The following is a 57,671-nucleotide window of genomic DNA, read 5'->3' as shown; positions in this document are numbered from 1 at the left end:
TTCAGCAAGATCGCCACCATCCTGGCCGACACCGCCGAGAAGCTACCGCGCCAGGTCGCCGACTCGGTGCTGTCGGCACTGCGGCCCGAGGGCGGCTACGACGACGATATCGCCATGGTGGTCTACCGGCAGCCGCCCGCCCCGCTCCGGCTGGATGTACCGGCCCGACCGGACCGGCTGGTCATGCTGCGTCGTACGCTGACAGCATGGCTGTCGTCCGCGGCGGTACCGCACAACCTGACCTCGGATCTGGTGGCCGCCACCAACGAGGCGTGCAGCAACAGTATCGAGCACGCCTATCGCAACGGCGGCGGTGACTCCGAACGGGTCGTGCTCACCGCCGAATGCGTAGGCGACCGGGTGGTCATCGAGACCACCGACACCGGGACCTGGCGTCCGCGTCCGGCCGATCCGGGGCCGCGCGGTCGCGGAATCGATATGATGCGGGCGCTCACCGAAGAACTCGAAATAGATCACCACCTGGGCCCCGGAACCCGGGTACGGATGTCGGTCACGCTCCCGGCGATCACGTTCCCGGTGGCCAGCGCCCTGCGCGGGACGGGGAAGCGGTCCGGCGGGGATACGATGCAGCGAGATCGAGAGACTCATGGCAGATTGTGAAGATGTGACCAATACTCCTCCAGACGCGAATCCGCTCACGGATACGATGACGACCTCGGTCGCCGACCACGCCGGTGTCACCGTGCTCACGGTGACCGGGGAGGTCGACCTCGCCACGGCTCCTGCCCTGGAGACGGCGATCGACGCCGCCCTCGACGCCGAACCGGCCGGCCTGGTCGTCGACCTGGCCGCTGTGAGTTTCCTGGCGTCGGCCGGGATGGCCGCGCTGGTCGCCGCCCATCAGCGGGCCGGCGACAAGACCACGATCGCCCTGGTGGCCGATGGACCGGCCACCAGCCGGCAGCTCAAGATGACGGCCCTGGACCAGGTCTTCGCCCTGCATACGACGCTGGACGCGGCCCTGGCGGGCTTCCGGGCGGGCTGAACCGCGCACAGCGCACCGGGCCGGCGGAATCGATCCGCCGGCCCGAGCCGTTTCCGGAGCCGGATCAGTCGCAGATCGCGCGGAACTGTTCGATCAGCTTGACCCGGTCGGCCGGGGTCGCGGCGAGCGGCGCCACATTGAGCACGGTGACCCCGGCTTCGGCGAACGCCGCGACCCGTTCCTTCACGTAGCCGGCGGGTCCGATCAACGAGATATCGCGGACCAGCGCGTCCGGAACCACCTGGGTCGCTTCGTCCTTCTTGCCCGCCAGGTACAGCTCCTGGATCCGGTCGGCCTCCGCGCCGTAGCCGTACCGGGTGGCGAGGGTGTGGTAGAAGTTCTTGCCCTTGGCGCCCATTCCACCGATGTAGAGCGCCAGCATGGGTTTGACGAACCCGAGCAACGGCTCCACATCCTCACCGATGGCCAGCGCCGGTCCGGCGTAGATGTCGAGGGGGCCGAGTTCGGGGTCGCGCCGGGCCTTTCCGGCCCGCAGCGCGTCACCGAAGACCGCCTCGGCGCGTTCGGGCAGGAAGAAGATCGGCTGCCAGCCCTCGGCGACCTCGGCGGCCAAGGCCACGTTCTTGGGGCCCAGCGCGGCGAGCAGCACCGGGATGCGTTCGCGTACCGGATGATTGATCAGCTTCAGCGGTTTGCCCAGTCCGGTGCCGGTCCCCGCGGGGAGCGGGATCTGGTAGTACTTGCCCTGGTACTCCAGCCGTTCCCGGCGCCAGACCTTGCGGCAGATCTCCACGAGTTCGCGGGTCCGTCCGATCGGCGCCTCGTAGGGCACCCCGTGGAATCCCTCGATGACCTGGGGGCCGGAGGCACCCAGGCCGAGTACGAACCGGCCGTCGGAGACGAAATCCAGCCCCGCCGCGGTCATCGCGGTCAGTGTGGGCGTGCGGGTGTAGAGCTGCAGGATCCCCGATGCCAGCTGCAACCGGGAGGTCTTGGCGGCGAGATAGCCCAGAGCGCTCACCGCGTCGAAGGAGTACGCCTCGGGCACGAACACGATGTCCAGTCCGGCACGCTCCAGATCGGCCACTTCGGCCGCCGCCTCGGTGAAGCCACCCGAGTAGTTGATGCTCAATCCGATCCGCATGCCCTCAACATAAACCCGGCTACGGGGTGGCCACGCACCGGCCACGCCGGGTGACGCGGTAGGTTGAACCCGATAGCAGAGAGCACCACGTAGCTAACTTGTGGCAATTATGATCGAGAAAGGTCGAATCGTGTCGGAGCCCACCCAATCGCCACAGCACACCGCCAGCGGTTTCGGGGGTGCACCGATCGGTGACTACCTGGGCGAACTCGCGGCGAAGGTGCCGGCCCCGGGGGGCGGCGCGGTGGCCGCGCTGCACGCCGCACAGGCGGCCGCGCTGGTCGCCATGGTCGCGCGCTACACCACCCGGGCCAAGGACACCGACCATCGGCCGGCGATCGACCGCATCGTCGCCGCCGCCGATACCGCCCGCGAGCGCGCACTGGCCCTGGCCGACGCCGACGCCGAGGCATTCACCGCCGTAGGCGCCGCCTACAAGCTGCCCAAGAGCAGCGACAGCGAGGCCGCCGAGCGGTCGGCGGCGATCCACGAAGCGCTGCTGGAGGCCGCCCGGGTCCCCGCCGCGGTGATCGACGCCGCCGACGAGATCCTCACTCTGGCAGAGGAATTGCTGCCGATCGGAAACCCGAACGTGGTCACCGATATCGGCGCGGCCGCCGCGGCGGCGCGGGCCGCGGCGGTGACCTCACAGCTGAATATCGAGATCAATGTCGTCTCCCTTCCGGAGGAGCACGCCGCCGCTTTCGCCGAGGTGCTGGTGCGGATCGAGGAAATCACCGATCGCGCCGAAACACTGCACCGAGAGGTACTTCGTGCGGTTCGCGGCGGGTGATTCGGGTACACAAACAGCACGTGCGAAATTAACCAGGTTTATGCCGAACTGGGATTATTCGAGATCAAGTGCAGAACGGAGCACGCGTAGAATGGGCTTCGTTCCTGATATTCACACTGCTCCACCGCTCGACCCAGGCTCGAGCAGCTAGACCGGCCGGCGGGGCACCGGCGGCCGGGGAACTGTTTGCCCCAGCTCGACGAGTGCAGGAGGTAACGGTGAGGATCGGGTACACATCGGCTCCGGTCGCGGCGGAACTTTCCGACCCTGGTATCGATGTCATCACCGAACACGGAGTCGTATCCAATATCGCCGACTGTTCGGCGGATCCAGGAGTGTTGACGCTCGGCCAGGCCCGGCGCGCGCACGATATCCATCGACTCTGTTCTCCCGAATGTCAGGTCCGCAGACGGGCCCGTCTCACCTTGGCCGTCGCTTCGGCCGCCCCGGATCGTCCCATATTCGGCATTTCGCCCGGGCGGTCCGCGCACTACGGCGATTGATTCCCGCGTGGCGGGGGGAAACAGCTGCCCGCCACGCCTCTTTCCGGCGCCGGGTATTCCGGCGCGCTTTCGATAGCGCTACGAACTCACACCGAATGGTTCTCTAGCAGCTCCACCCATTGGCCGGGTGGCGATTGGCGTATGCCGCGCGGTCACCAGTAGAGGAGGAAGAGTTGAGCACCATATTCACGAATGCGGCATCCGAATCGGATACTCCGGCGCGAAAACCGCGGCACGCCGGGTTCGGTGGTAACGGCCGGAACCACCCGCTGAACATCGTGTTGGTGGCCCCGCCCTATTTCGATGTCCCCCCGGCCGGATACGGCGGCGTCGAGGCCGTGGTCGCCGAACTCGCCGACACCTTGATCGCGCGCGGTCACCGGGTGACGCTACTGGGCGCCGGAAAGCCTGGTACCGAAGCCGAATTCGTCCCGGTCTGGGAGAGTACGCAGGCCGAGCGGCTGGGCGATCCCTTCCCGGAAGTGGTCAACGCGCTCAAGGTGCGGCGCGTGGTCGAGAAACTGGCCCGCTCCCGGCATATCGATATCATCCACGACCATACTTTCGCCGGCCCGCTGAACGCCCCCGCCTACGAGGCGCTGGGCATTCCGACCGCGGTCACCGTGCACGGACCGGTCGACAACGATATGTGGGAGTACTACGGCGCCCTGGACGAGCACACCCGCCTCGTCGCGATCAGTGACCGGCAGCGTGAACTGGCGCCGAGTTTCAACTGGATCGGCCGGGTGCACAATGCGCTGCGGCCCAGCGAATGGCCCTTCCGGACCGAGAAGCAGGATTATGCGTTGTTCCTCGGCCGCTACGCCTCCTACAAGGGTCCCCATCTCGCGTTGCGCGCCGCACACGAGGCCGGGATCAAGCTGATCCTCGCCGGTAAGTGCAACGAGCCGCCGGAGAAGGCGTTCTTCGCTCAGGAGATCGAACCCCTGCTCACCGATACCGACCACGTCTTCGGGGAAGCCGACGCGGTCGCCAAACGGGAGCTGCTCGCGGGCGCGCGCTGCCTGCTGTTCCCGATCCGCTGGGAGGAACCGTTCGGCATCGTGATGATCGAGGCCATGGCCTGCGGCACCCCCGTGGTGGCGTTGCGGGGCGGCGCGGTCGAGGAAGTGATCGAGCACGGGGTCACCGGCTTCATCTGCGATCACCCAGACGAACTCCCCGCCGCGATCGCGCGGGCCGGTGAACTGGACCCGCACGCGTGCCGACGGCGTGTCGAGGATTATTTCGGCGTGGATCAGCTCGGTGCCGGGTACGAGACGGCCTACTACCGCATACTCGATGCGTGGGACGAAGCCCACAGCAGCGCCCAGGCATTGACCGCCGTCGGTACGCGTCGCACTGCAGTACCCGAGATTCGCGCCGACGCCGGCACGACACCGGTATGGAGTAGGGCATGAATGCACCGCCGAGAATTCTCAACTCCGGCCAACCCGCCGCCATCAATGGCGGCGGGGGGACCGTGACCCTGGTCGAGGCGAGCACTTTCTGTTTGTCCGACCCTCTCGGCGATATTCATTCCGGCACCTCGCAGGGCCTGTTCTACCGGGACTCCCGGGTGATCTCACGGTGGGAGCTGCGCCTGGACGGGCAACCGGCGGAACATCTGACGGTGCTCACGCCGGAAGCCTTCAAGGGCCGCTTCATCCTGCGCAAACCCCCGCGCGCCGGAGTCGCCGACAGCACCGTGCTGGTGGTGCGCCGGCGACTCATCGGCAACGGGCTCAAGGAAACGATCACCGTGCGCAACCTCGGGCACGAGGACACGGCGATGACCATCACCCTGTTCGTCGATTCCGATTTCGCGGACCTTTTCGCGGTCAAGGAGGGCCGTAACCACGGCGGCGGCGCCGAGCACAATGCCGTCGACGGCGATCTGCACCTGACCGACCATGCCGAACCCGGACGCGGCCTGACCATCAGCGCCACCGCCGGGGCGGTCATGCTGCCCGGCACCATCACCTGGCAGGTGGTGGTGCCGGCCCGCGGGCGCTGGGATACCGAGATCCTGGCCCATCCGGTCATGTCGCACCGCCGGGTGCCGATGGCATTCGGCGACGACGAGGACAGCCCGATCAGCCGGTTGAAGGCGTGGCGGGCCACCGCCACCGACCTCACCGCCACCGATCCGGCCCTGTCGGAGGTGCTGCAGCGCACCGAGAGCGATCTCGGCGCGCTGCGTATCGACGGCAGCACCGACGGCGCTCCGGCGTATGTGGCCGCGGGCGCCCCGTGGTTCATGGCCCTGTTCGGCCGGGACAGTCTGCTCACGTCGTGGATGGCGCTGCCGCTGGATTCCGCGCTCGCCGTCGGTACCCTGCGCCGGCTGGCGGATCTGCAGGGCACGAAGGTCAATCCGATCACCGAGGAAGAGCCCGGTCGCATCATGCACGAGATGCGGCACGGCCCGGCCAGCGGCCAGGTCCTCGGCGGGACCGTCTACTACGGTTCGGTCGACGCGACGCCGCTGTTCGTCATGCTGCTCGCCGAATGCTGGCGCTGGGGCGCGGGCGACCAGGTGGTCCGCGAACTGCTCCCGGCCGCCGACGCGGCCCTGGCCTGGATCGACGAATACGGCGACGCCGACGGCGACGGGTTCGTCGAATACCGCCGGAAAACCGATCGCGGCCTGAGCAACCAGGGCTGGAAGGACAGCTTCGACGCGATCAACGACGCGTCCGGCCATCTGGCCGAACCGTCCATCGCACTGTGCGAGGTCCAGGGTTATGTGTACGCGGCCCGGCTGGCCCGTGCCCAGCTCGCCGATCATTTCGGCGACACCGGCACCGCCGCCCGGTTACGCGAGCAGGCCGAGAACCTCAAGGACCGGTTCGACGGGGCGTTCTGGGTCGACAAGAACGGCTGGTACGCCGTGGCCCTGGACGGGCAGAAGAACCAGGTCGACTCGCTGACCAGCAACGCCGCCCAATGCCTGTGGACCGGCATCGTCTCCGACGAACGCGCCGCCGAACTCATCGAACGGCTGGCCGATATGTCCATGGACAGCGGTTTCGGCCTGCGCACCCTGGCCGCCGGAATGGGCGCCTACAACCCGATGAGCTACCACAACGGCTCGGTGTGGCCGCACGACACCGCGATCGCGGTCGCCGGGTTGCTGCGGTACCGGCATATCGCCGGCGCATCCGACCTGGCCGAGCGCCTCACCACCGGCCTGCTCGACGCGGCCATCGACTTCGGCGGGAGGCTACCGGAACTGTTCTGTGGTTTCGCCCGGACCGAGTTCCGCTCGCCGGTGCCCTACCCCACCTCCTGCTCCCCGCAGGCGTGGGCGAGCGCGGCGCCGCTGCTGCTGGTGCGGTCCTTCCTCGGACTGTCGCCGTGTGTACCGCATCGTGTCCTGCGGGTGACCCCGCAGTTGCCGCGGGAGTGGGGCAAGGTGGGCCTGACGGACCTGAGACTGGGTTCCGCCACGGTCAGCATCCACGCCGAGGGCTCGACGATGCATGTCCACGGGCTGCCCGACGACTGGGAACTCGTCACCGAATAGCAATCACGCGGTGTGTCTACATCCCGAACGGGTGCCGGGACGATATCTTGGGTGGTTGAGTTGATCATGGCCCCTTAGGATGGACGTCTGTCCACCAGTCGTCCGTAAGGGGTGGAACCATGAATTTCGTTGCCCGGCACCTGTTCCTAGCGATCGCGATCGCACTCTCGCTGGCCGTCGCCCCCGCCGGGGCGCACGCCATGACGATCGATCCGCCCGGCCCCGCACCCGTGGCCTCGGTAACTCCCTCCGACGGCGCTCTCGTCGGAATCGCCCATCCGGTTACCGTCAGGTTCTCCGACGCGGTGACCGACCGGGTCCGCGCCGAGCACTCGCTGTCGGTCACCGCCGGCGATCGGCTACCCGGCGCCTACAGCTGGCGCGGTGACCGGGAACTGACCTGGACACCCGAGGGGTATCTGCCCGCGAACAGCACGCTCACCGTGAATTTCGGTGACCGCCGTACCCAGTTCCAGACCAATGCCGGGGTGATCGCCGACGCGAACATGTCCACCCACACGTTCACCGTCAGCATGGGCGGTCTGGTGGCGCGGACCATGCCCGCGTCCATGGGCAAACCCGGTTACGAGACGCCCACCGGCACTTATCCGGTGCTGGAGAAGTTCCGCAACATCATCTTCGATTCGCGGACCATCGGTATCCCCCTGGATTCTCCGGAGGGTTACCTGATCGACGGAGAATGGGCCGAGCGGCTCACCTGGGGTGGTGTCTTCGTCCATTCTGCGCCCTGGTCGGTCGATCAGCAGGGCAATTCCAATGTGAGTCACGGCTGTATCAATCTGGCTCCCGGCGACGCCTCGTGGTACTACGAGAACGTCGGTATCGGCGATCCGGTGAACATCCACTGGTGATCGGGCACCGGACGCGCCCACCGCGCCCGGTGCCCGGCCGCGCGCTGCGGTCCGGTTGCCGATCCACTAGAACAATGAAGAGCGATCGCGCGTCGTGAACCGATGAAGGGGGCCGCGCCATGGATCGACCGCCCTCGGGTCCCGCCGACGGGGAACAGTACCCCCGGGACCCCACCGGGCCACCCCGGGAGCGGTACCCGCGCACGCCACCGGAACCCGGAAACGCGAATCCGGACCCGTATCACCCGGGCCACCCGGACCCACCCGGGCAGCGGAGCCCGTACCCGGCGCCCGCGTCCGGAGACGCCGACCCGGATCCATATGCCCCGCATCCGGACCTGTATCTCCCACACTACGGCGATTCGGCGGTAGCGGCCGATTCGATGCCCACCGAACCCATCCCGGTGCTCCGGCTGCCGGGATGGGACAGCGGTAATGCCCGCTACGAGGGCTCCTGGTCGGACTGGGTCGCGCGGGCAAGCGCCGACCCGGCCCGACCCGAAGCCGCGGCCGTGGATTCCGGTGCGGTCCCACCTCTCGCCGTCGATACCCCACCACCGCCCGGGCCCGCCCCGGCGACCGGGGCCCCGATCGCGGCCGAGGCCGAGCCTGTAGCACCCCCTGCGGACACCTCCCCCGCGGGCGCCCGGGAACGGCTGCGCCGGCGGTTGACCCCGCCCGACCACACCACTCCGGCGCCCGTCCGCGCCACGGCCCCCGCATCCGGCCGGAGCCGCGTACTTCCGGTGCTGCTGGGAGTCGCGGGGGTCACGGCCCTCGGCGCGGCCGCGTACGTGCAGTTCGCGATCGTCGGCGGGGACGAACCGCGCGCCCCCGCCGCGGCGGTGCCCAGCGCCACAGTGCCCGCCGCCCCGGGCGCCGACCCGCACTGCGTGGCCGAACGGGTCGGTAACACCGTGCAGGGCAACGAACCGGGCGGCACCGATTCCGGCCCCTCGGCCATTTTCGGGTTCCAGCACGCCTACTACGTCGCCCGGTCCGGGGAACAGGCCCGCGCGCTGGTTGCGGGGGACGCCGCCGTCCCACCGGCCACCGATATCCAACGCGGTATCGACACCATCCCGGAGGGGACCACCTACTGCGTCCGAATCGCTCCCGGCGCGTTCGTCGGCCAGTACACCGTCACCGTCACCGAGTACCGGCCCGGGGCGGCGCCGCTGGGATACAACCCACAACTGGTCACGACGATGCGAATCGGTGACCGGACCTTGATCACCGGTATCGGCCCCATGCCCTGAGTGCCACGATTCGGCCCGGATCGGCGAACGAGGCTGGCCCGGCGCGCCCGCGAGGCGCAGACTCGGAGGATGGACGCCATCGGTACGGCCCGGGTGCCCGATCATCCGACAGTGCAGGCGGCGCTGTCCCTCGCTCGGCGCGCGCCGTCGGTGCACAATACGCAACCGTGGCGCTGGGTGTTCGACGGTCACCGGTTGCATCTGCACCGTGACACCAGCCGGCAACTGTTCTCGGCCGACCCGCAGGGCAGGCAGCTCACCATCAGCTGCGGGGCCATCCTCGACCACACCCGGACCGCCTTCGCGGCGGCAGGCTGGGAGACCGGGGTGATCCGGCTACCCGATACTGCGCCCGACCACCTCGCCACCGTGGATTTCGCGCCGGCCACCGCGGTCTCCGATACCGTCCGGGCCCGCGCCGCGGCCATCGAGCAGCGTTACACCGACCGGCTGCCGATGCTGCCGCCCCGGGCGTGGGACCGGGTCGAGCCGGGCCTGCGCGCGGCGGCCGAGGCCCGCGGGGCCCAGCTCGAGGTACTGGGCGATTCCGCCAGGCTCCGCCTGGCCGCCGCCTCGGCTCGGTCGGCGGCGCTGCGCGAATACGATCCGCAGTATCTGAACGAACTGCACTGGTGGGCGGGTAACGACTCCCCCGCCGACGGTGTGCCGATCTCCGCCCTGGTCTCGGCGGCGGAAGCGGCTCAGGTCGGGGTGGGCCGGGCCTTCCCCACCGCGCCGCCCTCGCTGCGGCGCGGCGAGCTGACCGATGCTTCGCGGCTGCTGGTACTCGATTCGGCGAACAACAGCCCCCTGGACTGGCTGCGCGCGGGGGAAGCCCTGTCCGCGGTACTGCTGGACTGCACGGTCGCCGGGCTGGCGACCTGCCCACTGACCCATATCACCGAGGTCCCGGTGAGCCGCCGCGCCATCGCGACTCTGCTGCCCGGGCCCGCGGTCCCACAGATCGTGGTCCGGGTGGGCATCGCGCCCACCTCGGCGGTGCAACCGCCGACACCGCGGCGCACCGTCGGCGATTTTCTGGAACTGCATCGCGCCATGTGACCGGTGCGCTCCCGCCCCCCGAGCCGGCGCGACCGCACCGGCCTTCGCCGTGAGCCCGCGCGTCCTCGGCGGTGGGGTTCTACACCCGAACCTCGTGACCGAACCACCGAGCTAGTGCATACCGGCCACGCGGATCGGCGGGCTCTTCGGAAAGGTGACCGGAAGCGCGGACAGTGCCCGGTGGAACGGGCCCGGCCGCCACTGCAACTCGGCAGCGGGCACCGCCAGCTCCAGTTCGGGAAGCGCATCGAGCAATTGGTCGATCGCCTCCTGCACGATCAGCACCGCCACCGGCCGTGCCGGACAGGCATGCGGGCCCATCCCGAAGGCCAGATGGGAACGGTTGTCGAGCACACTCCCCGTGCGGATCGCCGGATCGTTGTTACAGGCCGCCATACTGATCACCACCGGCTGATGCGCGGGCAGCCATACATTGTCGATCAGGATCGGCTGCCGCGGATAGCTGAAGCAGTAGTTGGCGATCGGTGGGTCGTTGAACAGCACCTCGTCCAGCGCGTCCCGGGTCGACAGGCTTCCGTCCAGTACATTCGCCGCGAACCGCTCATCGGTCAGCATGAGCAACAGGGTGTTCGCGATGAGATTCTGTGGCGGCTCGATCGCCGCCCCGTACAGCGTCACCAACTGGTGCATCATCTCTTCGTCGTCCAGTCGCACCGGATGTTCGACCAGCCGGCTGGTGACATCGTCGCCGGGTTCGGCCCGTTTGAGCCGGGTCAGCTCCAGCAGCGCCTCGGCCAGCATCCGGTTGCCGCGTTCGGCATCGACGGTGTCGAACAGCGCCGCCATCCCGGTGGCCGCGCGCCGGCTGATATCGGGCGGGCAACCCAGCGTGGCGTTGAGGGTGGCGAAGGCCAGCGGCAGGGCGTACTGGCTGACCACATCGCAGTGGCCGACCTCGCAGAACGAGTTGATCAATGGGATCGCGACCTGTTCCACGGTGGCGTGGAGGCGATGCAGATCGATCTTGCCGAGCGCCGCCGCGGCCGCCGAGCGGTACCGCGTGTGCTCACTGCCGGCACTGCGGATCGGATTCGGGCGCCACTCCATCATCGGGCGCACCGGACAGTCGGCGGGGACGCTCTGTTCCCATACCCGCGGATCGGCGGGGAAATGGTCCGGATCGTGCAGGATCTGCAGAGCGGCGTGGTAGCCGATCACCAGGGTGGCCGGCACGCCCGGCGCCAGCTCCACCGGAGCCAGCGAGCCGAAGCGTTGCCGCATGTCCCGGTACACCCGGTGCGGATCGGCGGCGTACTCATCCGAGTAGAGCGGAATGCGCGGGCCGGCGAAGTCCCGTGGTCCCGTAAGAGGTAGGGGTGTGCTCTCGATATTCAAACGTCTGTGGTTCCTGCGCGATGGGTCTCGCGACCGGAGATCCGGCCGCCGGGCTGAGCTCGCGACTCTACCCCTGACCCGGCGCGGCCGACCGGAATTCGCAGCGCCACGCATCCCCCGCACAGACGCGGTCGGCCCGGTGCTACGGCGCGCGGGGTCGCGGCCGCCCGCTGTTCAGCGGCCGTTCATCCGGATCGGCGGAGACTCCGGAAAGGTCACCGGCAGCGAGACCAGCGCCCGATGAAAAGGGCCGGGCCGCCAGCGCAGTTCCGCCTGCGGTACGGCCAGTTCCATCTCCGGCACCGCGTCCAGCAACTGGTCGATGGCATCCTGGACGATCAGTAACGCCACCGAACGAGCCGGGCAGCTGTGCTGGCCCGCGCTGAAGGCCAGATGCGAGCGGTTGACGGTCCGCCCATCGGCTTTGACAGCGGGATCGTTGTTGCAGGCGGTCATACTGATCATCACCGGCTGGTGGGCCGGCAACCAGATCCCGTCGATCAGCATCGGTTGCCGCGGATAACTGATGCAGTAGTTGGACAGCGGCGGATCGTTGAACAACACTTCGTCGAGGGCGTCGCGGGTGGACAGACTGCCGTCCAGCACATTGGCCGCGAAACGCTCATCGGTCAGCATGAGCAGTAGCGTGTTCGCGATCAGATTCTGCGGCGGTTCGGTGCCCGCGCCGTACAGCAGCGCCAACTGCTGCCGGGTCTCCTCGTCGCTCAACTGCACCGGATGCCGGACCAGCCGGGTGGTGATGTCGTCACCGGGCTGCACTCGTTTGAGCCGGGCCAGTTCCAGCAGCGCGTCGGCCTGGGTGGCATTACCCTCGGCCGCGTCCACCGTGTCGAACATGGCCGCCAGGCCACGGGCCGCGCGGTGCCCCAGTTCGGGCGGGCAGCCGAGCATGGCATTGAGTGTGGCGAAGATCAGCGGAGAGGCGTATTGCCCGACCACATCGCAGTAGCCGTCGGTACAGAAGGAATTGATCAGCATGACCGCGATCTGCTCGATGGTGGAACGCAACTCGTGCATATCGATCTCGCCGATGGCCGAGACCGCGGCCGAACGATAGCGGACCCGCTCCTGGCCGACGGTGCGCAGCGGATTGGGCCGGTATTCCATCATGGGCAGCACCGGGCAATCCTCGGGTACGCCACGCTGCCATGCCCGGGGGTCGGCGGGAAAGTGCTCGGGATCGTTGAGGATTCGCAGGGCGGTGTGGTACCCGATCACCAGGGTGGCCGGGACGCCCGGCGCCAGCTCCACCGGCGCCAGCGAGCCGAACCGCTCCCGCATCTCCCGGTATACCTTGTGCGGGTCGGCCGCGAACTCCTCCGAATACAGCGAAACGTAGGGCCCGATGGGATCCACCGGGGAGCCGTGGATCACCAGGCGTGAATCGGAAACGCGGTACTGATCATGTTGTGCTGTGGTCAAGACATCACACTCCGAGGTTCGTATGAATCGGCGAATAGTGCGTTTTCGCAGACCTATCCGCCGACCCATACATCTCGCTCAGCGACGTCCGCGACGAGCCATCAGCATGAAGTTGTAGTAACCAGAACCTTTTACGCTACCGGCTTCAGCCCAGGTACACAGGCAATTCCTGGTGACCGTTGGAAACGAAGCTCACCACCGGCTTCAGTTCGCTCACCTCGACGGCCAGCCGGATGTCCGGGAACCGCCGGAAGAGTGCGGGCAGCGCCAGCTCGCCCTCCATCCGGGCCAGCGGCGCACCGATACAGTGGTGCGCCCCGTGGCCGAAGGACACATGGTCCTTGACCGCCCGGGTGACGTCGAAGACGTCGGCGGTGGCGCCGTGGATCTTCGGGTCGCGGCCGGCCGCGGCATAGGAGGCCAGAATGGCTTCCCCCTTGCCGATCCGCAAGCCCTCGATCTCGATGTCCTCCACGGCGTACCGCAGCGGCAGATGCGCCACCGGGGCCTGGTAGCGCAGGGTCTCCTCCACCACCTCCGACCAGCTCACTTCACCCGCCAGGGCGGCCGCCCGCTGCTCGGGATGGGTGAGCAGCGCGACGATGGCCTGGTCGAGCAGGTTGACCGTCGTCTCGTGGCCGGCATTGATGACCAGCATGAGGGTTTCGACGATCTGCTTCTCGGTGAGCTGCGAACCGTCCTCGTCGCGACTGCTGATCATCACACTGGTGATGTCGTCACCGGGGTTGTCGCGCCGATAGGCGACCAGTTCGGTCACCAGGCCGTACATCTCGACGAAATTGGCCTGCGCCCCCGCCTGATCGATCGTGGTGTCGAAGTACCGGTCCACGCACACCCGCAGGCCCGCGCCGAGGGTTTCCGGCACACCGAGTAGTTCGGTGATCACCTGGATCGGCACCGGATAGGCGTAGCCCTCGCGCAGGTCGACGACCTGGCCCGCCGGTACGGCGGCCAGCCGGTCGAGCAGATCGGCGACGAGCGTTTCCACCCGTGGGCGCAGCGCCGCGGTCCGCCGGTGGGTGAATGCCGGGGACACCAGCCGGCGCAACCGGCGATGGTCGGCGCCGTAGGTGGTGAACATGTTCTCCACCGCGATCCACGGCAGCAGCGGCCAATCCTCGGTGATCTCGCCGTTCACGAACGCCGTCCAGTGCTGGCGCGGATCCTTGGACACCCGCGGATCGGCCAGCAGGCTCTTCAGGACCGTCGCGTCGGTGACCGACCAGGCGGGCACGCCACCCGGCAACTCGATCAGCGCCGCGGGACCCTGGGCACGCAACCTCGCCGCTTCCCCTTGGGTATCGGCACCGGCCATATCCAGGACGATGGGTTGGCGTTCCAACGACTGACTCCTTAGACGAGACGCAAGGGAGGAGAAGGCGGGAAAACGACGGGCAGGGCGGCCAGGGCCCGGTGGAAAGGCCCCGGGCGCCAGACGAGTTCCTCGGGTGCCACCGCGAGTTCCAGTTCGGGTAGCGCGTCGAGCAGCAGGTCGATCGCGCCCTGGACCACCACGAAGGCGGGCGACTGCGCGGGGCACGCGTGCGGTCCGATACTCCAGGCCAGATGCGAGCGATTGCCCGTGTGGTCGGCGCCTCGGATGGCCGGATCGTTGTTGCACGCCGAAAGGCTGATCACCACCGGTTGATGGGCGGGCAGCCAGGTGTTCTCCACGAGAATCGGCTGCCGCGGATAGGTGGTGCAGAAGTTGGCCATCGGCGGGTCGTTGAACAGCACCTCGTCCAACGCGTCGCGCGTGGACAGCGCACCGCCGAGCATGCTCCCGCCGAACCGCTCGTCGGTCATCATCAGCAGCAGGGTGTTGTTGATCAGGTTCTGCTGCGGCTCCACCCCGGCGCCGTAGAAGCTGATCAGATTGGAGAGCAGCTCCTCGTCGTCGAGTTTCGCCGGATGGTGCACCAGCCGCGAGGTCACATCGTCGCCCGGATCCGAACGCTTCATGAAGACGAGCTCCATCAGCGCCTCGCTGAGATGGGCCATCCCCCATTCGGCATTGACCGTGTCGAACAGTGCGGCCATCCCGTTGGCGACGCGCTCGCCCAGTTCCAGTGAGCAACCGACCATCTGGTTGATCACCTCGAACACCAGCGGAAACGCGTACTGCGTGACAAGGTCGGCCTTGCCCGTCTCACAGAAGGAGTTGATCAGCGGAACCGCGATCCGCTCCACGGTCTGGTGCAGTTCGTGCAGGTCGATCCCGTCGATCGCGTGGACGTACACCTGGCGGTAACGCTGGTGCAGCTCACCGCTGTTACGCAGCGCGTTCGGGTACCACTCCATCATCGGCTTGACCGGTGAATCGGCCGGGATACTCGTCTGCCAGGTCCGCGGATCCGCCGGGAAGCGGTCCGGATCGTTGAGGATCCGCACGGCCGCGTCGTAACCGATCACCAGGGTGGCGGGGACGTCCGGGGCCAGGTCGATGGGAACCAGCGATCCGTACCGGCTCCGCATCGCGGCATAGGAGCGATGCGGATCACCGGCGAATTCCTCGGAGAAGAGGCTGAAGCGGTCACCGACGCCTCCGGTGGGGTCTCCGTGGACGACCGGGCAGCCGGCGAACGGAGGTTGTTGTTGCGGAACCGGAGAGAACTGCGTGGTCAAAGACGAGACTCCAATCGGTGGAACAGAAACTCGACGAGCGTGATCAGCGACTGCAGGCAGGTACGCCGATCACGGGCGTCGAGGGCGATGAGCGGAGTGTCGTCGGTCAGGTCGAGCGCCTCGCGCACTTCCGACAGCGGGAATCGGTTCGAACCCTCGAACTCGTTCACGCCGACCGCGTACGGCACACCGCGCTCCTCGAGAACGGCCAGTACCTCGTCGGCCTTCTCGATACGCCGGGTGTCCACCAGGACCAGGGCGCCGAGTGCACCCTTGGCCAGTTCCTCCCACAGCGGGATGAACCGCTGCTGGCCCGGCGTACCGAAGAGGTACAGGGCCAATTCGGGGTTGAGCGTGATACGACCGAAGTCCATCGCGACCGTGGTCTGCGTTTTCGATCCCAGCCCGCCCAGATCGTCGATGCCGACGCTGGCCTCGGTGATGGTCTCCTCGGTACGCAGCGGTTTGATCTCGGAGATACTGCTCACGAAGGTAGTCTTGCCGACACCGAAATTACCGGCCACCAGCAATTTCACCGAGCGGGTCACCGTCTCCGGCACATAGTCGACCGCGCGGCCGTATTCCGCGGACCGATCAGGCCGGGAGAGCACGGAGCCCATTGAGTACCTCCTCGAGCAGGGCGATCTCCGGCATTATTTCCGCCGGGGTCGGGATATTGAGATGTCCGCTGTCCAGCAGATCGGACACGACGATCGTCACCACCGACGGCGGGAGGTCGAGATAGGCGGCGACCTCCGCGATCGACAGAGCGCCGCGGGCGCAGACATCGACCACCCGGCGCGCATCCGGTGTGGAGCCCGGCGCCGGATCTCCGACGGCGACGACCAGGGTGACCAGGCCGAGCTCACGGGTCGGACGGGAGCGTCCGCCGGTCCGCACATACGCGCGGACCAGGTCTGGATCACGCCGCGACCGGGTCATTTCAGATCGCCGCCGTGTGCGCCTCTGCGAGGTTCGCTCCCGAGCTCGCGGCCGACCCGGCCGGCGAGCTCGTTCATCCGGTGGGCGATCAGGCCCACATCGATATCGGTCATGGTCGCCACGCCCAGTAGCGCGCCCTCGCCCGCCGCGGTGATCATGATCATGCCCTGGTCGTATTCGGTCATGTTCTGCCGCACATCGTTTCCGTTGCTACCGCAGAACTCGCCGAGCGCCTTACCGAGTGAACGGAGGCCGGAGGCCGCGGCGGCGAAGCGCTCGGCATCGTCCTTCGGGATACCCGCCGAATGGGCGATGCGCAGCCCGTCCTCGGACAACAGGACGGCGAATCGGACGCCGGGAACCTCGAGATCGTCCAGTAACCAGCCCAGTTTGTTGGTGCTGTCGGATACCACTGTCCTCGGTGAACCCATCAGGATGTCATCCCTTCGGTGTGTTCGGATGCGGCGGCACGGCCGCTCTTGGAGCCGCTCTGCCAGGCAGCGGCGATATCGGGGCGGGGCTGCCCTGGTTCGGTCCTGTCCTGTCCGGACACGCGATCGTTGATGTCATCAGGGACGGCCGCGGCACGGCGCCGGCGCCGGGGTAGACCGCCGCTGGTGATGTCGTGGACTGTCGTACGCTGCTCGCTCTCGGTCTCGTCGATGCCACCTGCCGCCGAAGTCCGCTCGACAGGCCGGGAGCTCTCGGACACAACCGGTATCGCGGCATGCGCGCCGGTGCTCGTCGCCGAATGCGCTCCGATACCGGACGATACGGCGTTTCCGACCAAGGCGTTACCGGAGCTTCCCGATACCGACGAGGCCTGGCCGCCGGGGACCGCGGCGAGTTCCCGCGGCGCCGAGGCGCCGACCGGCGACGCGGTGTCGTTGTCCTGGTTGGCCTTCGGTGCGACCAGCAGTGCCTCCGGGATGTAGACCATGGCGCGCATACCGCCGTAGGCGTTCGGTCCGTCGATGTAGACGGTGAACCCGTAACGGCGGGCGAGCGCGGCGATACCGGGGAAGCCGACCTTGGGGGCCGGGCCGAGCTGATGAATATCGATCGAGCGTTCGTTGGCCAGGACCTGGCGGGCCTCTTCCATCTGCTCGGCGTTCATCCGCACGCCGGCGTCGTCGACGATCACGGTCACACCGTGGTGACCTTCCTGGAAGGTCACGTCCACGAAGGAGGTCGGCGGCGAGTAGCGCAGCGCGTTGTCGATGAGCGAGGCCAGAGTGTGTACCAGGGGTTCCACCGCACGACTGATGACGATGCGGTCGAGCTGGGACGGGCGCACCCGCAGGTAGTCGCGGACACGACCGGTCGCGCCACCGACGACGTCGGTGAGCGACTGGGCGGGCCAGCGGCGGCCGGGCAGACCACCACAGACGATCACGTAGGACTGCGCCTGGCGGATCATCTGCTGCACGGTGTGATCGATACGGATGAGGGTCTCGTAGACGCGGTCGTCGCGGTGTTCGCGGAGCGCGGAGCTCACGACCTGGGAGACGTCGGCTCCCAGGCTCACCACGGAGGTGCCGAACGAGCGGACCGCGGCGCTGGTCGCCTCACGCGCAAGGGTTTCCGAGCGCTCGCGGCCGGCGTCGGCCTCGGTGCGCACGTTCCGCTCGGCGGCCGAGACGGCGGTACGGACCTGCTCCTCCATCTCCCGGGTGACGGCTTCGCGGGTTTCGCTCTGGACGGTCCGCAGATCCTCGGTGACCCGGTCGACGATCCAGCGCAGGCATTGCGCGAAGCGCGAGTTCTCCAGTCCGGGGGGTACTTCGGGTGCCACGGCGGTTTGTTCGAACCGGCGAGTGGACTCCGAGAGGGCGGGCAACGTGCTGGCCGCGAGATGCTCGAGCGCATCCTCGCGTACGGCTAGTTCCCGCTCGAGCACATCGAGTCGTTTCTGTTGGTCTCGCACGGCCCGAACGGCGTACCACGCCACGCCGAGCACCAATATGGGGGCGAGTATCCAGGGAAGCAGCACGGCGGTATTCAGATTCATCAGCTTTCTCGTCGTTGACGGGGCTCGAGGTGCGCCACGCGGTGCCGTGGCAGGCCACGGCGCTTCGTCTCGCCTTCCTCGCGACGCCGACCATGTTCGCCCCTGGCCGGATGAGGGTCCGTGCCGGGCACCGCGGTAACGGTCGGTGACATATCCCTTAGTTACTTTCGACTACCCGAAAGTAACTAAGGGACAAGTCATTCGGCCGATCGATGACCATCGGAGCACATCCTCCGATGGCCCGGAACCCGACGACTCGCTCACAGTAGCAGCATTGTGGTGAACTCTCTCAATAACGGCCGATAATCGATTGTCACCTTTCCGTGATAGGGCCGCGACCTCGCAGAATGCGGAAAGGTATTGCGACGGTGAAGATCACGACCGCGGGGCACCGCGGGGACTGCACGCGCAGCGCGGGGTGCTCCAAGGCACACCGCAATCGCATCCCCTATCACCAGGGGCGGAGCGCTGAAGGCAGACCAACCGGTCGGTGATTGGCGGCGGGCCCGGAAAATTGATATCAAGACAGGTCCAATACTGCCCGCCGCCGCTCGAATCGGGCGCCCGGCTCCGCCGAAATGCCCCAATGCGCGTACCCCGCAGTCGGCGCGACGATCAGTGTGGAGACGTGGAATAGCCGTATTCCAGTAAAGCCCCGGCATTACCGGGCGAAATGCGACCGGCGCTCCGGAACCGCAGCCCGGTCCGTACCAGCGGCCCGCATCCCGGTCGTCGGTCCGCACCGATTCGGGTACAGACCAGAACGCGACGGCGACCCTGTCGGTCGCCGTCGCGAAGTACTGCGCGGTGGGTGCGCGGGCCTCAGACCGTGAAGCCGAGCGCCCGCAACTGTTCCCGCCCGTCCTCGGTGATCTTGTCCGGACCCCACGGCGGCATCCAGACCCAATTGATCTTCAGATCGTCGACCAGCCCGCTGCGTACCAGAGCGTTCCGGGACTGATCCTCGATCACATCGGTGAGCGGGCAGGCGGCCGAGGTCAAGGTCATATCCAGCACCGCGGTGCTCTCCTCGACCCGCATTCCGTAGACCAGGCCCAGGTCGACGACGTTGATACCGAGTTCGGGATCGACCACGTCGCGCATGGCCTCCTCCAGATCGGCGAGCTGCGCCAGATCCTCGGCCGAGAGCTCGGCGTCGGGACCGGCCGCCGGCTCCGGCGCGGCGGCCTCGGTGGCAGGAGTTTCGGTCATGCTGTTTCCCCGTTCCGTGAGCGGTCGGTAGCGGACGCACCGGGCCCCGCGGCGGAATCCGCCGCGCCGTCCACCCGCAGCACCGCGTCCTTGAATGCCATCCAGCCCAGCAGTGCGCATTTCACCCGGGCCGGATATTTGGCGACACCGGCGAAAGCGATTCCGTCGCCGATGATGTCCTCGTCGCCCTCGACGGTGCCCCGGCTCCCGATCATCTCGTTGAACGAGTCGACCACACCCAGGGCCTCCACCACCGGCAGCCCGATCACCTGATCGGTCAGCACCGAGACCGAGGCCTGGCTGATCGAGCAACCCTGACCGTCGTAGGACACATCCTCCACCGCGCCGTCGGCGCCGAGTCGCACCCGCAGCGTCACCTCGTCACCGCAGGTGGGATTGACGTGGTGCACCTCGGCGCCGAACGGTTCCCGCAGACCGCGATTGTGCGGATGCTTGTAGTGATCCAGGATCACTTCCTGGTACATCTGCTCCATGCGCATGTTCTAGGCAACCCCGAAGAAGCTCTGGGCCTTCCGCACCGCGGCGACCATCTTGTCTACCTCGTCCACGGTGTTGTACAGCGCGAACGAGGCCCGGGCGGTCGCGGCCACACCGAAACGCCGGTGCAGCGGCCAGGCGCAGTGGTGACCCACCCGGATCGCCACACCCTCGTCGTCGAGGATCTGGCCGAGGTCGTGCGCGTGGATTCCGTCGGCGAGGAAGGCGACCGCGCCACCGCGGTCGACGTTCTCGGTCGGGCCGATGATCCGCACACCCGGCACGGCGCCCAGCCCGGCGAGCGCGGCGTCGACGAGGGTGTGCTCGTGCGCGGCCACCGCGTCCATCCCGATCTCCTCGAGATAGCGCACGGCGGCACCCAGCCCGATGACCTGCGAGGTCATCGGCACCCCGGCCTCGAAACGCTGCGGCGGCGGCGCGTAGGTGGTCTGTTCCATGGTAACGGTCTCGATCATGGACCCGCCGGTGATGAAGGGCGGGGTCTCCTCGAGCAGCGCCCGCTTCCCGTACAGCACACCGACCCCGGACGGACCGAGCATCTTGTGCCCGGAGAAGGCCGCGTAGTCGACGTCCAGGGCGTGGAAGTCGACCGGGGCGTGCGGTACCGACTGGCAGGCGTCGAGAACCACCAGCGCGCCCACGGCCCGGGCCCGGCGCACCAGCTCGGCGACCGGCGCCACCGCGCCGGTGACATTCGACTGGTGGCTGAAGGCCACGACCTTGGTGGCCGGCGACAGCTCGAGCGAGTCGAGATCGATCCGGCCGTCGTCGGTGACGCCGTACCAGCGCAAGGTGGCGCCGGTCCGGCGGGCGAGTTCCTGCCAGGGCACCAGATTCGCGTGATGCTCCAGCTCGGTGATCACGATCTCGTCGCCCGGGCCCACGTGGTACGGGAACCGGTCGTCGGAGAACGCGTAGGTCACCAGGTTGAGCGATTCGGTCGCGTTCTTGGTGAACACGAGCTCGTCGGCGGCCGCGCCGACGAACCGGGCGATCTGCGCACGGGCGTCCTCGTAGGCGTCGGTGGCCTCCTCCGACAACTGGTGGGCGCCGCGGTGGACGGCGGAATTGCTCGCCAGCAAAAAGTCGCGTTCGGCGTCCAGTACCGCCAGCGGCCGCTGCGCGGTAGCCCCGGAATCCAGGTACACCAGCGGCTTCCCGTCCCGGACCGTACGGTTCAGGATCGGGAAGTCGGCCCGGATCCGGGCGACGTCGAAGGCGGGAAGGGTCGCGGTCATGTCAGGCTCCGGCTCCGGCCGTCTGGGTGAATTTCACGTATCCGTTCGCGTCGAGTTCCTCGGCCAGCTCCGGGCCGCCCTCGGCCACGATGCGCCCGCCCACGAAGACGTGCACGAACTGCGGCTGGATATAGCGCAGGATCCGGGTGTAGTGCGTGATCAGCAGGACTCCGCCGTTCTCCCGCTCCTTGTAGCGGTTCACGCCCTCGGAGACGATACGCAGCGCGTCCACGTCCAGGCCGGAGTCGGTCTCGTCGAGGATGGCAATCTTCGGCTCGAGCAGGCCCAGCTGCAGGATCTCGTGCCGCTTCTTCTCCCCACCGGAGAAGCCCTCGTTCACGCTGCGGTCGGCGAAGGCGGCGTCGATATCGAGTTCGTTCATCGACTCCTTCACCTCCTTGACCCAGTGCCGCAGCTTCGGCGCCTCACCGCGGACCGCGGTCGCCGCCGTCCGCAGGAAGTTCGACATCGAGACCCCGGGGACCTCCACCGGGTACTGCATGGCCAGGAACAACCCGGCGCGCGCCCGCTCGTCCACCGACATCTGCAGCACGTCCTCACCATCGAGGGTGATCGTCCCCGAGGTGACGGTGTACTTGGGATGCCCGGCGATGGCGTAGGACAACGTCGACTTACCGGAGCCGTTGGGACCCATGATGGCGTGCGTCTCGCCGGATTTCACGGTGAGGTTCACACCGTTGAGGATCTTGACGGTGTCCCCGTCGGGGGTGGCGACCTCGGCGTGCAGGTCCTTGATTTCCAGGGTGGTCATGAGGGTGTGGAATTCCTTCGGTGGTCGGGGAGTCCGGGTGGTCGGTCAGGCGCCGATCGCGGCGAGTTCGGCCTCGATGGCCGCCTCGAGCCGCTCGGCGACCTCACCGACCCCGATCTTCTGGATGATCTCGTGGAAGAAACCGCGCACCACCAGGCGGCGGGCCGCGTCTTCCGGAATACCGCGGGCACGCAGATAGAACAGCTGCTCGTCGTCGAACCGGCCGGTCGCCGAGGCATGACCCGCACCGACGATCTCACCGGTCTCGATCTCCAGGTTCGGCACCGAATCGGCACGGGCGCCATCGGTGAGCACCAGGTTCCGGTTGATCTCGAACGTATCGGTGCCCTCGGCGGCGGCCCGGATCAGCACATCGCCGACCCAGACCGTGCGGGCATCGCCCTTGGGCGAATGGGGATCGCCCTGGAGCGCGCCCTTGTACAGCACGTTCGATTTGCAGTGCGGCACCGCGTGATCGACCAGCAGGCGCTGTTCGAAATGCTGGCCGGCGTCGGCGAAGTAGAGGCCGAGCAGTTCGGCGTCACCGCCGGGGCCCGCGTAGCGGACATTGCCGGTGAGGCGGACGAGGTCACCGCCGAGGGTGACCGCGGTGTGCCGCAGTACCGCGTCGCGCCCCACCAGGGCGTGGTGGGCAGTGGCGTGGACGACGTCGTCGGCCCAGTCCTGGACCGCCACCACCGTCAGCTTGGCGCTGTCGCCGAGCACGAATTCGATGTTCTCGGCGTAGGTTCCGCTGCCCCGCTGATCGATCACCACGGTGGCGGCGGCGAATTCCGCCAGCCGGATCTGCAGATGACCGTAGGCGGTCTTCCCCTCGCCCGGTCCGGTGATCCGCACGACGACGGTTTCGGCGACCTCGGTCTCCTTACCCACCGACACGATCGTCGCCTGCTCGAAACCGGAGTACGCCTGCGCGGCGACCCGATCCGACGGGGTGCCCCCCTGCCCGAGCCGGACATCGTCGCGGCCCACCGTTTCCACGGTGACCCCGGCGACCTGCCCGACCTCGACCTCGGCCCGCCCGTCGGCGGTCGCGGTGCCGTTGTGCAGGCCACGCAGGCGGCGCAGCGGAGTGAACCGCCACGCCTCGTCCTTACCGGAGGGGATCTCGAAGGCGTTCACGTCGAAGGAGGTGAACACCTCCCCCTTGTTGATCGCCGGAGTACGAGCCTCGGCGGCCTCGGCAACGTTGTCCAATGCCATCAGCCGACGGCTCCTTCCATCTGCAGTTCGATCAGGCGGTTGAGTTCCAGCGCGTACTCCATCGGGAGTTCCTTGGCGATGGGCTCGACGAAACCGCGCACCACCATGGCCATCGCCTCGTCCTCGGTCATCCCGCGGCTCATTAGGTAGAACAGCTGGTCCTCCGACACCTTGGACACCGTCGCCTCGTGACCCATGGTCACGTCGTCCTCACGGATGTCGACATAGGGATAGGTGTCGGACCGGCTGACGGTGTCGACCAGCAGCGCATCGCATTTCACGGTCGACTTGGATCCGTGGGCGCCCTTGTTGACCTGCACCAGCCCGCGGTAGGAGGCGCGGCCGCCACCCCGGGCCACCGACTTCGACACGATGGTCGAGGAGGTGTGCGGGGCCAGGTGCACCATCTTGGCGCCGGTGTCCTGGTGCTGGCCCTCACCGGCGAACGCGACGGAGAGCACCTCACCCTTGGCGTGCTCACCGGTCATCCACACGGCCGGGTACTTCATGGTGACCTTGGAGCCGATATTGCCGTCGATCCACTCCATGGTGGCGCCCGCTTCGGCCTTGGCCCGCTTGGTGACCAGGTTGTAGACATTGTTCGACCAGTTCTGGATGGTCGTGTAGCGGCAGCGGCCGCCCTTCTTCACGATGATCTCGACGACCGCGGAGTGCAGCGAATCGGATTTGTAGATCGGCGCGGTGCAACCCTCGACGTAGTGCACATAGGCACCCTCGTCGACGATGATCAGGGTCCGCTCGAACTGGCCCATGTTCTCGGTGTTGATCCGGAAGTAGGCCTGCAGCGGGATGTCCACGTGCACGCCGGGCGGCACGTAGATGAAAGAGCCACCGGACCACACCGCGGTGTTCAGGGCGGAGAACTTGTTGTCCCCGGCCGGGATGACAGTGCCGAAGTACTCGCGGAAAATCTCCGGGTGCTCCTTCAGCGCGGTATCGGTGTCGAGGAAGATGACGCCCTGCTGTTCCAGGTCCTCGCGGATCTGGTGGTAGACGACTTCGCTCTCGTACTGGGCGGCGACACCGGAGACCAGCCGCTGCTTCTCCGCCTCCGGGATGCCCAGCTTGTCGTAGGTGTTGCGGATGTCCTCGGGCAGGTCCTCCCAGCTCTCGGCCTGCTTCTCGGTCGAGCGCACGAAGTACTTGATGTTGTCGAAGTCGATACCGTCGAGGTTGGAGCCCCAGTTCGGCATGGGCTTGCGGTCGAAGATGCGCAGCGCCTTCAGCCGGTTCTCCAGCATCCAGGCCGGCTCGTCCTTCTTGGCCGAGATATCGCGAACGACCTCCTCGGAAAGACCACGCTGCGCGCTGGCGCCGGCCGCATCCGAGTCGGCCCAGCCGTAACCGTATTTACCCAGCGAGGCAATGGCCTCCTCCTGGGTGAGCGGTGGCACCTGGTCGGTGGTGGTCGTCATTCGGCGCTCCTTCCGGAGTCGTTCGGTGCGTCCGTTGCGGGCTGTGCAACGGTTGAAGGTGAAGCGTGCTTCGGTCGATCGGTGGCCGCCGTGGGCAGCACCGTCAGTGGTACGTGGGTGGTGCAGGCGCAGTCACCGTTGGCGATGGTGGCCAAGCGCTGCACATGGGTGCCGAGAACCTCCCGGAAGGCCGCGAGTTCGGCCTCGCACAGTTCGGGGAATTCCTCGGCCACATGGGCGACCGGGCAGTGGTGCTGGCAGATCTGCACGCCCGCGCCGACCCGGCGGGTACTCGCGGCGAACCCCGCGCCCGAGAGCGCCGTGGCGATCTCGTCGGCCTTGGCCGCCGTATCCGTTCGCCCGGAATCGTCTCCGGTGGCGGACTCCGCCACCGCCGGTTCCGCGCCGTGGCCGGGAAGCGGTTCGATCCCGTCGACCAGGGTGCGGGCGCGTTTGCGGGCGAATTCGGTGACCGCTTCCTCACCGCCGATCTCCCGCAGCTGGCGCAGGGCCGCACCGGCGAGATCGTCGTAGGCGTGCCCGAGCATGCCGCGCCCGGCCGCGGTGAGCTGGTACTGCTTGGCCGGCCGTCCGCGACCCTTCTGCTGCCAGGGTGCCGACCGCCCGGCGCGCGCCTGCCCCGATTCGATGAGCGCGTCCAGATGCCGACGCACCCCGGCGGGTGCCAGGCCCAGCGCACTACCTATCGCGGTCGCGGTGATCGGTCCCTCCTCCAGCAGCAGCCGGACGATAGCGGCCCGGGTATGACCCTCGCCGCCGGTCGCGGGCACGCCGACGGACCCGGGACCGGCCCGATGACCAGCCCTTTCGTCCACATTCGGCAAACCCATAGTTTTCACAACATCAGTGTGGCGGAATTCGTTCCCGAAATCTAATAAGGGTGCCCTGAGCAGGCGGGTCGCCGAGTCCGGCCGGAATCGGCCCCGATCGCCGAAATCGCCTGTTCGAGCGAGAAAGAGCCGCTCCCGGCGTTCCGGCCGGATCGGCGCAGTGATGTGCTTCACTGCGACCGCGGCTCGACCGGGGCGCGGGGCCCGCTACCGGATAATTTGCTGTCCGGCTGCGCCGGCGTCCCGCGTGCGGAGACCCGCCGCGAGCGCCCGGATCACGCCCCGGAAATCCCACGCCCATCCACCGGCGTAGGACACCGTGCCGAAACGCCGGGCACCACGGTAGCCAGAAGATGTCCGGCGCGGAACCCGGGGCCGCGACATCCGGTGGGCACGCTTCCGCAGTCCGCGCGATGTCGCGGCCCGGACACCGGCAGCGCCCCCGGCGAACTAGTCTCGGTGACCGTGGCAGGACAGGCAGGCGCCCCGGGCGCAGTGGCGTCGCGCGGGCAGCGCGCACTGAAACTGGTGCGGCGCGCCCTCGGACTCGATGTCCCGCCCTCGGATCACACCATCGCGATTCTGCACAGCGACGAATCCGAGGTCCCGGGGCTCGACCGCCGGGAGCGGGCGCAACTGGACCGGATCCGGCTGATGGGTGCCACCGGCACCGTGCTCATGGCGATCAGCGCCCTCGGGATCGGCGCGCAGCCGGTGCACCAGAATCCGACCTCGGGCATGCGGGTGCTGGGCATCTTCGCGCGGGCGCACACCGGATCACTGGCCATGTGCATGGTCGGCACGGTGACCGTGGTGCTGGCGTGGCTGCTGCTGGGGCGCTTCGCTGTCGGCGGTATCGGCGGCTCGCCGCGGCACCGGCTCACCCGGCGGCAGTTCGACCGCACCCTGCTGCTGTGGGTCATCCCGCTGTGCGTGGCACCGCCGATGTTCAGCAACGACGTCTACTCCTATCTGGCACAGAGCGAGATCGCCGCCCGCGGAATCGACCCGTACCAGGAGGGTCCCGTCGCCGGGCTCGGTATCGACAATGTCCTCACCAACAATGTCCCGAACATCTGGCGTGAGACGCCCGCGCCCTACGGACCGCTGTTCCTGTGGATAGGTCACGGGATCGCCGAGGTCACCGGGGAGAACATCCTGGCCGGTGTCTGGGTGCACCGGCTGCTGGCCCTGGCCGGGGTGGCGCTGATCGTCTGGGCACTGCCGCGGCTGTCCGTGCGCTGCGGGGTGGCTCCGGTGAGCGCGCTGTGGCTGGGCGTGGCGAATCCGCTGGTGCTGTTCCACCTGATCGGCGGCGTACACAACGACGCGCTGATGCTCGGCCTGATGCTGGCGGGCCTGGAGTTCATGCTGCGCGCGATCCACGGGGTACCCGGCGACGGCGGACCACCCCCGCTGGACGCTCGCGGCTGGGCACTGCTGGTGGGCGGCGCGGTCGTGATCAGCCTGTCGTCCTCGGTGAAGGTCACCTCGATCATCGCGTTGGGCTTCGCGGGTATGGCCCTGGCCCGCCGCTGGGGGCCGGGGCTGCGGCCGATCCTGGCCGCCGCCGGGCTGCTCGGCCTGATCGCGGTGGTCGTCACCGTGGTGATCAGCACGGCCAGCGGTCTCGGTTTCGGCTGGCTCTACACCCTGAACACGGCGAACGCGGTACGCAGCTGGATGTCGCTGCCCACCGCGCTGGGCATCGTCACCGGATTCGGCGGCGTCCTGCTCGGTCTCGGCGATCACACCACCGCGCTGCTGAGCATCACCCGGCCCATCGCCGCCGTGGTGGCGGGTTTCATCACCGTGCGCATGCTGGTCGCCACCTGGACCGGACGCCTGCATCCGGTGGGCGCGCTCGGGGTTTCGCTGGGCGCGATCGTGCTGCTGTTCCCGGTGGTCCAACCCTGGTATCTGCTGTGGGCCATCGTGCCGATGGCGGCCTGGGCCACCCGGCCGGCGTTCCGCGGGCCGGCGATCGGTATCTCCGCGGTGGTCAGTGTGATCCTCATGCCGCGTGGCGCCGACCTCGAGGTGTTCCAGATCGTGGGGTCGGCGGTGGCCACCGTGATCGTGTCGCTACTGTTCATCGTGGTCACCCGGAACTCGCTGCCCTGGCGGGCACAGCAGGGGGTGTCGGCCCCGTCACAGCCGGCCGGGGCCTACGGTGGGACCTCGTGACCGCTTCCCGGGTGCCCGCCGTACAGGTGGACCACGTCGCCAAACGCTACGGCGAGACGATCGCGGTGGACGGTATCGGTTTCACCATCGAGCCCGCACAGGTATTCGCCCTGCTCGGTCCGAACGGCGCCGGTAAGACCACCACGGTGGAGATGTGCGAGGGCTTCGTCCGCCCGGATTCGGGCCGGGTGCGGGTCCTCGGCCTGGACCCGATCGCCGATTCCGAACGCCTGCGCCCGCGGATCGGCGTGATGCTGCAGGGTGGCGGCGCCTACCCGGGAGCGCGTGCCGGGGAGATGCTGGATCTGGTCGCCTCGTATTCGGCCGACCCGCTGGACCCGGGCTGGTTGCTCGGCGTGCTGGGCCTGGCCGAGCACCGCCGGACCCCCTATCGCCGGCTCTCCGGTGGTCAGCAGCAGCGGCTGTCGCTGGCCTGCGCGCTGGTCGGCCGCCCGGAGATCGTCTTCCTCGACGAACCCACCGCAGGAATGGACGCACAGGCCCGGATCATGGTGTGGGAGTTGATCGACGCGCTGCGCCGTGACGGTGTGAGCGTTCTGCTCACCACCCATCTCATGGACGAGGCCGAGGAATTGGCCGATCATCTGGTGATCGTCGACCACGGGCGCATCGTCGCCTCCGGTACACCGGCCGAGGTGACCGCGCACGGCGCGGCCGGGCAGCTGCGTTTCGCCGCGCCGCCGAAACTGGATCTCGAACTCTTGCAGAAGGCCCTGCCGGAGGGTTTCGCACCGAAGGAGACCAGCCCCGGCTCGTATCTGGTGGAGGGCGAGATCAACCCGCAGGTACTGGCCACGGTGACCGCCTGGTGCGCCCGGGTGAACGTGCTCGCGACCGATATCCGGATCGATCAGCGCCGGCTCGAGGACGTGTTCCTGGAACTGACCGGACGGGATCTGCGGGCATGAGGCGCGATACCTCCGCCGACCCGATGACGCGCTACCTCCGCCGGCGCCACGGCCGCCGCGGACCGCGTCGATCGATTTCGAGGGAGGCCCTGTGACCAAGCCGGAACCGACGGCCAACCGGTTCGAACCCGGTACTTTCACGCCCGCTCCCCGGCCGGCGCCGCGCGCGGCCATGTTGTTCGCGCAGACCCGGCTCGATCTGGTGCTGCTGCTGCGCAACGGCGAGCAGTTGCTCCTCACCATGTTCATCCCGGTCACCCTGCTGATCGGCCTGGCGCTGCTGCCCTTCGGCGACATGGGCCCGGACAAGATCGACAAGATCGTGCCCGCCGTGATGATGGTGGCGGTGATGTCGACGGCGTTCACCGGTCAGGCCATCGCCATCGGTTTCGATCGCCGCTACGGCGCGCTCAAGCGGCTCGGCGCCACTCCCCTGCCGCGGTGGGGGATCATCGCCGGGAAGAGCGGGGCGGTCCTGCTGGTGGTGATCCTGCAGGCGGTCCTGCTCGGACTGATCGGGGTGGCGCTGGGCTGGCGGCCGACACCGCTGGGGCTGCTGCTGGGCGCGGTGCTGATCGCGCTGGGTACCGCCACGTTCGCGGCGATGGGCCTGCTGCTCGGCGGCACACTCAAGGCCGAAGTGGTGCTGGCGCTGGCGAATATCCTCTGGTTCGTCATGCTCGGTATCGCCAGCGTGGTCTTCGCCTCCGACGAATTACCCACCGCGGTCCACACCCTGGTGCGGCTGGTGCCCTCGGGCGCGCTGGCGGTGGCCCTGGAACACGCGCTGAGCGGCGGCGTCGACTGGCTGGGGGTGGCGGCGCTGATCGTCTGGGGTACCGGCGCGGGCCTGCTCGCGGCCCGCTGGTTCCGTTTCGAATGATCTTCCACGACACGTTGTAGTAGTCCGGGTGCGGACCGGCCGGGGCCGCCCGCTACCATCGGCACGTGCTGTATCGCGCATTCCTGCGACTCGTCGACCGGCTGCCGCTGCCCTCGCGGCGCACCCAGCTGCTGATCGCCCTGGCGGTGATCGCCTCCCAGGCCGGTATCGCGGTGACCGGCGCGATCGTGCGCGTCACCGCGTCCGGCCTGGGCTGCCCCACCTGGCCGCAGTGCTTCCCGGGAAGTTTCACCCCGGTCGGGGTCTCCGAAGTGGCCGTGCTGCACCAGGCGGTGGAGTTCGGCAACCGCATGCTCACCTTCGCGGTGACGCTGTGCGCGGCGCTCATCGTCCTCGCGGTCACCCGGGCCCGGCGGCGCCGCGAAGTGCTGATCTACGCCTGGCTCATGCCCGCCGGCACCGTCCTGCAAGCGATCATCGGCGGTATCACGGTGCTGTCCGGGCTGCTGTGGTGGACCGTCGCACTGCACCTGCTCGCATCCATGCTCATGGTGTGGGTGGCCGCGGTGATGTACGCGAAAGTCGCCTCCCCCGACGACGGTGTCGACACCGTCCGCGCGCCCGCGCCCCTGCGCTGGCTGACCGCACTGAGCGGACTCGCCCTGGCCGGGGTCCTGGTGGCGGGCACGCTGGTGACCGGCGCCGGCCCGCACGCCGGCGACAAAAGCATCGAACGTCCGGTGGCGCGGCTCGAGGTGGAGATCGTCACGCTGGTGCATCTGCATTCGCAGCTGCTGGTCGGCTACCTGGCCCTGCTGATCGGTCTCGCCTTCGGGCTCTTCGCCACCGGTATCACCACACCGGTCCGCGACCGCCTGTTCGTCCTGCTCGGGCTGGTGCTCGCGCAGTCGCTGGTCGGTATCGTCCAGTACTTCACCGATGTCCCGGCGGCGCTGGTCGCCATCCATGTCGGTGGTGCGGCCCTGTGCACCGCCGCGACCGCCGCGTTGTGGGCGTCCCTGCGGACCCGGGAACAGCTACCCGCCGCGGTCGTGGCATCGAGCGGCCGGCCGGCCTGACGACGACCCGCACCGCAGGGCTCGAACGGATCGCCGGGTCCGATCCGGCTCCACCGGCAGCGACCTCCGGTCCCCGGAGATATGCCGTCACCGTGCCGCGTCAGGTTCGGCTCGGCCCGTTCTGATAACTGCGCGCCACCAACGCCGAGGTCAGATACCACAGGCCCGTGGGAATCGCCGGATCGAACCCGGTGAGCATCCGGACTCGTTTGAGCCGGTAGTCGAGCGTATTGGTGTGCATGTGCATCAGCCGGGCGGTGCGCTGCCGGTTGAAATTGTTGGCGATGTGCTGGCGCAGTGTTTCCAGCAGTTCGGGATGTTCGTCCAGCGGGTCGAGGATCGCACTCAGATGTTCGCGCGCCGGGCCGGGCCGGGTGATCTGGAATTCCAGGGCCAGATCGGTGAACCGGTGCAGGCCGCCGCCGTCGGTGATGCGCTGCACCGTGTCGAGGAGTTCGTGGGCCCGATCGGTGGCGTCGGGAATCTCGGCGGTGGCCGCCGTGACCACGGTCGCGGTCACCGGCACCTCGGCCGCCTGGGACAGTCGCGCGATCAACTCGTCCAGCGCCTCCTCCGGAAACGCCTCCGCGGGCAACAGCACCGTACCGCCGTCGATACTGAGGAGCGACAAGGCCTTGTCACCACAGCTGCGGGCGAGTTCGGCCTGGGTCCGGCGCAATTTTCGCCGGGCGACGATCCGGCCGTCGACCTGCGGTGCGGACTCGTCCGGATGGGGCGGCAGTGCCAGCGCCAGCACCTGGTAGGACCCGGCGATCTCGATACCGCATTCGCGGGCCATGGTGGCGGTGCTGTGTCCGCCGAGCAGCGCCGAGGTCAGCGTGTGCACCGCGGTGTGGTGTTCGGAGACCACCCCGCGGTACTCGCCCACATAGGCCAGCGCCACCTCCGAGGTGATGGTGTCCAGGATTTCCAGCATCCGGCGGGCGGTGGCCGCCAGGGTCGCCGCGTCCGCCGGCCCGGCGGTGGCGATGATGCGGTCGAAACCGAGTTTGAAGCCCTCGTGGATGGCGTGGTTGATGGTGTCGATCGGGATACCCTCGCGCGCCCATTCGGCGGCGGCTTCCCGGACCTGTTCGATCTGCTCCGGTAGCTCGCGGCCGTCGAGCCGGCTCACCGTGAGCTCCAGGCAGAGCCGGGTCACCGCGGTGACATCGCCTTGGAGGGCGTCACCCGGCAGCGTGCCGCAGGGTGCCACGTGCTCGACGAAATGACCGACCATCTGACGCGACAGGGTCGACACATCCCGTAGGTGGTTCGAGATCGGACGGCCGGACACCGTGAGTCTGGAACGGGTCGGACTGCTGACCGTCATAGCGGCTCCTTCTACCCCGGGGCTGACGCTCGAGGCACTAACGGTAGCGCGAACCGGTTACTCGTCAGTAGTTTTTGATCGGGAAACTGTTCGACCTACCTGCGGCCCGGCCCGGCGACCTGTGAGCACGCACAGGTGTCAGCTCTCGTTGCGAGCCTTGGGAAATCGCGTCTGAGCAGCGACCCAGCCCGCCATCTTCGCCCAGTGCCCGGTCCGCGGCGTGGTACGGGCCACCAGGTCGCGTTCCCAGCCCTCGGCGGCGGTGAGCCCGTCCACCGCGTCGATCACAGCCTGCGCGGTGGCGGTATCGGCGACCATCCGGTCCCCGAGGACACCGTCGGAGCCGACCAGGGTGAGCCGCACGCCCCGGCGGCCCACCGGCTGCGGCACGGCCTCGGCCGAACCCCCGTGCGCGGCGACGAACTTGCGCACCGACTCGACGATCTCCCAGGGAGCGGCGACGGTGGCGGTGGCGGAATCTGCACTCATGCCGAGAAGTTTACCGGCGAGTAGGTCGGCGCCCGGAGACCCGGTCCGAACCACTCGGTCGCCACGGCGACGGCGCCCGGACCCGCGGCGGCGGACCCCCGCGTTCCGGGCGCGGGCACCGGTGTAGAACTGGACCCATGCGCGCGATCCAGGTAGACCGGCACGGCGGTCCGGAAGTGCTGACCCTCGCCGAGGTTCCCGATCCGGAGCCCGGCCCGAAGCAGCTACTGGTCGATATCGACGCCGTCGGCGTCAATTTCATCGACACCTATTTCCGCACCGGCACCTATCCGCGCCCGGTGCCCTATATTCCGGGTTCAGAAGGTACCGGAGTGGTGGCCGAAATCGGTTCCGAGGTCACCGAATTCGCCGTCGGCGACCGGGTGGCCTGGGCGGCGGCCCCGAACAGCTACGCCCCGCGCGCGGTGGTGGACGAAGCGGTCGCCGTGGCGGTGCCCGGCGATATCGATCCGGCGGTGGCGGCCTCGGCCCTGCTGCAGGGGATGACGGCGCACTATCTGATCGAATCGGTCTACCGCCCCGAACCGGGCGAGACGGTCCTGGTGCACGCGGGTGCGGGCGGGGTCGGGCTGCTGCTCACCCAGCTGGCCGCGGCGCGCGATATCCGGGTGATCAGCACGGTGTCCACCGACGAGAAGGAGGCCCTGTCGCGCGGCGCCGGGGCCTGGGAGGTGCTGCGCTACAGCGACGATCTCGCCGAGCGCGTCCGTGAACTGACGGGCGGCGAGGGTGTCGCGGCCGTCTACGACGGCGTGGGCGCGGCCACCTTCGACGCCAGCCTCGCCTCGCTGCGGGTTCGCGGCACGCTGGCCCTGTTCGGCGCGGCCAGCGGCCCGGTACCGCCGGTGGATCTGCAACGGCTCAACGCGGCCGGCTCGGTCTTCGTGACCCGCCCCAATATCGCCCACTACACCCGCGACCGGGCCGAACTGGACTGGCGGGCCGGCGATATCTTCGAGGCCGTCGCCGACGGCTCGCTCACCGTCCGGGTCGGCGCGACCTATCCGCTGGCCGAGGCCGAACAGGCCCATCGTGATCTGGAGAGCCGCAAGACCACCGGCTCCATCGTATTGCTGCCCTGACCCGTTCGACCGGGCGCGGTCTCAGTAGTCGCGCCCGGTCAGGCCTCGGTAGACGAAGCGCGTCAGGCTTGCCACGGCTTCATCGTCCGAGATCCGCACCGCGCCGTCCTCGACTCCCGCCGAGATGGCCTGGACGAGATAGAACATCATCGCCAAGCTGGTGTCGACCGTGCCCGGCAGTGTCATACCCTTCGCCGCCAGACCGTCGAGATGATCGGCGATATCCCGGCGCTGTTCCGCGCCGAACTGCGCCATCTCCCGGGCGAATTCTTCGTTGACCAGGGCCGCCTGTCCCATCGCTCGCATGACCGCGGCGTGCTCGCGGGCAAACCGCCAGAAGCCGGCGATATGGAACCGGACGGCATCGGGGTCACTGAAGTCCGGATTGTGCTCGGCCAGTCCGGCCTGCTCGTCCCCGGCCTCCCCCAGATCGGCGAGCAGCGCCCGGAGCAGTTCCTCCTTACTCGCGAAATGGTTGTAGAACGACCCCGCCGACCGGCCCGCCGCCGCCGTGATGTCGGTGATCTTGGTGTTCAGATAGCCGCGTTCCGCGAAGACCCGCCGTGCCGCGGCCTTGAGCGCCTGTTCGGTTTCTTCCGCCCGTTCTCGACGGCTCGATCCCACCGACCTCACCTCCTTGACACGGCAACCTACCAACCTCAATACTGAATACAGATTCACTGAATCTTAATTCACCCATTCCTCCGGTCAGGAGTTCTCATGTCGCCCTCCGTCCTCATCGCCGGCGCCGGCCCCACCGGCCTCACCCTCGCCCTGGACCTGGCCCGCCGGAATGTCGCCGTGCGCATCGTCGACAGAGCCGTCGAGTTCTGCCCCGGCTCGCGCGGTGACGGCATCCAGCCTCGGACGCTCGAAGTCTTCGACGATCTGGGCGTGCTCGACGCCGTGTGGACGGCGGGCGCGCCGGCGCCGGTCATGCGGGCCTACCTCGACGGGCAGCCGGTCGGTGAGCGCCGGATGGCCGAGCCGGTCGACCCCACTCCGGCGGTCCCCTACCCCAACGGCTGGTTCCTCGGGCAGGCGCAGACCGAGGCGATCCTGCGGGCCCGGCTGGCGGAGTTCGGGGTGCGGGTAGAACTCGGTACGACACTCCTGTCGTTCACCCAGGACGATTCGGGTGTCACGGCGCACGTGTCGAGCGACCGGGGTACGGAAACGGTGCGGGCGGCCTATCTGGTCGGCGCCGACGGCGGCGGCAGCACGGTCCGTAAGCAGGCGGGGATCGCGTTCGAGGGAACCACCGACGAATCGCTGCGCATGCTGCTCGGGGACGTCCGGGCCGACGCCCTCGACCACGATTACGGCTACTGGTTCGCCGCGGCGGCGGAGCCGACCCGGGGTATCGCGCTGTCACCGCTACCGGGCGGGCGTCATTTCCAGTTCGCCGCACCTTTCGCCGAGGGCACCGAACCCGGCCTGGAGGCCTTGCAGGCCGCCGTGAACCGCTGGACGGGGCGCAGCGATATCACCCTCACCGAGCTGATCTGGGTCACGGTGTGGCGGCCCAATACCCGGCTCGCCGAGCGATTCCGGGCCGGGCGCGTACTACTCGCGGGCGATGCCGCTCATGTGCACCCGCCCACCGGTGGGCAGGGCATGAACACCGGTATCCAGGACGCCTACAACCTGGGCTGGAAGCTCGCGGCCGCGCTGACCGGCGACGACGAGCCGCTCTCGACCTACGAACCGGAACGCCGCGCGGTCGCGGCCCGGGTGCTCGGTATCAGCTCCGCGCTGCTCGGCAAGCTCGTCGACGGGGCGGAGGATGCGATGGAACGTGGCGAGGAGACCCGTCAGCTCGACATCAGTTACCGCGACCCGGCCGACACCCGGCCCGTCGCGGTCGGCGACCGCGCCCCCGACGCACCACTGAAGGGCGCCGACGGACGGTCGCTGCGCCTGTTCGATCTCTTTCGCGGGCCGCACGCGACCCTGCTGCGCTTCGGTACCGCCGGCGAGTTGCCCGCGCTGCCCGGCACCCGGAGTTACGCGGTGATCGAGCCGGGCACCCCGGTCACCGGCCCCGCGGTGATCGATGTCGAGGGCCACGCCCGGGCGGCCTACCACGCCGGCCCGGGAACCCGGGTCCTGATCCGCCCGGACGGCTACATCGGGCACATCGACTGACGGCGGACAGAGACGAGCGGCGGCCGGTCCCGGTCCCGACCGCCCACAGTCCCCGTAGCGCGGAGAATCCAGGTATCGCCTCGGCAACCGACGTCCTACCGATCGGGAATCCAACTCGAAGGCCGGAACCCCGGCACCGGCCGCTGTCCGGATTCACCGAGCACCCGCGGCGGGCCCGAGTCGACCGCGCCCACAGGTGTGGCCACACGGTGCTCGGCTCACCCGGATGCGCGCAGGTCACTCACGAAAGCAGACGTCACCCCGGAGCAGCGATGCGGCTCACTTGAGGTGCCGGGGGTTCAGCCGAGGAAGACGTCGCCCAGCGTGGTCCAGCCGAGTACCGAATCGACGGCCAGCCCGCAGAACACCACCGCGAGGTAGTTGTTGGACTGGAGGAACAGCCGCAGCGGTTTGACCGATTCGCCCCGGCGCACCCCGGCGTAGAGCTGGTGGGCCATCAGCAGGAACCAGGCGCCGGCGACGAGGGCGACCGCCGTGTAGATCACCCCGGTGGCCGGGACCAGGGCCAGCGTGGTCAGCACGGTCAGCCAGGTGTAGATGACGATCTGTTTGGTGACGGTCTGTTCGGTGGCGACCACCGGCAGCATCGGCACCCCGGCCGCGCGGTAGTCCTCCTTGTAGCGCATCGCCAGCGCCCAGGTGTGCGGCGGCGTCCAGAAGAAGATCACGCCGAACAGCGTCAGGGCGGGCCAGCCGATGGTGCCGGTGACCGCCGACCAGCCGACGAGCGCGGGCATACATCCGGCCGCCCCGCCCCAGACCACGTTCTGCGAGGTACGCCGTTTCAGGCCGAGGGTGTAGACGAAAACGTAGAACAGGATGGTCGCGACGACCAGTACACCGCTGAGCAGATTGGCCTGCCACCACAGCCAGGCGAACGAGCCGATACCCAGGACGACCCCGAAGACGAAGGCGTGCGAGGTGGGGACCGCGTCCCGGGCCAGCGGCCGTTTGGCGGTCCGCTTCATCACCTTGTCGATATCGGCGTCGGCGACACAGTTGAGCGTATTGGCGCTGGCCGCACCCATCCAGCCGCCGAACAGGGTCGCCAGGATCAGCCGGATATCGACCGTGCCGCGGTCGGCCAGCAACATCGTGGGGATGGTGGCCACCAGCAACAGTTCGATGACGCGCGGTTTGGTGAGCGCGATATAGGCGAGTGGGCGCCGGGCGACGCGGGCGAGCTTCTCACTGCCGAGGACGCGGTCCGCGGGTGCCGGAGCGGAATCGTGGGCGCCGCCGACCCCCGTGTCATGACCGATCCGCACTATCTCTCCTCGCACGCTGTGCTTCGCATCCGGTTTGGGAAGGAGCAGCGCGCGGCTGCGACGCGGCTACTACTACACACGATGGTAGACCCACGCCCGGTACCCGCCGCCGCTCGCCCCTGTGCGCTCGCCCGGGCGGCGCGTTCCGCGATGCGGACGCCGCCGCCGGACACGGCGGCCATCCGGGGATCGACCGGCTCGCGCGACTGGCCGGGGGGCGTGCACGGGGGCGGCCGGTCGCAATTAGGGTAGGGGGTGTATGCGGCGCCACAGTCACCGCGCCGTATCGGTTCGCCACCCCGCCCGCCCCCATTTTCGACGCCTCGAAATGTCAGGAGAAACACGGTCGTGTCAGTGACAGACGACATCCGCGCCCTCACCCAGCCGAACCTTCCGGACGACTGGACGGATCTGGACACCAAAGCTGTCGACACCGTCCGGGTCCTGGCGGCCGACGCGGTGCAGGCCGCGGGCAACGGCCACCCGGGTACCGCCATGAGCCTGGCGCCGCTGGCCTATACGCTGTTCCAGCGCACCATGCGGCACGACCCCGCCGACCCCGAGTGGGTGGGCCGCGACCGGTTCGTCCTGTCCTGCGGGCACTCCAGCCTGACCCTCTACATCCAGCTGTACCTGGCCGGTTTCGGCCTGGAACTCGACGATCTGCGCAACCTGCGCAAATGGGGTTCGCTGACCCCGGGCCACCCGGAGTACCGGCACACCAAGGGCGTGGAGATCACCACCGGCCCACTGGGCCAGGGCCTGGCCTCGGCGGTGGGTATGGCCATGGCCGCCCGCCGTGAGCGCGGCCTGTTCGACGCCGAAGCCGACGCCGGGGCCAGCCCGTTCGATCACCACATCTACGTGATCGCCTCCGACGGTGATATGGAGGAGGGCGTCACCTCCGAGGCCTCTTCCCTGGCGGGCACCCAGCAGCTGGGCAACCTGGTGGTGATCTACGACGACAACAAGATCTCCATCGAGGACGACACCACCATCGCCTTCACCGAGGACGTGGCGGCCCGGTACGCGGCCTACGGCTGGCATGTGCAGGTGGTGGAGGGCGGCGAGGACGTCGTCGCGATCGAGTCGGCGCTGGCGGCGGCCAAGGCCGAGACCGGCAAGCCCTCCCTGATCCTGTTGCGCACCATCATCGGCTACCCGGCGCCGAACAAGATGAACACCGGGGCGTCGCACGGCGCGGCGCTCGGCGCGGACGAAGTGGCCGCCACCAAGCGCGCCCTCGGTTTCGATCCCGAGCAGAGCTTCCAGGTCGCCGACGAGGTCATCGCGCACACCCGCAAGGCCGCCGAACGCGGCGCGCGGGCGCACGCCGACTGGACCGTCGAATTCGACGCCTGGGCTCAGCGCGCCCCCGAGGCCAAGGCACTGTTCGACCGGCTGTTCAACGGACAGCTGCCCGAGGGCTGGGACACGGGCCTGCCCACCTGGGAACCGGACGCGAAGGGGCTGGCCACCCGGAAGGCCTCGGCCAAGGTGCTGGGCGCCCTGGGCCCGGTGCTACCGGAGCTGTGGGGTGGTTCGGCCGACCTCGCCGAATCGAACAACACCACCATCCCGGATTCGCTCAGCTTCGGCCCCGAGGCCATCTCGACCGGTATGTGGAAGGCCGGCCCCTACGGCCGGACCCTGCACTTCGGCGTCCGTGAGCACGCCATGGGCTCCATCCTCAACGGTATCGCCCTGCACGGCCCCACTCGCCCCTACGGCGGCACCTTCCTGGTGTTCAGCGATTACATGCGCCCGGCCGTCCGCCTGGCCGCGCTGATGCGGGTGCCGGTCACCTACGTCTGGACCCACGATTCGATCGGTCTCGGCGAGGACGGCCCGACGCACCAGCCCATCGAGCATCTGGCCGCGCTGCGCGCCATCCCGGGCCTGTCGGTGGTGCGTCCCGGCGACGCCAACGAGACCGCGTACGCCTGGCGCACCGTGATCGAGAAGCACAGCGGTAAGCACAATTCGCCGTTCGTCTCCAGCGACGCCGTGGGCACCGGCGGCCCGGCCGCACTGGCCCTGACCCGCCAGGACCTGCCGGTCCAGGAGGGCACCAGCCTCGAGGGCGTCGCCAAGGGCGGCTACATCCTGGCCGAGGCCTCCACCGGCGTACCGCAGGTGATCCTCATCGGTACCGGCTCCGAGCTCCAGCTCGCCGTCGCCGCCCGCACTACGCTGGAGGAGCAGGGCATCGGTACCCGGGTGGTCTCGATGCCGTGCGTGGAGTGGTTCGACGCGCAGGACAAGGCGTATCGCGACGAGGTGCTGCCCCCGGCGGTCGCCGCGCGCGTCGTCGTCGAGGCCGGTATCGCGATGCCGTGGCACCGGTTCACCGGCGACGCGGGCGAGATCGTTTCGATCGAGCATTTCGGCGCCTCGGCCGACTACAAGACCCTGTTCCGCGAGTTCGGCTTCACGCCGGAGGCTGTCGTCGCCGCTGCGCAGCGCACGCTCGACAATGTGAAGGGATAAGGGCCCATGGCACAGAACGAGAACATCGCCGCCCTGGCCGCGGCCGGGGTATCGGTGTGGCTGGACGATCTGTCCCGCGATCGGATCAATTCCGGCAACCTCGCCGAACTGATCGCCACCCGCGGGGTCGTCGGAGTCACCACCAACCCCACCATTTTCCAGGGGGCCCTCAGCAAGGGCCACGCCTACGACGCACAGGTCCGCGACCTGGCCGCCCGCGGCGCCGATGTCGACGCCGCGATCCGCACCATCACCACCGATGACGTCCGCGCGGCCTGCGATGTGCTGGCCCCGGTGTTCGAACGAACCGGTGGCGTGGACGGCCGGGTCTCCATCGAGGTGGACCCGCGGATGGCCTTCGACGCCGACAAAACCGTCGCCCAGGCGGTCGAACTGTGGAAGATCGTCGACCGGCCGAACCTGTTCATCAAGATCCCGGCCACCGAGGCGGGCCTGCCCGCCATCACCGCGGTGATCGAGGAGGGCATCAGCGTGAACGTCACGCTGATCTTCTCGGTCGAGCGATACCGCGCGGTCATGGGCGCCTACCTCGACGGGCTGCGCAAGGCGCGGGTCGCCGGGCACGATCTGGGCAAGATCCATTCGGTGGCGTCGTTCTTCGTCTCCCGGGTGGACACCGAGATCGACACACGCCTCGAGGCGATCGGCACCCCGGAGGCCCTCGCATTGCGCGGTAAGGCCGGCGTCGCCAATGCCCGCCTCGCCTACGCCGAGTACGAGGACGTTTTCGCCCCCGGCGGCGGCCATGTCTCCACCTACAACCATCTGGCCTCGGCCGGCGCCAACCGGCAGCGGCCGCTGTGGGCGTCGACCGGAGTGAAGAACCCCGATTACCCGGACACCCTCTACGTGACCGAACTGGTCGCGCCGAACACGGTGAACACGCTGCCGGAGAAGACGCTGGAAGCCGTCGCCGATCACGGCGAGGTCCGCGGCGACACCGTCTCCGGGACGGCCGCCGAAGCCGCCGAGGTGTTCGAGCAACTGCGGGCGGCCGGTATCGATCTCGACGACGTCTTCGCCGTACTCGAACGCGAGGGCGTGGACAAGTTCGAGAAGTCCTGGGAGGAACTACTGGAGGCCACCGCGGCCGAACTCCGGTCCGCTGTATCGACGGCGTCCTCCGCGGGTCCCTCCGTGGCCACGCAGGCTACCTCCTCCGGGCCCGACGCTGCGGACGCAGGAGGTAACTGACCACGATGGCCGGCGCTCCGGAGAGCACTGACACCGCATCCGGCATCCCGTGGCGTAACCCGCTGCGCGACAGCCGGGACAAACGGATTCCGCGGATCGCGGGCCCGTGCAGCATGGTGATCTTCGGGGTCACCGGTGATCTGTCCCGGCGCAAGCTCATGCCGGCCATCTACGATCTGGCGAACCGGGGGCTGCTGCCCCCGGGTTTCGCACTGGTCGGCTTCGCGCGCCGGGAGATGTCGGACCGGGATTTCGGCGATATCGTGCACGAGGCCGTGCGCGAACACGCGCGTACCCCGTTCCGCCAGGAAGTCTGGGATCATCTGGCCGAGGGATTCCGGTTCGTGCAGGGCACTTTCGAGGACGGCGAGGCGTTCGGCCGCCTCGCCGAAACCCTCGCCCGGCTCGACGACGAGCGCGGCACCGGCGGTAACCACGCCTTCTACCTGTCGATTCCGCCGAACACCTTCCCGGTGGTGCTGGACCAGCTGCACCACCACCGGCTGACCAGTTCGGCGGCCGCGCTCGGCCGCGCGCCGTGGCGGCGGGTCGTGATCGAGAAGCCCTTCGGGCACGATCTCGACAGCGCGCGCGAATTGAACGCCCTGGTGAACCGGGTGTTCCCCGAGGAGACGGTTTTCCGGATCGACCACTACCTCGGCAAGGAAACGGTGCAGAACATCTTGGCGCTGCGCTTCGCCAACCAGCTGTTCGATCCGATCTGGAACGCCAATTACGTCGACCACGTCCAGATCACCATGGCCGAGGACATCGGCCTGGGCGGCCGGGCCGGGTACTACGACGGTATCGGCGCCGCCCGCGACGTGATCCAGAACCACCTGCTGCAATTGCTCGCGCTCACCGCCATGGAAGAGCCGATCAGCTTCGAACCCCGTCAGTTGCAGAACGAGAAGATCAAGGTCCTCTCCGCCACCAAACTCGTGGAACCGCTCGACGAGACCACCGCCCGCGGCCAGTACGCGGCAGGCTGGCAGGGTGGCCAGGAAGTGGTGGGCCTGCTGGACGAGGAGGGTTTCGATCCGCAGTCGCGCACCGAGACCTACGCCGCACTGACCCTCGAGGTCGACACCCGGCGCTGGGCGGGGGTGCCGTTCTATCTGCGCACCGGCAAACGCCTGGGCCGCCGGGTCACCGAGATCGCGGTGGTGTTCAAACGCGCCCCGCATCTGCCCTTCGATCAGACCATGACCGAGGAGCTCGGCGAGAACGCGCTCGTCATCCGGGTGCAGCCGGACGAGGGCATCACCATGCGGTTCGGCTCGAAGGTGCCCGGGTCGTCGATGGAAGTGCGCGATGTGAACATGGACTTCAGCTACGGCGAGGCGTTCACCGAATCGTCCCCGGAGGCCTATGAGCGGCTCATCCTGGACGTGCTGCTCGGCGAGCCCTCCCTGTTCCCGGTCAACGCGGAGGTCGAATTGTCCTGGCGCATCCTGGATCCGGTACTGGCCCACTGGGCCGCCGACGGGAAACCCGAACAATACGAGGCCGGGACCTGGGGCCCGGATTCCGCCGACGCCATGCTGGCCCGCACCGGCCGGGAATGGCGGCGGCCGTGATCATCGATATCCCCGACACCACGACCGGCGCGGTCACCAAACGTCTGGTGCAGCTGCGCGAGAGCAACGGCGTGATCACCATGGGCCGGGTGCTGACCCTGGTGGTGTGCACCCTGGACAGTTCCGAGGCCGAGGAGGCGATCGACGCCGCCAACGACGCCAGCCGCGAACACCCCTGCCGGGTGGTCGTGCTGGCGCGCGGCGACCGGTCGGCGCCGACCCGGCTGGACGCGCAGATCCGCGTCGGTGGGGACGCGGGCGCGGCCGAGGTGATCGTGCTGAGGTTGCAGGGGCAGCTGGTGAACCACGAGAACAGTGTGGTGATCCCGTTTCTGCTGCCCGATACCCCGGTGGTGGCGTGGTGGCCGCGGGGCGCCCCGGAATTCCCCTCGCGGGATTCGGTGGGCCGGTTGGCGACCCGGCGGATCACCGACGCCACTTTCGCTCCCGACCCGCAGGCGACCATCAAGAAACGGCGCGGCTCCTACGCGCCCGGTGATTCCGATCTGGCGTGGAGCCGGATCACCTACTGGCGAGCGCTGCTGGCCGCCGCGATGGACGAACCCCCGTTCGAACCCGTCCAGTCGGTGTCGGTCTCGGGCCTGCGCGACGAACCCGCTCTGGACATGCTGGCGGGCTGGCTGGCCCGGCGACTGGGCTGCCCCGTGTACCGGCAGACCGGGGAGCTGCGGGTCGAGTTGCGCCGGAAATCGGTGTCCATCGCCATCGCGCGCCCGCAGACCGGTGTCACCGCGACCCTGACCCGTACCGGCGACCCGGTGCAACGGATCGCGCTGGCACGCCGCGAGACCCGCGACTGCCTGGCCGAGGAACTGCGCCGGCTGGACGCGGACGAGATCTATGCCGAGGCCCTGGCCGGAATCGAAGGGGTTACCTATGACCACTAGCTCCGCAGCCGCCGTCGAAATCCACGCCGACGGTGACGCCCTGACCACCGCCGCCGCCCGGCTGTTCGTCGAGGTCCTGGTCGCCGCCCAGGCCGAACGCGGCTCGGCGTCGGTGGTGGTGACCGGTGGCGGCACCGGTATCACCCTGCTGGAGAAGGTCCGGGACGACCCGGGCGCTCTCGACTGGTCGAAACTCGATGTGTTCTGGGGCGATGAACGTTTCGTGCCCGCCGGGGATCCGGAACGCAACGAACTCCAGGCCCACCGGGCCCTGCTGGACCACGTCCCGGTGGACCCGGCCCGGATCCACACCGTGGCCACCTCCGACGGCGAATACCCCGACCCGGTCGAGGCCGCCGCCGAATACGCGACCGCCGTACGCGCCCATCTCACCGCGTACGGCGCGTTCGACCTGCACCTGCTCGGGATGGGCCCGGACGGGCACATCAATTCGCTCTTTCCCGGTCACGCCGACGCGATCGGGGAGGAGCACGAATACGCCGTGGCGGTCACCGATTCTCCCAAACCACCGCCGGTGCGGGTCACACTGACCTATCCGGCGATCCGCCGCTCCCGTCATGTGGTGCTGGTGGTCTCCGGCTCCGGAAAGGCCGACCCCGTGGCGGCGGCGGTGAACGGAGCCGACCCTCTCGAGATTCCGGCGGCGGGCGCGCACGGTGCGGAGTCGACGACCTGGCTGCTGGATGAGGACGCCGCCGCCGGATTACGCTGAGCGCGGTGCGACGGTGGCCGGCGATTGCGTGCGGGCCGCGGCACCGACAGCTCCGCCGCGGCTCTCGGTCCGGGCGGTGGCGAGGACGACGCCGATGACCAGGACGAACGCCGTGACCGCGCAACCGGTCCGCAGGAAGTGGAACATTTCCCAGCGGTGCAGGATTTCGGCGTAATCGGCGGGCGGAATGCCCACGGCCCACTGCTTGATGTGCTGGTTGATCGGGACGTTTCCGAAGCGGGTCACCAGGAAAGAGATGATCACCAGCGCCGACGCGCAGCCGGCGAGCCATCGCGGCCACGCGCGCGAGCGCACGGCCAGCACCAGGGTGCTCAGGATCGCCAAACCCATGAGCGACTGCACGACCGGGCCGTTCACCCGCATCAGCGCCGTGTGGAAGGTGAACCGGACGTCGAGCGGGACCGCACGAAACGCGTACAGCACATTCACCGCACCGTATCCGAAGGCCCCGGCCAGCAATCCGGGAAACAGCAGCGCTGCCGCGCGTACGGGTGTCGACCACATCGGGAACTCCCTTTCCAGTATCGCAACACCGAGTTGCGTTACCGTCAGAATGCCCGCCTGTCGCAGATATCGCAACAAGGAGTTGCAATGAATGCCGAGCCCCTCGGCCGTGGACCGAAGGTTCGCGCCGCCGTGCTGGCCGCGACCGTCGCCGAGTTGAGCGAGCACGGCTACGCCGCGTTCACCGTCGAGAACGTGGCGCGGCGCACCGGCGTACACAAGACCACCGTCTATCGCCGCTGGCCCGACCGTGACACGCTGATCACCGAAGCACTGGGCGAGAGCGTCGCGACCGAGATCCCCGTTCCCGACACCGGTTCGATCGACGGCGATCTACGGGTACTGGCCCGCAGTCTGGTCGACTGGATCACCAGCCCGGCCGGCCGGGCGGTCCTCGCAGTGATGCTGTCCGGCGCCACCGGCGCTCCGACGCCGCCGGATCCCGTCCGGCACGTCTTCCGCGATCGCATCCGCCGCACCCTCCCCCTGGTCGCCCGGGCCGTCGCCCGCGGCGAGCTGCCGGCGGGCACCGATGCCGCGGAGCTGATCAAAGCCCTGGTGGCGCCCATTTATCTGCGGGTGGTGATCACCGGGGAAATGGTGGACGACCGCACCGCCGACCGGGCGGCGGCGGTGGCGCTCACCGCCGCGCGCACCGGACTCTTCGCCGAGGACCCGCCCCCACAACCGTGAACCGCCGGAATCCGCGCCTCGGCCCGGCGTCCGATCTCGGGCGCTGCCGGACCCGGCCGGGCGCGGAAACGGTCCCGCGACATGATGCCGCGCCGCGTGTCGTCGAACTCGGCGCGGCCGTACTCCCGGCCGGGAAGGGCCGCGACCGCACGACCGGGACCGGGGCCGCGGCCGAAGCCGGGGCCGGGACCGGGACCGGGACAGGGACAGGGACCGGGACAGGGACAGGGACAGGGACAGGGACAGGGACAGGGACCGAAGCCGAAGCCCGGGCCGGGACCGGGACCGGGACCGGGACCGGGACCGGATATCACGCCCGACGTCGCCCCGAGGTCTTCGATCAGTCGGGCGGTACCGTTCCCGGGCGGGGCAGGCCCAGGGACGCCACGAGATCCAGCATTTCGGCGTGATGCAGCGCCGCGGGGTTCTGCGCCACCGGATGGATATGGCCGTCGATCTCCAGGGCCACCAGGCCGTGCATACGGCCCCACACCCGCAACGCCAGCGCCGCCGCGGCCGGCGCCACCTCCGGCAGGTCCTCGCGAACCTTCGCCACATAGTCGGGGTGCAGTTCGGCCCAGGAGTTCTCCGGCGGCAGCGGTGGGTCGGCGGCGGCCACCAGCCGGGTGAGCTCGCGGCAGACACGGCGCGCGGTGCGATCCACCGGCCCATCCTCCGGCGGACGGTAGCCGGGGACAGGATGTCCATAGAACAACCGGAACCCTTCCGGGTTGGCCAGCGCCCAGGTGCGCAGCGCACCACCCCAGGCCACCAAGCGGCCGGCCGGGTCGCTCTCGGGCACGGCATCGACCGCGGCCCGCAGCGACTCCGCCAGCGAGTCGCCGATACCACGGATGAGAGCGGTGATCAGGTCGTCCCGGGTCGGGAAGTAGCTGTAGACGGCCCGCGCGGTCATACCCATCTCCCGCGCGATACCGCGCAGCGAGATCGCGCCCGGCCCTTCCTCGGCCATCTGCCGTAGCGCGATGGATTCGATCTCCCGGGTGGTTTCCGCGCGGAGCCGCGCCCGGCGACTCGGCACGCCCGCGCCGGACCGGTTGTCGATCTTGACCACCTTGACAGGATACAGCGCGTCGATAGTCTTATGCGTGTCATTACTACACGCCGTGTACCCGGATCGGAAATCGTATGCCCGCCTATGTAATAGCCAATGTGGAAGTTCTCGACGAGGAGGCGGGCTGGGCCTACGCCCCGGTCGCCCAGCAGTCGATACTCGAGTACGGGGGCCGCTACCTGGTCGCCGGGCCCACCTCCGGCACGGTCGAAGGCAGCTGGGATCTACCTCGGCTGCTGATCCTCGAATTCCCCGATATGGCGCGGATCCGGCAGTGGTACGACTCGCCGGAGTATCGCCGGGCCCGGCAGATCCGGGAGGGCAAGATGCGGATACGCCTGTTGTTCTCCGAGGGCGTCCCGCCCGAAGGCTTCACCCTGCCCGCCTGACCCTCCGCGCGGCACGACACGAGGCCGATCCACTTCGCCACCGGATTCACCGGTCCGACCTAGGCTGGTGGCGGTGAGGACCCGGTGAGCATCCAGGACCCCGACCAGCGGTTCCGCGCGGAGATCGCGGCACTGCGCGTCCCCGCGCCGACCGCCGCCGAGCAGATCCTGCCCCAGGGGTTCACCGGCCGTGACTTCCTGGAGCTGTTCGAGGCGCAGGTGCTGAGCCGGCAGGCCGATCTCGCCGCGCGACGGCTGGGTGCGAGCGGGCGCGGCTTCTACAGCATCGGTTCGTCGGGGCACGAGGGCAATGTCGCGCTGGCGGCGGCGAGCCGGGTCACCGATCCGGTACTGCCGCACTACCGTTCGGGGGCCTTCTTCGTCCATCGCGCCCGCCGGGCGGGAGTGGCGGACCCGGTGCGCGATATCCTGCTGGGCGTGGTGGCCGCCGCCGCCGAGCCCCTGTCCGGGGGCCGGCACAAGGTGTTCGGCAGCGCGGTGGCCAATATCGTCCCGCAGACCTCCACCATCGCCTCGCAACTGCCCCGCGCGGTCGGGCTCGCGTTCGCCCTCGATCGCGCCGAGCGGCTCGGAGTGGCCTGCCCGTGGCCGTCGGACGCGGTGGTGCTCTGCGGTTTCGGTGATGCCTCGGCCAATCATTCGACCGCGGCGGGCGCGATCAACGCCGCGGTCCACACCGCGCATCTCGGCGTTCCCGTCCCGGTGCTGTTCGTGTGCGAGGACAACGGGATCGGGATCAGTGTGCCCACTCCGCCCGACTGGATCGAACACGCCTACGGGCACCGGCCGGGCCTGCGCTGGTTCGGTGCCGACGGCTGCGATCTGTCCGACGCGGTGAACGCCGCCGTGGCGGCGGTGGACTGGGTCCGCGCCCACCGGCGTCCGGCTTTTCTGCATCTGCGCACGGTGCGGCTGTTCGGGCATGCCGGATCCGATGTGGAGAGCGCCTACCGCGATACCGCCGCGATCGAAGCCGGCCTGGCGCGCGATCCGGTCGCCGCCACCGCGCGGCTGCTGGTCGAGGCGGGTATCTGCACACCGCGGGAAGTGCTCGGCCGGTACGACCGGCTCGCCGATCAGGTCGCCGCGACCGCGGCGCAGGTGTGCCGGGAGCCGAAACTCACCACCGCCGGCGCGGTACTCGCACCGCTGGCGCCGGGCCGCCCGGAGCGGGTGCGCGACGAGGTACAGCGCCGGACCGGCGAGCGGCCGGGAGCCGCGGCGCCCGTGACCCGGCGGGCAGTGGGTGGGCCGGGCACCGCTTCGAACGCCGGGTCCGGAAGCGGAGCCGGGCCGGATGGAGGCATCCGCCCCGCCGGTGCGGCGGGTTCCGGACCCGGCGTGGCGGACGGACCCGACGCCGCCGCGCAGACGCTGGCGCAGGCGATCAACCACACCCTCGCCGACCTGCTCGCCCGGGATCCCGAGATCCTCGTCTTCGGCGAGGACGTCGCTCGCAAGGGCGGCGTCTACGGCGTGACCAGAGGACTGCGCAAACGGTTCGGACCGCGACGGGTGTTCGACACCCTGCTCGACGAGCAGAGCGTCCTCGGGACGGCACTCGGCGCCGGTCTCGCGGGTTTCCTGCCGATTCCGGAGATCCAGTACCTGGCCTATGTGCACAACGCGCTGGACCAGCTACGCGGCGAGGCGGCGACCCTCTCGTTCTTCTCGGCCGGCCGCTACCGCAACCCGATGGTGGTGCGTATCGCCGGCTACGCCTACCAGCGCGGGTTCGGCGGCCATTTCCACAATGACAATTCCGTTGCCGCGCTGCGCGATATACCCGGGGTGATCGTGGCATCACCGTCGCGGCCCGACGATGCGGCGGCCCTGCTGCGCACCTGTGTCGCCGCGGCCCGTGTGGACGGCCGCGTCTGCGTATTCCTGGAGCCCATCGCCCTCTATCACACCCGCGACCTGTACGAACCCGACGACGGACAGTGGGCGGCGGCCGCTGCGGAAACCGGCCACGTGCCGGTCGGCCGGGCCCGGGCCTACGGCGACGGCACGGATCTGACCATCGTCGCCTTCGCCAATTCGGTGCCGATGAGCCTGCGCGTGGCCCGCCGTCTCGCCCGGCGCGGTGCCGGGATCCGGGTACTCGACCTGCGCTGGCTCGCCCCACTTCCCGTCGCGGATCTGATCCGGCACGCCGAGGCCACCGGCCGGGTCCTGGTCGCCGACGAGACGCGGCGCAGCGGCGGCGTCTCCGAATCCGTATGCGCCGCACTGGTCGACGCGGGATTCACCGGCACGCTGGCCCGGGTCACGAGCGCGGACAGTTTCGTCCCGCTGGGGCCCGCTGCCGCGACCGTGCTGCTGAGCGAGGCCGATATCGACGCGGCCGCCGACCGGCTGCTCTCCGCGGACCGGCCCGGGCCCGGCGCCGCGCCGTAGGTCAGCGGTCGATACCGAGATTGATCGCTGCCAGATAACTGTCACCCTGCCGCCCGACCACTCGGCTGCGAATCACCTGCGAATCGGCTGTGCGCCCGCCGGGTTCACCCCCGGCGGGCGCCTGTCCGGCCACTGCTGTCAGGCGGACTCTGTCACCTATTCGCCGTGAGGTCGTACACGGTGACCCCGTCGACCTGGATGACGGTGAAGTTGTCCTGCACCCACTGGCTGATCCGCGAGGCCTCCGATTCCGACGCCGACCCCGGTCCACCGCCGAAACCGCCGCGCGCACCGGCGATGAAATAGTGGATCGCGCCCTCGGCCACGTACCGCTGGAACTGCTCCAGCGTCGGGGAGGGGTCGCCGCCGCCGAAACCGCCGATCGACATCACCGGTACATCCCCGGCCAGCTGATAGCCCGCGGCGTTCATCGAACTCACCGTGGCCGCCGCCCAGGTGTAGACCCCGGCATTCTGCTGCAGGAGCGCGGTGACGGCCGCACTGCTCCCACCACCGGGGCCGCCGCCCCGGCCCGGTGCGCCCGCACCGGCGGCCCGCTGCCCGTCGGGCTGTCCGCCCGCACCGTCGTTCCCCGCTCCGCCGGGCGCGGAACCCGACCCACTGTCCACCGCACCGGCGTCACCGGATCCGTCGTCCGCTCCGGGCACGGTGCCCATACCACCGGAGCCGGCACCCACGTCACCGGAGCCGGCACCCGCGCCATCGGGGCCGAGGCCCGTACCACCGGGGGCACCGTCCCGACCACCGGGCCCCCCGCCCGGCCCACCGGGTCCGCCGAATCCGCCCGAGCCGGTACTCGGCCCGGCCAGCACGATCGAACCCGTATGCGGCGTGGCCAGGGTGTCGGCGGTGTAGGCGACCGGACCGGACAGTCCGACGAAAAGCGCTGTCAGCGCCGCGACCAGCGAGACCTTCCGTGCGCGGAAGAGCACGGCCACCGTCGTGATCACCCCGGCCCCCAGCACCACCCACCGCAGCCACGGGACGAACTCCGCGGACCGGCCCAGGAACACCCACGAGGTCGCCGCGGTCAGGGCCACGGTGCTCGCCAGGACACAGCGCACCCACCACCGGTCGCGTTCCCGCCACAGCGCGACCCCGCCGGCGCCGGTCACCGCCGCCACCGCCGGGGCCAGCGCCACGGTGTAGTACTGGTGGAAGGTCCCGGTCATGAAGCTGAACACGACACCGGTGACCAGTCCCCACCCACCGAACAGCAGCAGGGTCGCCCGCCGAGCGTCGGTGCGCACCGCGCGGCCGCGCACCAGCGTCGCCGCGACCAGCAGGATCAGTGCCGCCGGGATCAGCCAGCCGATCTGGCCGCCGATCGAAGCGCCGAACAGGCGGGTGATCCCGGCATCGCTGCCGAAGCCGCCGCCCGGTCCGCCACCGGCGGAGCTGAGCCGGTCGAGCCCGTTGTATCCCAGGGTGAGCTCGATGATCGAATTATGTTCCGAGCCACCGAAGTACGGCCGCGAATCCGCCGGCCACAACTGGGCGATCAGAATCCACCAGCCCGCCGCCGCCACCATCGCCACGCCCGCCGCGCACAGCTGCGCGATCCGGGTGCCCAGCCGCGGCGGTCCGGCGAACAGGTAGACCAGAGCCAGTGCGGGTAACACCAGCATCACCTGCAACTGTTTTGCCAGGAAGCCGAATCCGACGAACGCGCCACACAGCACCGGCCAGCGCCAGCGTCCGTCCTCGACGGCCCGGGCCATCGCCCAGACCGCCGCGACCATCAGCAGGACCAGTAGCGCGTCGGGGTTGTGAACCGGAACATCAGCGCGGCCACCGGAGTCACCGCCAGCACGAGGCCGGACAGCAGTCCGGCGGTGGCGCCGAACGAGCGCCGCACCGTCGCCCACAGCAACGCCACCGCGGCGACCGCCATCAGCACCTGCGGCGCCAGTATGCTCCAGCTACCGAATCCGAACAGCCGCGCCGACAGCTCCATCGGCCACAACGCGGCCGGCGTCTTGTCGACCGTGATGGCGTTGGACCAGTCCGAGGACCCGAAGAAAAACGCTTTCCACGATTTCGCGCCGGACTGCACGGCCGCCGCGTAGAAGGAGTTGGCGAAACCATTGGCGGTGAGATTCCAGAAATAGGCCGCCGCCGTACCCATCAGCAACACCGCGAGGCCGATCTTCTCCCAGGGCGTGTTCCGTCGGGCGGGCGCCGCCGGTGCGGGGGTCGAGCGGTGCGTCATCAGAGTGGTCACGGTGCCACCTCCCGGATGGGACCGCCGACGCCGCGGGAACTGCTCGAATTCTCGGTCATGCGCTCCACGATCGCCGTCGATGCTCCCTCCCTCCTGGGGGCGGGCTGGGAAGAAGCTGGGAGTCCGGGCCACGCTCTCCGGTGCCCGAGCGGGGCGATTCCCGATTGCCAGGGACTTCGCAGGCCGTTGGCAGGCCACCTCGAGGCCGGCTGCCCAGGATGGCCCCTGGCGGACCGGGAATCGCCCCGGCCCGGTGGCCTGAGGGTCAGGCCACACGCAGAGGAGGAATATCTCGCAATGGCGAAGATGATGAAGTCGAAGCTCGCGAAGGCGGCCGTGGTCGGCGGTGTGGGACTGGGAACGGTCGGTCTGGGCGCGGGCGCGGCGAGCGCACAGCCGGGCGCGGACCTGCACGGGAACCAGCCGCAGCAGAACCAGCCGCACTGGGACCGGCACCAGAACAACCCCGGGCCGAACCATCCGAACGGCCACGGCTTCTGGTTCTTCGACCGGTGGGTGCCGCTGCCCTGGTGATCGGACAGCGATCCCGACCGCGACCGCACCGGTCGCCACGCCCGGCCTCGCGGCGGAGTTCTGTTACCACGGATCTCGCCGCGGGGCCGCGGTCGTCGCGGTGGCGCCGCACCGGACGAGCTGGGCGAATTCGTCACGGTCGTGGACCGGCCGGATACGGCCGGCGTGCTGTTGCCGGAGCAGTGCCCCGACCGGCCATCCCGCCGGACGGCAGCGAGGCCCTCGTCTACGGACCGGTGTCGGCGTTCCTCGGCACGATCAGGGCCGGCCCGCACCCGGGGCGGGCGCGGGGAAGGCCACCACCCGGCCGGTGGGTCCGGGCGTCTCGGCACCGTACTGCTGGCCGACCACGAAGAGCCGCGGACTGCCCGGATCACGATCGAGGACGCAGGCGAAAGCACCGCGGTCGGATTCGACGGTGCTCAGGACCGCGCCGCCTTCGGCCACCCGGACGCAGTGACGGTTACCCACATCGGCGTACCAGGCCGCGCCTTCGGTATCGAGGCAGATACCGTCGGGATGGTCGCCGGGCGTGGCCGCCCAGACGCGGCGACCGGCGAGTTCACCCGAGGTCGTGATGTCGTAGGCGGTGAGTCGCTCGGCATACGATTCGGCGACGATCAGAGTGGCGCCGTCCGCGGTGATCGCCATCCCGTTCGGGAACGCGAGGTCGTCGGCGACCCGGCGGACGGTACCGTCCGGAGTCACCAGCACGACGAACCCGGGCGCGAAGTCGCCTCCGGGGAAAGCGAATCCGATGCTGTTGACATAGGCGTTGCCCTGCGCGTCGACGACGATATCGTTCCACGGCACGCCTGTTTCCCCGCCGAGATCGGCGTGGGACACCAGGGTGCCGTCGGGTTCGCGGCGCAGCAGGCGCCGGCGGGCCGAATCCACGATCAGCAGCCGCCCGTCCGGCAGGAAGTCGATACACATCGGGAACGAGGGCACCGACGCGACCACCTCGCCGCGTCCTGGTCCGTCGACCGCGATCACCTGATTCGCGCCCCAGTCGGCGAACCACAGCCGGCCCGCATGCCAGCGCGGTGATTCACCGAACACCACGCCCTCGAGCACTACCTCGGGTGTCTCCACGATATTTCCTCCGTTCGCCGATGCCGATGTGGACGGGGCGGCGGCCGAGAATTCATCGCCCGCGGCAGCCGGTGTCGCGCGGTGACCCCAGTCTCCGGTCAGCCGATTCCGTACGCGGCCAGGGCGTCGAGCAGGGCGCTCGGCCGCTGATCGGTCGGCAGCGGCTCGACGATTTCGACCAGGCAGCCGATAGCGGCCGCAGCGCCGTCGGCCTCGGTGCTGTCCCCGATCATCACTGTCTCGGTCGGTGGTACGCCGAGGCGCTCGCAGGCCCGCGCGAACAGCCGCGGATCGGGTTTCACCGCGCCTTCGCGGTACGAGAGCACGAACTCGCGCACATAGTCGGCCGTTCCGGTGCGCTCGAACGCCGGCCGGATATCCCAGGCGATATTGCTGAGGACCGCGACCGGCACCTCGAGGCCGGCCGCCACCTTCAATGCGGCCGCCGTATCCGGGTACGCCGTCCACGCCTCGGCCGAGATGAGCTGGTCGTAGAGGTAGTCCGGGTTGCCGACGCCGGATCCCCGGAGCACGGCGGTATACAGTTCGCGGTGCAGCGGCGGGTCGAGATCCCGGCGGTCCCACTCCTCGCGCAGCCGTTCGGGCAGCCCCTCGGGTCGTCCGGTCGGCGCGGTCATCCGGCGCATGATCTCGGCCTGGCGGGCCCCCGCGAGCGGTGCCCCGCGACGATCGACCAGGCCCTCGGTGATCGGTTCGAATCGGAAGAGTGTGCCGGAGAAGTCGAAGAGCACGCCGCGGATGGTCATGCGAGCCAGGTTACGGATGACCGGTGTGCGGTCGGTCGCGGACGGATGACCGCGATCGGCCCGGCGCGGGCCGCAGTCGCGTCAGGGTGCCCGGGGTCAGCCGCCGCGCGAGTGTCTCCAATGCGGTGACCACCCCGGCGACCTCATCGGGATCATCGGTGCCCAGCGCTGCCGCGAGCGCGGTATCGATCGTGGTCGTACGGACCGTATCGACTCGGTCGGACGCCTCGGGCGCCTGCCGGATCAGGACGCGACGCCGGTCGGCCGGATCGGGTTCGCTCACAATCGCGCCCGCCTCCCGCAGGCGCGCGACACACCCGGAGACCTGACTCTGCGGCAGTCCCGTGCGCGCGGCGATCTCCCCCACCGCGCTTCCGGGGTTCTCGACGATATCGCTGGCCACGATCAGCACCGACCGCACACTGGTCGAGTACTGCGGCAGTTCCTCGGTCGGCATCGCCTCCTCGCCGATCTTCATCAGCGTCCGGCCGAGCAGGAAGAGTTCGACTCCGTTCACCCTGGGCACGCTACCTCATACACATCATTCGGAATACATCTTTCTTGATGTATCTAGAATGATGGTTTATCGTTCTCGCCATGAGCGACTCCCGAGCCGGCCGTCTACCCGTCCCCGGCGCGTCCCTGTACTACGAGATCCACGGCACCGGCCCACTGCTCCTGCTACTCCAGGGCGGCGACGGCAATACCGCCCGCGGCGCCGACCTGGCCGCACGACTCGCCGCCGACTACACCGTGGTGGTGCCCGACCGCCGCGGCCTGTCCGCCAGCGTGCTCGACGACCCGGCCGCCCCCGTGACGGTGACCACCCATGCCGACGACATCCATCGCCTCCTGGCATCCCTCACCGACGAGCCGGTCGAGATATTCGGCTCCAGCTACGGCGCGCTCATCGCGCTCACCCTGGCCGCCGACCACCCGGAACAGGTCCGCACCCTCGTCGCCCACGACCCGGCCACGATCGGCCTGCTACCGGCCGCCGCCCGCGCGCGTGCCGAACGCGACCTCGCCGCCCTCGACGAGGTCCACCGCCGCGACGGCACACTCCCCGCGCTCCGGAAGCTGGCCGAACTGGTCCACGCCGATTCGTCCGATCGGGAGCCCGGTGTCGCGCCACCGGCACCGCGCGGCCCCGGAGAGTTGGCGGACCTGGACTTCTTCCTGTCGCGGGATCTACCGGAGATCCGCTCGTCGACCCTGGACGCCGCGCATATCGCCGCACTAGCCAGGACCCCGATCCAGATCGTGCCTGCCGCCGGTCGCGGCTCCCGCGAGATCTGGAACTACGACTGCGCCCGGGCACTGGCCGCCCTACTGGACAGCACGGTCACCGAATTCCCCGGTGGCCACAGCCTTTCCACCCATCCGGCGGCTTTCACCGCGCGGCTGCGAGAAGTGCTGCGCGAGGCCGACCGCGCGGCGGCCGGGGAACCCTCACCCGGTGGTGAGCTCGGCGAGGGCGCCCAGTAGGAAGTCGTTCACGGCCTCGGTCGCCTCCAACTGCACCAGATGCCCGGCACCCGGTACCCGCTGCACCGCACGCAGATCCGGCAGCATCGCGCGCATCGTCGCGAGCGGGTCGCGGCCGCTGAAGCCTTCCATATCGGGATCGTTCTCGCCGTAGACGAAGTACACCGGAACCGTGGGGACCGCCTCGGCGTAGTCGGCGGTCAGCTCCCAGTTGCGGTCGAGGGCGCGGTACCAGTTGAGCCCGCCGGTGAACCCGGTGCGCTCGAAATCGCCGGCCAGCGCGTCGAAGTCGGCCTCCGACAGCCACGACCAGGGCAGTTCGGGGGCCACGGGCAGTGCATCGAGGTAGCGGGTTCCCGGCGGGTTCTGCCACACGTCGAGATAGTGGAAATCCCCGCTCAACGCGAAGTAGACCCGGGAAAGGAATTCGCGTGGCCGCTCGGCCAGATGCGCATCGGCCACGCCCGGCTCCTGGAAGTACTGCAGGTGCAGGAAATGCCGCTCGGCCATCCTCCCCCAGTAGTACCCGGGCGGTTTCGGTGCGCGCGGCGTGAAGGGATTGTTCAGCACCACCAGTCCGCGCACCCGCTCGGGCGCGCGCAGCGCGAGCTCCCACAGTAGGGCCGCACCGAAATCGACGCCCACGAAAACCGCCTGGTCGGCGTCGATATCGTCGAGCAACGCCAGCAGATCACCGACCACGGCCGCATTGGTGTAGTCCTCGATCGACTCCGGCGCTCCGGTCCGGCCCGCGCCGCGCAGATCAGGCGCCAGTGCCCGGTATCCGGCCGCACCGGCCGCGGCGAGCTGGCGGTACCAGACATACCAGGTGTGCGGGAATCCGTGACAGAAGATCACCGGGTGGCCCCGGCCTTGCTCGGCTACATGCATCCGCACGCCGCCGGTGTCGACGAACCGGTGTCTCGGCTCCACCGCACCTCCCGAATACTAGAACGCGTTACAGTTTCAAGGTAACGTCCCGAGACTGTGAGCGGAACACCACACCCCCTGCAGAACCGGATCGCGGTGGTCACCGGCGCCAGCCGCGGGATCGGCAAAGGTATCGCCCTGGAACTGGGCGCCGCCGGCGCGACCGTCTATGTCACCGGGCGATCGGACCGGCCGGGCAAACTCCCCGGCACCGTCGGCGAAACGGCCGCGCGGATCGACGAACTCGGCGGCACGGGCGTGCCGGTGGTCTGCGATCACCGCGACGACGCGGCGACCGCCGCGCTCTTCGAACGGATCGGCGCCGAGCACGACCACCTCGACGTCCTGGTGAACAACGTCTACAACTCCCCCGCCGCCGCCCGCTGGCTCGGCCGCAAATTCTGGGAGGTGCCGCCCGCGGCGTGGGACGAGACCTTCGAGGTGGGCGTTCGCTCGCACTACGCGGCCGCCGTCTACGCCGCACCGCTGCTGCTGAAGGCCGACGGCTTGATCGTCAACGTCTCCTCGCCGGGTTCCCGGCGATATATGCACAACGCGGTGTACGGGGTAGCCAAAACCGCACTCGACCGGATGACCGCCGACTTCGCGCACGACCTCGCGGGAACCGGGGTGACCGCGGTATCGATCTGGCCGGGGATCGTCGATACCGAACTACTGCAGATGGTGCCCGCCGACGCGGACGGCAACCGAGTGGTGACGCTGCCCGGGGAAGGTAGCTTCGACCTGAACCAGGCGGAGAGCCCGCGGTTCGCGGGCCGGGCGGTGGTGGCCCTGGCCACCGACCCCGACCGCCGGAAACGGTCCGGACAGGCCTGGAAGGTCGCCGATCTGGCCGGCGACTACGGGTTCACCGATGTGGACGGGAGAGTTCCGCGCCACGACTGACCGGCGGGTCAGGCGAATTTGATCTCCAGCCCGATCCCCAGGATCGCGATGAACCAGACCATGCCGGTGAAGATGGTGATGCGGTTGAGGTTCTTCTCGGCGACGGTGGACCCGGACAGACTCGACTGCATCCCACCACCGAACAGGCTGGACAGACCTCCGCCCTTGGCCCGGTGCAGCAGCACCAGCAGCACCAGCAGCAGGCTGGTGACGATCAGGAGGATATCCAGGAACATCCGCATGCCGGACAGTCTAGAGGGTGCGATGCAGCGAATCCCATTCGCCGTCCGGGCACGACCGTGGCGACGGCCGTGCCCGGGAAGCGAACGGCGGCAGCGGCGCGGTCGCCGCGACAAGTCCCACGAAGGAGCGTGCGGCCGGAGCGGGTGCGGAGTACGCCTAAGTGGGCGTCCGGGAACTCGGTCATGCTCGGGCGAGTCGGCGTGACATGGTCATGATGGTGGCGATATAGACCATGGCCTCGTGGTGGTCGGGCC

The 57,671-nt window shown here is 69.1% G+C and carries 53 protein-coding genes and 1 pseudogene (1 of these 54 running past the window's edge); 26 read left to right on the top strand and 28 right to left on the bottom strand.

What is annotated here, in order from left to right; translation table 11 throughout:
* Both ABZV91_RS04980 and ABZV91_RS04975 read left to right on the top strand, forming a co-directional pair.
* Positions 1–621 carry the end of a SpoIIE family protein phosphatase gene (locus tag ABZV91_RS04980; RefSeq protein WP_355235555.1) on the top strand. 1,710 nt of this gene lie to the left of the window's left edge, so only the last 621 of its 2,331 coding nucleotides appear in the window; its start codon lies beyond the left edge, outside the window; it ends in the stop codon at positions 619–621.
* A 46-nt stretch (positions 622–667) separates the two neighbouring features.
* Positions 668–1,006: an STAS domain-containing protein gene (locus tag ABZV91_RS04975; RefSeq protein WP_355235553.1), complete on the top strand. Its 339-nt coding sequence runs from the start codon at positions 668–670 to the stop codon at positions 1,004–1,006.
* 64 nt (positions 1,007–1,070) lie between these two features.
* Here ABZV91_RS04975 and ABZV91_RS04970 read toward each other — a convergent pair whose 3' ends face one another.
* Positions 1,071–2,111 (bottom strand): LLM class F420-dependent oxidoreductase, encoded by a 1,041-nt coding sequence (locus ABZV91_RS04970; protein WP_355235550.1) that lies wholly within the window; start codon positions 2,109–2,111, stop codon positions 1,071–1,073.
* A 130-nt stretch (positions 2,112–2,241) separates the two neighbouring features.
* Between ABZV91_RS04970 and ABZV91_RS04965 the strand changes: the two genes are divergently transcribed.
* The 7 genes from ABZV91_RS04965 (at position 2,242) to ABZV91_RS04935 (ending at position 10,129) form a co-directional block, all read left to right on the top strand.
* Complete coding sequence (locus tag ABZV91_RS04965; protein WP_355235547.1) at positions 2,242–2,904, top strand: cyclodeaminase/cyclohydrolase family protein; 663 nt, start codon at positions 2,242–2,244, stop codon at positions 2,902–2,904.
* Between the two features lie 218 nt (positions 2,905–3,122).
* On the top strand, positions 3,123–3,407 hold the full coding sequence (locus ABZV91_RS04960; RefSeq protein ID WP_355235544.1) for a hypothetical protein: 285 nt from the start codon (positions 3,123–3,125) through the stop codon (positions 3,405–3,407).
* 269 nt (positions 3,408–3,676) lie between these two features.
* The gene (locus ABZV91_RS04955) at positions 3,677–4,828 is read left to right on the top strand and encodes a glycosyltransferase family 4 protein (RefSeq protein WP_355235799.1); all 1,152 of its coding nucleotides are present in this window, start codon (positions 3,677–3,679) and stop codon (positions 4,826–4,828) included.
* Complete coding sequence (locus tag ABZV91_RS04950) at positions 4,825–6,936, top strand: glycogen debranching N-terminal domain-containing protein (protein ID WP_355235541.1); 2,112 nt, start codon at positions 4,825–4,827, stop codon at positions 6,934–6,936. The genes ABZV91_RS04955 and ABZV91_RS04950 overlap by 4 nt, the downstream gene beginning before the upstream one ends.
* Before the next feature lie 119 nt (positions 6,937–7,055).
* Entirely contained in the window at positions 7,056–7,808 is a 753-nt protein-coding gene (locus tag ABZV91_RS04945) for a L,D-transpeptidase (RefSeq protein WP_355235538.1), read from the top strand.
* A gap of 383 nt (positions 7,809–8,191) precedes the next feature.
* Positions 8,192–9,067 carry a hypothetical protein gene (locus tag ABZV91_RS04940; RefSeq protein ID WP_355235535.1) on the top strand — a complete coding sequence of 292 codons (876 nt, stop codon included), beginning with the start codon at positions 8,192–8,194 and terminating at the stop codon, positions 9,065–9,067.
* Between the two features lie 69 nt (positions 9,068–9,136).
* A complete protein-coding gene (locus ABZV91_RS04935; RefSeq protein ID WP_355235532.1) occupies positions 9,137–10,129 on the top strand; it encodes a hypothetical protein in 993 nt (330 codons plus the stop codon).
* Between the two features lie 111 nt (positions 10,130–10,240).
* Here ABZV91_RS04935 and ABZV91_RS04930 read toward each other — a convergent pair whose 3' ends face one another.
* From ABZV91_RS04930 to ABZV91_RS04860, 15 genes are all read right to left on the bottom strand, one after another.
* Positions 10,241–11,485, bottom strand: coding sequence for a cytochrome P450 (locus ABZV91_RS04930; RefSeq protein WP_355235530.1), 1,245 nt, complete (start codon positions 11,483–11,485; stop codon positions 10,241–10,243).
* 174 nt (positions 11,486–11,659) lie between these two features.
* On the bottom strand, positions 11,660–12,928 hold the full coding sequence (locus ABZV91_RS04925) for a cytochrome P450 (protein WP_355235527.1): 1,269 nt from the start codon (positions 12,926–12,928) through the stop codon (positions 11,660–11,662).
* 145 nt (positions 12,929–13,073) lie between these two features.
* Positions 13,074–14,291 carry a cytochrome P450 gene (locus ABZV91_RS04920; RefSeq protein WP_355235524.1) on the bottom strand — a complete coding sequence of 406 codons (1,218 nt, stop codon included), beginning with the start codon at positions 14,289–14,291 and terminating at the stop codon, positions 13,074–13,076.
* 11 nt (positions 14,292–14,302) lie between these two features.
* A complete protein-coding gene (locus tag ABZV91_RS04915) occupies positions 14,303–15,574 on the bottom strand; it encodes a cytochrome P450 (RefSeq protein ID WP_355235522.1) in 1,272 nt (423 codons plus the stop codon).
* Positions 15,571–16,194: an ATP/GTP-binding protein gene (locus ABZV91_RS04910; protein WP_051164821.1), complete on the bottom strand. Its 624-nt coding sequence runs from the start codon at positions 16,192–16,194 to the stop codon at positions 15,571–15,573. The genes ABZV91_RS04915 and ABZV91_RS04910 overlap by 4 nt, the downstream gene beginning before the upstream one ends.
* A complete protein-coding gene (locus ABZV91_RS04905) occupies positions 16,169–16,516 on the bottom strand; it encodes a DUF742 domain-containing protein (RefSeq protein WP_355235519.1) in 348 nt (115 codons plus the stop codon). Before ABZV91_RS04905 ends, ABZV91_RS04910 begins: the two co-directional genes overlap by 26 nt.
* Positions 16,513–16,947, bottom strand: coding sequence for a roadblock/LC7 domain-containing protein (locus tag ABZV91_RS04900; RefSeq protein WP_355235517.1), 435 nt, complete (start codon positions 16,945–16,947; stop codon positions 16,513–16,515). Before ABZV91_RS04900 ends, ABZV91_RS04905 begins: the two co-directional genes overlap by 4 nt.
* On the bottom strand, positions 16,947–18,527 hold the full coding sequence (locus ABZV91_RS04895; protein ID WP_355235514.1) for a sensor histidine kinase: 1,581 nt from the start codon (positions 18,525–18,527) through the stop codon (positions 16,947–16,949). Before ABZV91_RS04895 ends, ABZV91_RS04900 begins: the two co-directional genes overlap by 1 nt.
* 822 nt (positions 18,528–19,349) lie before the next feature.
* The gene (locus ABZV91_RS04890) at positions 19,350–19,739 is read right to left on the bottom strand and encodes a metal-sulfur cluster assembly factor (protein ID WP_355235512.1); all 390 of its coding nucleotides are present in this window, start codon (positions 19,737–19,739) and stop codon (positions 19,350–19,352) included.
* Positions 19,736–20,239 carry a Fe-S cluster assembly sulfur transfer protein SufU gene (sufU, locus tag ABZV91_RS04885; RefSeq protein WP_355235510.1) on the bottom strand — a complete coding sequence of 168 codons (504 nt, stop codon included), beginning with the start codon at positions 20,237–20,239 and terminating at the stop codon, positions 19,736–19,738. Before sufU ends, ABZV91_RS04890 begins: the two co-directional genes overlap by 4 nt.
* 3 nt (positions 20,240–20,242) lie before the next feature.
* Positions 20,243–21,496: a cysteine desulfurase gene (locus ABZV91_RS04880; protein ID WP_355235507.1), complete on the bottom strand. Its 1,254-nt coding sequence runs from the start codon at positions 21,494–21,496 to the stop codon at positions 20,243–20,245.
* Between the two features lies 1 nt (position 21,497).
* Positions 21,498–22,268, bottom strand: a complete 771-nt coding sequence (gene sufC, locus ABZV91_RS04875) for a Fe-S cluster assembly ATPase SufC (RefSeq protein WP_355235504.1) — start codon at positions 22,266–22,268, stop codon at positions 21,498–21,500.
* Positions 22,269–22,313: 45 nt separating this feature from the next.
* Positions 22,314–23,492 (bottom strand): Fe-S cluster assembly protein SufD, encoded by a 1,179-nt coding sequence (sufD, locus tag ABZV91_RS04870; RefSeq protein ID WP_355235501.1) that lies wholly within the window; start codon positions 23,490–23,492, stop codon positions 22,314–22,316.
* Positions 23,492–24,928 (bottom strand): Fe-S cluster assembly protein SufB, encoded by a 1,437-nt coding sequence (sufB, locus tag ABZV91_RS04865; protein ID WP_039825481.1) that lies wholly within the window; start codon positions 24,926–24,928, stop codon positions 23,492–23,494. Before sufB ends, sufD begins: the two co-directional genes overlap by 1 nt.
* Positions 24,925–25,779, bottom strand: a complete 855-nt coding sequence (locus ABZV91_RS04860) for a metalloregulator ArsR/SmtB family transcription factor (protein WP_355235796.1) — start codon at positions 25,777–25,779, stop codon at positions 24,925–24,927. The genes sufB and ABZV91_RS04860 overlap by 4 nt, the downstream gene beginning before the upstream one ends.
* A 495-nt stretch (positions 25,780–26,274) precedes the next feature.
* Between ABZV91_RS04860 and mptB the strand changes: the two genes are divergently transcribed.
* From mptB to ABZV91_RS04840, 4 genes are all read left to right on the top strand, one after another.
* Positions 26,275–27,966 (top strand): polyprenol phosphomannose-dependent alpha 1,6 mannosyltransferase MptB, encoded by a 1,692-nt coding sequence (gene mptB / locus ABZV91_RS04855; RefSeq protein WP_355235793.1) that lies wholly within the window; start codon positions 26,275–26,277, stop codon positions 27,964–27,966.
* The gene (locus ABZV91_RS04850) at positions 27,963–28,895 is read left to right on the top strand and encodes an ABC transporter ATP-binding protein (RefSeq protein ID WP_355235496.1); all 933 of its coding nucleotides are present in this window, start codon (positions 27,963–27,965) and stop codon (positions 28,893–28,895) included. The genes mptB and ABZV91_RS04850 overlap by 4 nt, the downstream gene beginning before the upstream one ends.
* A gap of 91 nt (positions 28,896–28,986) precedes the next feature.
* Positions 28,987–29,778, top strand: coding sequence for an ABC transporter permease (locus tag ABZV91_RS04845; protein ID WP_355235493.1), 792 nt, complete (start codon positions 28,987–28,989; stop codon positions 29,776–29,778).
* 65 nt (positions 29,779–29,843) lie between these two features.
* Positions 29,844–30,818 carry a heme A synthase gene (locus ABZV91_RS04840; protein WP_355235490.1) on the top strand — a complete coding sequence of 325 codons (975 nt, stop codon included), beginning with the start codon at positions 29,844–29,846 and terminating at the stop codon, positions 30,816–30,818.
* A 100-nt stretch (positions 30,819–30,918) separates the two neighbouring features.
* Here ABZV91_RS04840 and ABZV91_RS04835 read toward each other — a convergent pair whose 3' ends face one another.
* Both ABZV91_RS04835 and ABZV91_RS04830 read right to left on the bottom strand, forming a co-directional pair.
* Positions 30,919–32,151 carry a helix-turn-helix domain-containing protein gene (locus ABZV91_RS04835; protein ID WP_355235487.1) on the bottom strand — a complete coding sequence of 411 codons (1,233 nt, stop codon included), beginning with the start codon at positions 32,149–32,151 and terminating at the stop codon, positions 30,919–30,921.
* Between the two features lie 138 nt (positions 32,152–32,289).
* Positions 32,290–32,640, bottom strand: coding sequence for a hypothetical protein (locus ABZV91_RS04830; protein WP_355235484.1), 351 nt, complete (start codon positions 32,638–32,640; stop codon positions 32,290–32,292).
* A 137-nt stretch (positions 32,641–32,777) separates the two neighbouring features.
* Between ABZV91_RS04830 and ABZV91_RS04825 the strand changes: the two genes are divergently transcribed.
* Positions 32,778–33,743 (top strand): quinone oxidoreductase, encoded by a 966-nt coding sequence (locus ABZV91_RS04825; RefSeq protein ID WP_355235481.1) that lies wholly within the window; start codon positions 32,778–32,780, stop codon positions 33,741–33,743.
* Positions 33,744–33,764: 21 nt separating this feature from the next.
* Here the strand turns inward: ABZV91_RS04825 and ABZV91_RS04820 are convergent, their stop codons facing one another.
* Entirely contained in the window at positions 33,765–34,367 is a 603-nt protein-coding gene (locus ABZV91_RS04820) for a TetR/AcrR family transcriptional regulator (protein WP_355235479.1), read from the bottom strand.
* 96 nt (positions 34,368–34,463) lie between these two features.
* On the opposite strand from ABZV91_RS04820, the gene ABZV91_RS04815 reads away from it, so the two are divergent.
* Positions 34,464–35,891: an FAD-dependent monooxygenase gene (locus ABZV91_RS04815; protein ID WP_355235476.1), complete on the top strand. Its 1,428-nt coding sequence runs from the start codon at positions 34,464–34,466 to the stop codon at positions 35,889–35,891.
* Positions 35,892–36,190: 299 nt separating this feature from the next.
* Here ABZV91_RS04815 and ABZV91_RS04810 read toward each other — a convergent pair whose 3' ends face one another.
* Positions 36,191–37,180, bottom strand: a complete 990-nt coding sequence (locus ABZV91_RS04810) for a heme o synthase (RefSeq protein ID WP_355235474.1) — start codon at positions 37,178–37,180, stop codon at positions 36,191–36,193.
* A gap of 348 nt (positions 37,181–37,528) precedes the next feature.
* Here ABZV91_RS04810 and tkt point away from each other — a divergent pair, with 348 nt between their 5' ends.
* The 5 genes from tkt to pgl are packed head-to-tail and all read left to right on the top strand — an operon-like array spanning position 37,529 to position 44,106.
* Positions 37,529–39,670, top strand: coding sequence for a transketolase (gene tkt, locus ABZV91_RS04805; protein WP_355235471.1), 2,142 nt, complete (start codon positions 37,529–37,531; stop codon positions 39,668–39,670).
* Between the two features lie 6 nt (positions 39,671–39,676).
* On the top strand, positions 39,677–40,885 hold the full coding sequence (gene tal / locus ABZV91_RS04800; RefSeq protein WP_355235468.1) for a transaldolase: 1,209 nt from the start codon (positions 39,677–39,679) through the stop codon (positions 40,883–40,885).
* Positions 40,886–40,890: 5 nt separating this feature from the next.
* Positions 40,891–42,465, top strand: coding sequence for a glucose-6-phosphate dehydrogenase (gene zwf, locus ABZV91_RS04795; RefSeq protein ID WP_355235465.1), 1,575 nt, complete (start codon positions 40,891–40,893; stop codon positions 42,463–42,465).
* Positions 42,462–43,373 (top strand): glucose-6-phosphate dehydrogenase assembly protein OpcA, encoded by a 912-nt coding sequence (opcA, locus tag ABZV91_RS04790; protein WP_198165246.1) that lies wholly within the window; start codon positions 42,462–42,464, stop codon positions 43,371–43,373. The genes zwf and opcA overlap by 4 nt, the downstream gene beginning before the upstream one ends.
* Complete coding sequence (gene pgl / locus ABZV91_RS04785) at positions 43,363–44,106, top strand: 6-phosphogluconolactonase (RefSeq protein ID WP_355235462.1); 744 nt, start codon at positions 43,363–43,365, stop codon at positions 44,104–44,106. The genes opcA and pgl overlap by 11 nt, the downstream gene beginning before the upstream one ends.
* Here pgl and ABZV91_RS04780 read toward each other — a convergent pair.
* Complete coding sequence (locus tag ABZV91_RS04780) at positions 44,098–44,631, bottom strand: DUF1772 domain-containing protein (protein WP_355235459.1); 534 nt, start codon at positions 44,629–44,631, stop codon at positions 44,098–44,100. The genes pgl and ABZV91_RS04780 overlap by 9 nt on opposite strands.
* Positions 44,632–44,718: 87 nt before the next feature.
* Here ABZV91_RS04780 and ABZV91_RS04775 point away from each other — a divergent pair, with 87 nt between their 5' ends.
* The gene (locus ABZV91_RS04775) at positions 44,719–45,324 is read left to right on the top strand and encodes a TetR/AcrR family transcriptional regulator (RefSeq protein ID WP_355235456.1); all 606 of its coding nucleotides are present in this window, start codon (positions 44,719–44,721) and stop codon (positions 45,322–45,324) included.
* A gap of 340 nt (positions 45,325–45,664) precedes the next feature.
* On the opposite strand, the gene ABZV91_RS04770 is transcribed toward ABZV91_RS04775, so the two are convergent.
* Entirely contained in the window at positions 45,665–46,399 is a 735-nt protein-coding gene (locus ABZV91_RS04770) for a TetR/AcrR family transcriptional regulator (protein ID WP_355235453.1), read from the bottom strand.
* Positions 46,400–46,473: 74 nt separating this feature from the next.
* Here ABZV91_RS04770 and ABZV91_RS04765 point away from each other — a divergent pair, with 74 nt between their 5' ends.
* Positions 46,474–46,788, top strand: a complete 315-nt coding sequence (locus ABZV91_RS04765) for a DUF1330 domain-containing protein (RefSeq protein WP_355235450.1) — start codon at positions 46,474–46,476, stop codon at positions 46,786–46,788.
* A gap of 84 nt (positions 46,789–46,872) precedes the next feature.
* Complete coding sequence (locus ABZV91_RS04760) at positions 46,873–49,209, top strand: thiamine pyrophosphate-dependent enzyme (RefSeq protein WP_355235448.1); 2,337 nt, start codon at positions 46,873–46,875, stop codon at positions 49,207–49,209.
* A 152-nt stretch (positions 49,210–49,361) separates the two neighbouring features.
* Here the strand turns inward: ABZV91_RS04760 and ABZV91_RS04755 are convergent.
* A pseudogene (locus ABZV91_RS04755) lies at positions 49,362–51,358 on the bottom strand (glycosyltransferase family 39 protein).
* A gap of 393 nt (positions 51,359–51,751) precedes the next feature.
* Here ABZV91_RS04755 and ABZV91_RS04750 point away from each other — a divergent pair.
* Positions 51,752–51,988 carry a hypothetical protein gene (locus tag ABZV91_RS04750; RefSeq protein WP_355235445.1) on the top strand — a complete coding sequence of 79 codons (237 nt, stop codon included), beginning with the start codon at positions 51,752–51,754 and terminating at the stop codon, positions 51,986–51,988.
* A gap of 258 nt (positions 51,989–52,246) precedes the next feature.
* On the opposite strand, the gene ABZV91_RS04745 is transcribed toward ABZV91_RS04750, so the two are convergent.
* From ABZV91_RS04745 to ABZV91_RS04735, 3 genes are all read right to left on the bottom strand, one after another.
* Complete coding sequence (locus ABZV91_RS04745; RefSeq protein WP_355235442.1) at positions 52,247–53,083, bottom strand: SMP-30/gluconolactonase/LRE family protein; 837 nt, start codon at positions 53,081–53,083, stop codon at positions 52,247–52,249.
* Positions 53,084–53,181: 98 nt separating this feature from the next.
* The gene (locus ABZV91_RS04740; RefSeq protein ID WP_355235439.1) at positions 53,182–53,850 is read right to left on the bottom strand and encodes an HAD family hydrolase; all 669 of its coding nucleotides are present in this window, start codon (positions 53,848–53,850) and stop codon (positions 53,182–53,184) included.
* Between the two features lie 10 nt (positions 53,851–53,860).
* Complete coding sequence (locus ABZV91_RS04735; RefSeq protein ID WP_355235437.1) at positions 53,861–54,367, bottom strand: MarR family transcriptional regulator; 507 nt, start codon at positions 54,365–54,367, stop codon at positions 53,861–53,863.
* An 80-nt stretch (positions 54,368–54,447) separates the two neighbouring features.
* On the opposite strand from ABZV91_RS04735, the gene ABZV91_RS04730 reads away from it, so the two are divergent.
* Positions 54,448–55,338 carry an alpha/beta hydrolase gene (locus ABZV91_RS04730; RefSeq protein ID WP_355235434.1) on the top strand — a complete coding sequence of 297 codons (891 nt, stop codon included), beginning with the start codon at positions 54,448–54,450 and terminating at the stop codon, positions 55,336–55,338.
* Here the strand turns inward: ABZV91_RS04730 and ABZV91_RS04725 are convergent.
* Positions 55,303–56,271, bottom strand: coding sequence for an alpha/beta hydrolase (locus tag ABZV91_RS04725; RefSeq protein ID WP_355235430.1), 969 nt, complete (start codon positions 56,269–56,271; stop codon positions 55,303–55,305). The genes ABZV91_RS04730 and ABZV91_RS04725 overlap by 36 nt on opposite strands.
* A 54-nt stretch (positions 56,272–56,325) precedes the next feature.
* On the opposite strand from ABZV91_RS04725, the gene ABZV91_RS04720 reads away from it, so the two are divergent.
* Positions 56,326–57,174 carry an SDR family NAD(P)-dependent oxidoreductase gene (locus tag ABZV91_RS04720; RefSeq protein ID WP_355235427.1) on the top strand — a complete coding sequence of 283 codons (849 nt, stop codon included), beginning with the start codon at positions 56,326–56,328 and terminating at the stop codon, positions 57,172–57,174.
* Between the two features lie 8 nt (positions 57,175–57,182).
* On the opposite strand, the gene secG is transcribed toward ABZV91_RS04720, so the two are convergent.
* Positions 57,183–57,416 carry a preprotein translocase subunit SecG gene (gene secG / locus ABZV91_RS04715; protein WP_030521441.1) on the bottom strand — a complete coding sequence of 78 codons (234 nt, stop codon included), beginning with the start codon at positions 57,414–57,416 and terminating at the stop codon, positions 57,183–57,185.
* Positions 57,417–57,671: the final 255 nt, after the last annotated feature.

Origin of the sequence: Nocardia sp. NPDC004568 (assembly GCF_040609955.1) — a bacterium.
In the GTDB taxonomy this organism is placed as follows: Bacteria; Actinomycetota; Actinomycetes; order Mycobacteriales; family Mycobacteriaceae; genus Nocardia.
Note: the sequence above shows the minus strand (reverse complement) of the source record. Positions and strands in the feature narration are given on the sequence as shown.

Bases quoted from the DNA above. Each gene is read 5' to 3' on its own strand.
- zwf (WP_355235465.1), top strand. From the start codon at position 40,891: ATGGCCGGCGCTCCGGAGAGCACTGACACCGCATCCGGCATCCCGTGG.
- ABZV91_RS04970 (WP_355235550.1), bottom strand. From the start codon at position 2,111: ATGCGGATCGGATTGAGCATCAACTACTCGGGTGGCTTCACCGAGGCG.
- ABZV91_RS04935 (WP_355235532.1), top strand. From the start codon at position 9,137: ATGGACGCCATCGGTACGGCCCGGGTGCCCGATCATCCGACAGTGCAG.
- ABZV91_RS04830 (WP_355235484.1), bottom strand. From the start codon at position 32,640: ATGAGTGCAGATTCCGCCACCGCCACCGTCGCCGCTCCCTGGGAGATC.
- ABZV91_RS04860 (WP_355235796.1), bottom strand. From the start codon at position 25,779: ATGGGTTTGCCGAATGTGGACGAAAGGGCTGGTCATCGGGCCGGTCCC.
- ABZV91_RS04945 (WP_355235538.1), top strand. From the start codon at position 7,056: ATGAATTTCGTTGCCCGGCACCTGTTCCTAGCGATCGCGATCGCACTC.
- ABZV91_RS04740 (WP_355235439.1), bottom strand. From the start codon at position 53,850: ATGACCATCCGCGGCGTGCTCTTCGACTTCTCCGGCACACTCTTCCGA.
- ABZV91_RS04975 (WP_355235553.1), top strand. From the start codon at position 668: ATGACGACCTCGGTCGCCGACCACGCCGGTGTCACCGTGCTCACGGTG.
- ABZV91_RS04780 (WP_355235459.1), bottom strand. From the start codon at position 44,631: ATGTGGTCGACACCCGTACGCGCGGCAGCGCTGCTGTTTCCCGGATTG.
- sufU (WP_355235510.1), bottom strand. From the start codon at position 20,239: ATGCGCATGGAGCAGATGTACCAGGAAGTGATCCTGGATCACTACAAG.
- ABZV91_RS04775 (WP_355235456.1), top strand. From the start codon at position 44,719: ATGAATGCCGAGCCCCTCGGCCGTGGACCGAAGGTTCGCGCCGCCGTG.
- ABZV91_RS04815 (WP_355235476.1), top strand. From the start codon at position 34,464: ATGTCGCCCTCCGTCCTCATCGCCGGCGCCGGCCCCACCGGCCTCACC.
- secG (WP_030521441.1), bottom strand. From the start codon at position 57,416: ATGCGGATGTTCCTGGATATCCTCCTGATCGTCACCAGCCTGCTGCTG.
- ABZV91_RS04750 (WP_355235445.1), top strand. From the start codon at position 51,752: ATGGCGAAGATGATGAAGTCGAAGCTCGCGAAGGCGGCCGTGGTCGGC.
- ABZV91_RS04900 (WP_355235517.1), bottom strand. From the start codon at position 16,947: ATGGGTTCACCGAGGACAGTGGTATCCGACAGCACCAACAAACTGGGC.
- ABZV91_RS04880 (WP_355235507.1), bottom strand. From the start codon at position 21,496: ATGACCGCGACCCTTCCCGCCTTCGACGTCGCCCGGATCCGGGCCGAC.
- ABZV91_RS04730 (WP_355235434.1), top strand. From the start codon at position 54,448: ATGAGCGACTCCCGAGCCGGCCGTCTACCCGTCCCCGGCGCGTCCCTG.
- ABZV91_RS04890 (WP_355235512.1), bottom strand. From the start codon at position 19,739: ATGACCGAAACTCCTGCCACCGAGGCCGCCGCGCCGGAGCCGGCGGCC.
- ABZV91_RS04940 (WP_355235535.1), top strand. From the start codon at position 8,192: ATGCCCACCGAACCCATCCCGGTGCTCCGGCTGCCGGGATGGGACAGC.
- sufD (WP_355235501.1), bottom strand. From the start codon at position 23,492: ATGGCATTGGACAACGTTGCCGAGGCCGCCGAGGCTCGTACTCCGGCG.
- ABZV91_RS04895 (WP_355235514.1), bottom strand. From the start codon at position 18,527: ATGAATCTGAATACCGCCGTGCTGCTTCCCTGGATACTCGCCCCCATA.
- pgl (WP_355235462.1), top strand. From the start codon at position 43,363: ATGACCACTAGCTCCGCAGCCGCCGTCGAAATCCACGCCGACGGTGAC.
- ABZV91_RS04910 (WP_051164821.1), bottom strand. From the start codon at position 16,194: ATGGGCTCCGTGCTCTCCCGGCCTGATCGGTCCGCGGAATACGGCCGC.
- ABZV91_RS04905 (WP_355235519.1), bottom strand. From the start codon at position 16,516: ATGACCCGGTCGCGGCGTGATCCAGACCTGGTCCGCGCGTATGTGCGG.
- ABZV91_RS04835 (WP_355235487.1), bottom strand. From the start codon at position 32,151: ATGACGGTCAGCAGTCCGACCCGTTCCAGACTCACGGTGTCCGGCCGT.
- sufB (WP_039825481.1), bottom strand. From the start codon at position 24,928: ATGACGACCACCACCGACCAGGTGCCACCGCTCACCCAGGAGGAGGCC.
- ABZV91_RS04765 (WP_355235450.1), top strand. From the start codon at position 46,474: ATGCCCGCCTATGTAATAGCCAATGTGGAAGTTCTCGACGAGGAGGCG.
- tal (WP_355235468.1), top strand. From the start codon at position 39,677: ATGGCACAGAACGAGAACATCGCCGCCCTGGCCGCGGCCGGGGTATCG.
- ABZV91_RS04825 (WP_355235481.1), top strand. From the start codon at position 32,778: ATGCGCGCGATCCAGGTAGACCGGCACGGCGGTCCGGAAGTGCTGACC.
- ABZV91_RS04950 (WP_355235541.1), top strand. From the start codon at position 4,825: ATGAATGCACCGCCGAGAATTCTCAACTCCGGCCAACCCGCCGCCATC.
- sufC (WP_355235504.1), bottom strand. From the start codon at position 22,268: ATGACCACCCTGGAAATCAAGGACCTGCACGCCGAGGTCGCCACCCCC.